We start from the raw sequence: 48,963 nt of genomic DNA on the forward strand, positions 1-48,963 counted from the left end.
GGGTGGGGGGCCCCATGCCGACGAAGTCGTCATGGGGCCCCCCACCCCGGCGGTCGCCCCGACGGGCTCCTCTCCTCGGTCGCTGGTCTCCCCGTGGTTCCCGTAGACGCCTGCCATCGCGACTCGCCGAGAGTGCAGGCCGCCCGCGGGCAATGAGACGAGCCCCCGTAGACGCCTGCCATCGCGACTCGCCGAGAGTGCAGGCCGCCCGCGGGCGATGAGACGAGCCCCCCTTGGGGGGCCACTCACACCAGCGCGAACAGCTAGCCGATCCAACGAGGGAGCGAAGCGACCGAACGGCTGCGAAGCGGCCGCCTTTGGCAACGTGCCAAGGCGGCCGCGGGGGGGGCTAAACTAACCGACTTGGATTCCGATGCCGCGGCGGGCGTCGAAGTAGTCTTCGGAGATCGAGTAGAGCACGAGCTCTTTGATCTTGTCCTTCGGCGTCATCGTCGAGCCGAGCACGTTCTGCTCTTGCGAGACCATGAGAGCGGAGGTCTGGAGGTCGCCGCACATCAGCAGGCCGACGCGGTAGCTGGTCAGCTCGACGGCGGCGGCCCAGCGCTTGACGTCGGTCGAGCCGCCGGCCTGCACGAACTTCTTCATGAGGCTGGAGAGCTGGTCGACGTGGCCGGCGCTCATGCGACCCTTGATCTCGCGCGCGATCGAGTCGAGCGCGGCCGTGTCACCTTGGACCGGCATGCCGCAGATCCGCATGCAGGCCATGAACACCTGCTTGAGGCTCTGCGGTGACCGGTCGATGGTCACGTAGGCGTAGTGCGGCGGGTACAGGTCCATCATGCTCTTGCCCAGGGCGAACACGAGGTGATGCTCCTTCTTGCCGCGCAGGACGTTGGAGTAGACGACCATCGAGGGGTGCACGGCGCCGTCGCGCTTGACGTTGATCACGGTGACGTCGCCGGGATCGCTGGGGCGCAGGTACACGTCGGGGGCGCCGACGTTGAGCACGTCCTTGACGTACTTGGCGATCTGGCAAAACGGCGACGGATCCAGAGTGATGTCGGTCCGCGAGTCGGCCTTGATCGTGGGCGGTAGCTCCTTGGCCTGCCACGCGGCCAGCGGCTGCGCGACGAGACCCAGGATGCCGGTCAGGTACGGGTCCTGATCAGGGTGGAACACGTGCTTGCGCATCGTGGTCTCGCTGAGCCGCTGGCGAGCGCGGACGAAGCCCTCTTGCCGATGGCGGTCGTACAGCGTCTGCTGGTCGTCGTTGGCCTTCTTCAGGAACGCGAGGGCCTGGGCCACGCACCAGGCCTTATCGACCTGATTGCTCTGCCGATAGATGTTGTAGAGCGCGTGGTAGCTCTCGATCCGGTACGGCTCCTGGGCGATGAGCGCCTGGTGAGCGGCGACGGCCTTGGGCGCGAACTCGTTGGGGTTCTGCTCGAGCAGGCGCTCGTACAGCTCCGCGAGGATGATCTGCCACTTGGGGTTGTTCGGGTCGAACTGCGTCGCGACGATCGTGAACACCTCGGCGGCCGACTGGTAGTTGTCGAGCCGGGTCCGGTAGATCTCGCCGAGGTTGCTCCACAGCGCCAGCGCCAGCTCCTCTTGGCCGGTCGCGGGCAGCCGCTTGATCATCTTGCGATACGAGCGCTCGAGGCTCTTCCAGTCCTTGGTCTTGGTGACCAGGGCGTCGATCGCCTGGAACGCCTTGAGGTAGGTCGGATCGTCGTCGAGGACCGTGTTGAACCGATCGATCGCCTCGTCCTGGGCCTTGAGGCTGTCACGCAACACGACGGCCGCCGAGTAGTTGTAGCGGCTGCGGCGAAGGGCGTTCTGCTCGATCTCCACGATCCGATCGATGATCGAGATCAGCTCGTCCCACTGCTTGTTCTCCTGGTACAGGGCCAGGAGCGTGTGCAGCATCGGGAAGTCCTGCGGACGCAGGTCGAGACCAGACGAGAACGCCTCGGCGGCCTTGGTCCGGTTCTCGAGCTTCTCGACGTAGAGCTCGCCGATCTCCTTGTAGAGCTCGAAGCGCTCGTCGTCCGACTCGACGACGTCGACCAGCGCGCGCTTGGCCTGGATCACGCCCTCCCAGTCGTTGGCGGCCGCCTGCAGCTCGATCACGGCCTCGAGCACGCCCTTGTTGAAGGGCTGCACTTCCAGCGCCTTCTCCATGTAGTTGAGCGCCTTGCGGGGCTCGTTCTGGCGGCGCTTGATCGTGCCGAGCCGGTAGTAGACGAGCACGGTGTCGTCGTCGCTCTGGCTGTCGCGATGCTGGACCAAGATGGTCTGGTAGAGCTTGAACGCCCGGTCCCAGTTCTCCTGGTCGAACAACAGATCCGCCATCCCGGTCAGGACCTCGTGGTTGGTCGAGTCGATGTCGTAGGCGGACTTGTAGCGCTTGAGGGCCTTCTCGCCGTCGCCGAGCTTGCGCGCGACCTTGGCTGCGCGCAGGTACATCTCGCGCAGATCGTCGTCGTCGAGCTCGAGCTGATCGGACTTGCGCGCGAGCATGTCGTAGATCGGGTCGGCCTCCTGGAACTGCTCCTTGCGGTAGAAGATCCGCGACAGGACCTTGCCGACCCTGACGTGCTCGGGATCCAGGCGGATCGCCGCGCTGAACATCGTGGTCGCGCTGCCCTCGTCCTCGAGCTCCTCGAGGAAGATGAAGCCAGCGTCGGCCGCGAGCTGGGTCTTCTCGTAGTTGTTGTGCGAGTAGTCCGACGCAGACTGCAGCGTGCGCGCGGCCTTGAGCCAGTCCATCCGCGCCTTGTAGAGCTCGGCGAGGATGATCAGCGCGGGCACGTGACCCGGGTCGATCGTCAGCGCGTCGCTGAGGCGGCGCTCGGCTTCGACCTGATCCTCGAGCTTCTGGAAGTGGACCCGACCCATGCGGGTCAGGAGCTCGAGCCGGGCGTTGGGATCGTCGATCAAGCCGACCAGGCGATCCATGGTCTCGACCGCCGAGGGCCAGTCCTCAATCGCCTCCTGCAGGCGGCTGAGGGTGTTGGCGGCGTCGAAGTGGTTGGGGGCGAGCTCGAGGATCTCGCGGTAGCAGTCGATCGCCCGATCCGTGTCCTGGATCTGCTTCTCGAACACCTCGCCCATGGCCTGCAGCAGCTGGATCTTGACCTGGACGTCGCCGATCGCCTCCACGTGGTTGCGATAGGTGTCGACCAGCTCGGTCCAGCGCTCGAGCTCGTAGTACAGGTGCTCGGCCTGGCGATAGGTCTGATCCCGACCGGGATCGAGCATCAGGATCTTCTCGAGCACCTCGGCGGCGCGCTCCTTGTCGCCGGCGTGCTCGACCAGCGCGAACGCCATCTTCTCGTGGATCTCGATCTGCTCGCCGACATCGGCGGTCGCGTCGAGCTCGGCCTCGAGGGTCTCGAGGTACTCCTCGATGTTGCCCTGGCCCATGTACAGGCGCTCGAGCGCCTGCAGGGCTTCACGATCGGTCGGCTCGCTGGCGGTGATGTCCTTGAAGGTCTCGATCGCCGCGACCGCGTCCTGCAGGTTGAACTCCTGCACGCCGCCGATCCGCTTCTTGATGACCAGGATCTCGTCCGGGTCGTCCATGACCTGCGAGCGACGCTCGAGGATCGCGACCAGCTCGTTCCACTGCTGCTGGGCCTCGTGCAGGCGCGCGAGCGAGTCCATCGCCGTGATGCTCTCGCTGTCGATCTCGAGCACCCGACGGTAGCTCTCGACCGCCGAGGGCAGATCGACGAGGCCGGTCTCCTGGACCTGCGCGAGGTCGAGCAAGGTCGCGGCCTGAACCTCGGGCTCCTGCTCGAGCGGCACGATCCGGGCGAGCGTGTCCGACAGCTCGTGGGCCTGACCGGCGCGACGATAGAAGTTGGACAGCTCGCGCAGCGCGTTGACGCTCTCGGCGTTGAGCTCGAGCGCCTTGTGCAGCGACTGGATCCCGTAGTCGGGCCGGTCGAGGTGCTCGCCGTACCAGCGGCCGATCTTGACCCACAGCTCGCAGCGCTCGAGCGGATCTTCGATCTCGTTGACGATCGCGTTGTACTCGTTGAGCAGGTCGCCCCACTTGTTGGCGATGGTTGCGATGCGCTCGAGCTCGCGCGAGGTGTCCTCGTTCGAGTAGTCGACGTTGAACGCGGCCTGAAGCACCGCGAACGCGCTGTCGAGATCGCCGAGCTTCTCCTCGAACACCTTCGCGCCCTGCTGCAGGTAGCGGACCTTGTCCTCGTACTGCTCGGCCTCGGTGACCTCGGCGCGGGTGATCAACAGCTCGGTCAGCGCCTCGAACTGCTCGGTCTCGCGGTAGATCGCGTCGAGGGCGTCGGCGGCCGGCGGATGCCCGGCGCGCAGATCCAAGATCTCGAGGTAGGCCCCGGCGGCCTGATCCTTGTTCTCGAGGTTCTCCTCCCAGATCCCGGCGATCTGCATGAGGACGTCCATCTTGCCCTCTTCGTCGTCGATCGCGGCGACCTTGCGCTCGAGGATCTGGATGGCCTCGTCCCACCGGGCTTCGCCGGTGTAGAGCTCCTCGAGCGCGGCCAGGGCCTCCATGTCACCCTCGGCGATCGCCAGGACCTGCAGCCAGGCCGAGATCGCGTCGTCGGTGGCCATCAGGTACTCGCCCTGAATCGAGCCGATCTGCGCCCACAAGTTGCGCAGCCGCTCGTGGTCCAGCATGCCCTCGGGCAGCTGCACCATCCGCGCGAGGATGTCGATCAGCTCGACCCAGGCCTGGCTCTCTTCGTAGAGCCGCTTGAGGGTCTCGAGGGTCTCGAGGTTGCCCGGATCGATGTCGAGCGCGTTGATCCACGAGTCGAGCGCCTGCCGCTCGCGCTCGAGCTTCTCGCCGTAGGTCCGACCGAGGCGCTGGTACGCGTCGACCCGCTCGGCCGGATCCTCGACCACGTACACGACGCGCTCGAGGATCTCGACGAGCTCGTCCCACCGCTGGGCCCGCTCATGCAGGCCCGCGAGCTCGGTCAGCGCGAGCGGATCTTCACCGCGAAGATCGAGCACGCGGTTCCACAGATCCACGGCGTCGATCTCACGATCGAGCGCGTCCGAGGCCAGCTTGGCCATGCGCTGATAGCAGCCGGCCATGTCGTCGTCGGTGTTCGCGACGTCAACCATCTTTTGATAGTTGTCGAACAGATCCGAGAACCGATGCTGGCTGAGGTACAGGGCCTCGAGCCGCGACAGCGCCGTCATGTTGTCGGGCGCGTTGTCGAGCACCCGCGTGTAGGCGGCGATCGCCTCGTTGACGTTGCCGAGGTAGCCCTCGAAGGTCTGGGCCAGGCGCAGCTCGAGCTCGACGAGCAGGTCGCTGTCCATCACCACCGCGATCCGGCGCTGCAGGATCTCGGCGAGCTCGACGTACATCGCCGCGTGCGTGTAGATGCGATCGAGGGCCGCGAGCGCGGCGAGGTTCTCCGACTCGAGCTCGAGGACCGCCCGGTAGTATTCGATCGCCCGACCGTAGTCTTGCAGCTTGTGGTCGAGGACCCGCGCGCTGCGTGACAGCACCTGCTGCTTGACCTCCGGCGAGACCGACTCGCCCTCGAGGATCTGATCGCCGACGTCGACGATCGCGCCCCACTCCTGCGTGGCCTCGGCCAGGCGCTCGATCTCTTCGGTGATCTGGATGCTGGTCGCGTCGTCCATGTACGCGCGCAGCCACCACAGGAACGCCTGACCAATGTCACCCAGGCGGCGCTCGCAGATCTCGGCGACGTTCTGGATCACGACGAAGCGATCCGCGGCCTCGTCGATGGTTCCGAGCCGAGCCTCACCGAGCTTGACCAGCGGCTCCCAGCGCTCAGCCGCGAAGTAGATCGGCTCGAGGATCTCGGCGATCTCGTGCTGATGCTCGCCCTCGTAGAAGATGAACTCGAGCGACTGCTGGCTGGGCGAGTGATCCGGCTGGATGTTGAGGATGTTCTGGTAGGCCTCGATCGCGTGAGGCAGGTCGTTCATGGACAGCTGGTAGGTCTGGCCCATGCGGAACTGCAGCTCGATCGACTCGACCTCGTCGTCGGTGATCCTGATCTGCCGCTCGAGGTTCTCGACCAGCTCCTGCCAGCGCTCGAGGTGGCTGAAGATCGCGTCGAGGGCCTCGATCGCGTCGCGATCCTCCGGGTCCTCGACCAGCACCTTCTTGTAGCGCTCGATCGCGCCCTCGACGTCCGAGAGCTGGTTGAGGCGCACGGCCGCGACGCGCTTGAGCATCTTGGCCTTGACCAGCGGGTCCATGATGTTCTGGGCCTGCTCGTCGAGGATCCGCGCGTACTTGTCCCAGTCGCCGGTGACCTCGGCGAGCCGCGTCATCTGATCGACGGTGGTCTCGTCCTCCTGGTCGATCGCCAGCGCGCGCGCGTAGGTGTCAAAGCCCTTGTCGAACTCCTGCAGCTGCCGCTCGTAGGTGTCGGCGATCTTGTGCAAGCGCTCGATCCGGGCCAGCGGATCCTCGGTGTGGACGACCATGACCTCATAGAGGTCGATGAGCTTCTCCCACTCGGCGAGCTGCTCGTAGAACGGCTCGAGCACCTCGGCGGCCATCATCGGCTGGGTGTCACCGTGGGCGATCCGACCGAGCGCCTCGATCGTCGGCTCATGATTGGGATCGTGGGCGAGCACCTCGCGGTACGACTCGACCGCGCGGACCGGGTCCGCCAGCTGGTTCTCCCACAGCGCGCCGATCCGGTGACGCAGGGCCGTCTGGGCCTCGTGGCGGTCCGCCACGTCGACGGCCTGCTCGAGGATCTGCAGCTGATCGTGCCAGCGCTCGGCCTGGCCGTAGAGACGATCCAGCGCCTGGATCGCGTCGTAGTCGGTCGGGTCGATGTCGAGGATCGCCTGGTAGGTGTCGATCGCCCGGTCGACGTCGCCGAGCTCGCGGTCGTGGACCTGCCCGAGCACGTGCAGGGCCTGACGGCGATCTTCGGGGGTCTCGGCCAGCTCGGTCTTGCGCTGGTAGACGTCGCGCAGCGCCTCCCAGTTCTCGAGCCCGAGGTACAGCTTCTCGAGCGCGTCGAGGGCCCGAGCGTCGGCGTCGTCGATGCTCAGCACCTGCTGGTACAGCTCGATCGCCCCCTCGGCGTCCTCCATCATGGTCTCGCGGATGTCCGCCGCGTACAAAAGCAGCGCCTTGCGATCTTCGGGGGCGTCGACCATCTCGGCCTTGCGGGTGACCGCGCCGACCAAGGCCTCGAAGTTGTTGGTCCGACGGTGGACCTCGATCAGCGCGTCGATCGCCGCGAAGTTGCCGGGATCGAGCTCGAGGATCTTGTTGTAGCTGGCCGAGGCCGAGGCCGCGTCGTCGAGGGTCGCCTCGTAGATCTTCGCCACCTTGTCGAGGATCTGGATGCTCAGCTGATCGTCGACGATGTCTTCGATCGCCGACTCGTACAGCGCGACCAGCTCGGCGTAGCTGCCCATCTGGTTGGCGAGGCTGTCGAGCCGCCGCTGCGAGTCTTCGTTCGCCGGGTTTTGCTTGAGCGCGCGACCCATCGCCTCGAACGCCTTGTCGGGCTGCTCGCCGGCGATCTCGTACAGCTCACCGATCTGGTGGAGCAGGCCGATGCGCTCGGCCGGATCGAGTGAGCGCGAGACCATGATCTCGTAGGCCTGGATCAGCTTCGACCACTCGTTGGTCGAGCGATAGATCGGCTCGAGGATCTTGGCGACGCTCAGCTGCTGATCTTCATTGTCGAGCAAGGTCTCGAGGGCCGCGAGCGCGTCCTCGTTGCCGGGATCGTAGTCGAACACCCGCCGGTAGATCTCGACCGCGAGCCCGGCCTGCGCGAGCTTCTCGAGCCGGACCGCGCCAAGCCGCAGGCTCAGCTTGATCATGTCGTCGGGGTCACCCGCGAGCGCCAGCTGGCGATCGAGGATCTCGGCCAGATCCGCCCAGTTCTCCTGGGTCTGGTACAGGCGATCGAGCGCGACGATCGCCTTCATGTTGGTGTCGTCGTCGGCGAGGATCTCGTTGTAGGTCATGATCGCCTCGTCGTTCTGCTGGAGCATCTCCTCCTGCAGGTAGGCGATCTTGAAGCGCAGGCTCTGGCGCAGATCCGGGTCGTCCTCGAACTCGACCTTGCTGCGGTACACACCGAGCAGCTCGGCCCAGGCCTCGGCGCGCTGGTACAGCTCCTCGAGGGCGTCGAGCGCCTCGCGGTTCTCGGGGTCGATGTCGACGGCCCGCGTGTAGCAGTTGACCGCCTGATCGGCGTTGCCGAGCTGGGTGTCATAGACGCCGGCGAGCTTGTGAAGCAGCTGCTTCATCAGCTCGCTGGGCAGATCCTTGACGACCGCGCCCTCGTACAGCTCGGCGAAGTCGGCCCAGCGCTCGTCGATCCCGGCGATGCTCTCGAGCGCCTGCTGAGCGGTCTCGTCCTCGGGGTCTTCCTTGAACGCGCGCGCGTAGGCATCGAACGCGGTCCGGCTGTCGCCGAGCGCCTGCGCCTGAATCTCGCCGATCTTGAGCAGCAAGGCGACGCGCTCGGGCGTCACGTCCTCTGCGGCGGCGAGGATCTCGAGCACGCGGACCAGCTGCGGCCAGTCCTCGCGTCGCTGGTACACCTCGCGCAAGATCGTTGCGACCCGGACCTTGAGATCTTCGTCGTCGAGCCAGCTCTCGAGCCGCTGGCGAGCGTCCTCGTGATCGGCGTCGTACTCGAGGACCTGGCGGAACAGCTCGACCGCCTCGGGGGCGTCGTCGAGGTGCTCTTGCACGACCACGCCAAGCCGATGGCGCAGGGTCGGGCGATCGGGCAGGGCCATGCCGGCCTCGCTCTCTTCGCCGTGTGCTTCGACGACCGCGAGCTCGCGGCGCAAGATGTCAGCGAGCTCGACCCAGTTCTCGAGCCGCAGGTACAGGCGATCGAGGGCCGCGAGCGCGCTCGGGGCCTCCACGCCCATGTCGAGCACGGCGTTGTAGGCCTGCACGGCCTGGTCCGCGTGGTCGAGCTGCTCGTGGATCGAGCCGATCCGGATCTGGATCTGACGCCGATCGTCCTCGTCGGCGGCGAGCTCGAGCTTGGTGCCGAGCACCTTGAGCAGATCCTCCTCACGACCAAGCGCGAGGTAGAGGTTCTCGAGGGACGCGAGCGCCGTCTCTTGCTCGGCGTCGATCTCGAGGATCTCCTGGTTGACGGACAGCGCCCGCTCGAGATCCGCGAGCCGCTTCTCGTAGACCTCGGCCACGCTCAGGCGCAGGCTGAGGCTGTCGGGATCGGGGCCGTACTTGCCGTACGCCGCCTCGAACGAGCTGACCAGGTCGCCCCAGAGGTTGGTCTCTTCGGCCAGCCGACGCATGTGCTCGGCGGACTCGGCCTGGGTGTGATCCTCGTCGACCGATTGCTTCCAGTACTGAAACGCCTGGGCCTGCTCGCTGTGGACGCGCTCGGCGAGATCGGCGAGCCGGGCGAGCAGCGCCTGGCGCTGATCTGGATCTTCGGTGTGGCCCAGCTTGATCTGGAGGGGCGTCGAGATGTGACGCTCGTCGCCGGCCTCTTCGTAGAGCTCGATCAGCGCCTCGGCCAGGGTCAGGTTGTTCTCGTCCTTGCCGAGCGCCTTCTCGAGCGAGCGCACGGCCCGGTCAGCCTTGTCGAGCCGGGTCTTGTAGAGCTCGGCGATCTTCAGAGTCAGGGTGATCCGGCGATCCTCGTCCTCGACGGTGTCGGCCTCGCGCTCGAGCACGCGGATGAACTCCGCCCACTTGTCTTGCTTGGCGTAGAACGCCTCGAGCGAGGTCATGTCGCCCTCGGCCACGTACAGCTTCTTGAGCGCGTCCTGGGCCCGACGGTTGTCGTTGTCGATCTCGTGCAGCGCTTCCCAGGTGCGGATCGCCGCCTTGTTGTCGTCGAGCTTGTCCGAGTAGAGCAGGCCGAGCTTGATCAGGTTGGCGCTCTTCTTCTTCTCGTCGTCGGTGACCTCGTTGAGGGTCTCGAGGGTCTTGGCGAGCGCCTCCCAGTCCTTCTCGCGCTCTTGCATCTGCTCGAGCACCTCGAGGGCCTCGACGTTGGTCGGGTCGCCCTCGAGCACCGCGCCCCACAGCTGGATCGCGATCGCCGGCTTCTTGATCTTGCTGCCGGCCGTGCGCGCGACCTCGAGCAGCTGGGTCTGACGCTCGACCGGATCTTCGATCAGCTGCAGCTCTTTTTGCTGGACCGAGATCATCTTCTCCCAGTCGCGGCGGCGCTGATACAGATCCTTGAGCTTGCCGAGCGCCTCGGCGTTGTACTCGTCGGTCTCGAGCACGGACTCGAAGCTCTTGATCGCCTCGGCCTGGTTGTTGAACTTGTCGAGGAACAGGCGCCCGGCCTCGAGGTTGAGCTCGGTCTTCTGCGCGGGGTCGTCGTGCAGCTCGGCGCGACGGCGGATCCGACTGATGAGGTCGGGCCAGCGTTTCATGTCTTCGAACTGCGCCTGCTGGGCCTCGACGACCTTGAGCAGCGCGACGTTGTCACCGGTCGCCTCGACCAGCTTCTCGAGCTGCGACAGGGTCGTGACGACCAGGCCGGGCTGCTTGAGGTGCTCGCGGTAGAGGTCGAGCAACTCCCAGTAGAGCGGGATCTTCTCGCCGTCGTCGTCGGTGTTCTTGATCTGGTCCTTGTAGAGATCGGCGACGTTGCTCCACTTGTTGCCGTCGATGTAGAGCTGCTTGAGGCGCGCGCGCGGGAGCTCCTTGTCTGGCATCGCGCTGACGGCCGCTCGCCAGGCGTCGATCGCCCGCTTGCCGCCCTTGGCGTCCGCGGCCCGGGCCTTCTTGATCAGCGCCATCTGCTCTTCGGTGAAGCTCTCGTCACCGACCTCGACCGTGCCCGCGTCGTCGTCCGCGTCTGCGTCTGCGTCGTCGCTGTCGTCTTCTTCGTCAGACTCTTCGGCCGCTGCGGCTTCGGCCGCGAGCGCGGCCTCGGCTGCTGCCGCCTCGGCTGCGTCGGCCTCGACTTGCGCCGCCGCGGCTGCCTGCGCGGCTTCGGCTTCGGCGCGCTCGGCCTCGGCCGCCGCTGCCTCCTCCGCTGCGTCCGCGTCGTCCTGTTCGACGGAGTCGGCCGCTGCCGCCTGCTCGGCCGCTGCCGCCTGCTCGGCCGCTGCCGCCTGCTCGGCCGCTGCCGCCTGCTCGGCTGCTGCGCGCTCCTCTGCTGCCGCCTGCTCGGCCGCCGCCGCCTCGGCTGCTGCCGCTTCAACTGCTGCCGCTTCGTCTGCCGCCGCCTCGGCCGCTGCCGCTTCGGCTGCCGCCGCCTCGGCCGCTGCCGCTTCGGCTGCCGCCGCTTCGGCCGCTGCCGCTTCGGCTGCCGCCGCTTCGGCTTCGGCTTCGGCATCGGCCGCGCCGTCGTCGGCCTGCTCGAACGCGCCGACAGTCTGCTGGAACTCGACGACCACCGTGTGACTCGGAGCGCCGTGCGACGCGAACCCGAGCAGACGATGCGCGTCGTCGATGTCGTTGGCCGTCCGCCACGCGAACTCGCCTGCCTGCAGCGCGATGATCGTCGCGTCGTCGGCGTCGTCCATCGCAGCCAGGCCACGATCCGCGAGGGCGATGATGCCCTCGATCTGTCCGCTCGCCGCCGCGGTCATGGCGACGGTGCGGAACGCCGCGATGTGACCGGTGAACGCGGCCGACGGATCCTCGTACGCGATGTCCAAGGCCTGGCGATAAAAGTACGCCGCCATGTCCGGGTTCTGCAGACGCACCTGCCAGATGTTTCCGAACTCGGTCAGCAGTCGCGAGCGCGCGGCCGCGTCTTCGATCAGGCTCGCGCGGCGATCCTGAAGCTGCTGGATGTGCTGCAAGTGACCGCCATCGGCGAGGATGGTCTCGGCGACGAACGCCGCCTCTGCGTCGGTTGGATCGGCGTCTAGCGCCTTGAACAACATCGGCAGCAAGCGCGCGTCCTCGGGCGCTTCTTGCTGCAAGATCCGAGCGGCGCGCAGGAACAACGACGAGACCTGCGTGCCACGCCCGGCGACCTCGGCGACGAGCGGGTCATCGCTACCGGTCAGCGCCTGCAGCTGCATGACGAGGTTGCCGATCCCGAACTCCCAGTTGTTGCGGTCGTACAGCGTCTCTTGGAAGCGAGCCTGGTAGTCGACGTTGTCAGGCTCTGCGTTCGCGGCCGCGGCGAGGAAGTCTTTCGCCTGATCGATCTGCCGCTGGTTCAACATCGCCGTGCCGTAGGCGTAGTTGAGTGAGGGCGCTCGATCGGGATCTTTGTTCGCGCGCAGCTCGAGACCCATCAAGCGCGTCACCATTTCGAGGTGCGCCATCTGGCGATAGATCTCGCGTGCACACTCGAGCGCGAGCAGGTTGGACTGATCGAGCTTGAACGCTTTTTGGTAGCACTGCATCGCTCGCGCTTTGTCGAGGAGCAGGTCCTCGCACGCGCGCGCTAGTTCGAAGAGCGCTGCCGACTGCTGTGAAGCTTCCGGGAGACTGACGGCCTCTTGCTCGATCTCGTCGATGACCGAGTTCCAGTCTTGGACTTCCTTGAGCCGCGCCTTGATCCGCTGGGTGACTTCCATCTGGCCCCTATCCTGCCAGCATCACTGGGTAAATTCACTGGCTGGGGCGTCGATATCACACCTTGTTGAAGCCGCACTCGACGCGCACGACTTCGTGGGCCCAGGCCGGATGGCGCGGCCCCTCCGACTGGACGAACGACCACTCGACGTGACCCTGCGCAACGCGACAGCTGCACGGACGAGCCGGGGCCGAGCGCTCGCGACGACGCGGCCCTGAACCTCGAGGTGCGAGGCTCGACGACCGAACTGCTCAACCCTGAGCGCTCGCGGATCAGGTCGACTGCCTGGGCGATCGAGGAGGCATCGCGGACCCGGATCGGGTCCAGCTCAGATCTGGCTTAGATCCAGATCCCGGGTGGGGACCTGCTCGATCTGCCTCAGATCGGGCTATCCATGCGGGCAATCGTGTCGTTCGCAACCTTCTTGATGTGCTCGGGCGAGTTTCCGGCCTTGGAGACGAACTCGTTGAGGGTCTCGGCGGCTTCCTTGCGCATCGGAATCTCTGCGTAGGCCATGCCGAGGCCGAACAGCACATCTGGCTTGTCAGGATCGATGCGCTTGGCCTTTTTGTAGGCCTCGACCGCGTCCTTGGGCTGGTTGAGGTTCAGCAGCGCCCGGCCCATGCCGTTCCACATGTCGGCGTCGGTGTCGTTGACCTTCGTGCCGGTCTCGAGCACCGCCATCGCAACGTTCGAGAACCCGTAGTCGATGTACATGTTGCCCAGCGACACGAAGCACGGGCTGTACTTGCCGTTGAGCTCGATGCACTTGCGGTAGGCCTGGTCGGCCTGCTCCGGCTCGTCGAGCTTCTCGTGCAGCGTGCCCATCTGGTAGTGGGCCCGATAGAGTTTGGGGTTGAGCCCGATCGCCTCCGAGAAGGACTTGATCGCGTCGCGCCACTTCACCTCTTGCTCCGCGCGGCTGGTGCCTGGCTCGAGCGACTGGGCGACCTGCACCGAGCCGATCTCGAAGTAGTAGTCGCCCTCGGGCTTGTCGCCCATGTTCTCGATCGCGCCGCGGAACGCCTTCTCGGCGTCGACCCACTTTTGCTGCTTGCGGTACAGCTTGCCGAGGTTCAGGTAGGCCTCGGCGTGCGTCGGATCGGTCTTGATCGCCTCCGTCATCGCGCGCTCGGCCCCCGACATGTTGTTCTTGTTGAGCTGCTGAATGCCCTCGTTCATTTGTTTGATCGAGTCCACGCGAGCTTGGCTCGTGAGGTTGCAGGCAGGCAGAAGGACCAGGGCGGTGAGAAGGGCGGCAGTGATCGCGCGGCGCATCAGGAGACCTCTTCGGGGGCGGAATGGTACCGACGGCCACACCTGGTGACAAGCGGTGGCGCACCGCTCGCCTCAGGTCGCGGCCTGGGGACTGTGAGGTTGGGGCTGAACTTCCGGGATCGGGCCGGTGTGGCCCGAGCTCTGGTCCGCCTGCGCACCACGTTGGCGGGGTGAGCGACGGCGAGAGTAGATGTCTGGATTTTTGTGCGCATAGACATGGACTTTTGCGTCCAGCTCTGTTGGCCGCACGAAACAGGCGAGCGTGGTCGTCGACCAGCTCGCCTGTTGAAGACCCACCACTGAGGTCAGCTGTCGGTTTGGATCAGCCGGGGCTCAGGTTGAAGGGGTAGGTGACGATGACGTTGCCACCACCGCGCGGCTTGGGGAACTGCCAGCGCTTGACCGCCTTGGCGATACAGTTGGCGACCGACGTGTCCTTGATCGTCGACTCCTGGACCACCGACGAGCCGACCTTGCCGGTGCCCGTGATGACGAAGTTGACGGCGACGCGACCCTCGAGGTTGGGGTTCTTGGTCAGACCTGCGTTGTAGCAAGACCGGACCTCGTTGATGTGTGCGCGGACGATACGACGGATGATGTCGCGGTCGAGCGCACCTTGAACCTCGGCCTTGGCCTGCCGGACGCGAGGGACCCGGGTGCCGCGGCCACCGAAACCAGCGCCCGAGCCACGACCGTAGCCCGAGCCCGAGCCACCGCCGCCACCCTTGCCGATCAGGCCGGTGTTACCCAGACCGATCGTGCCTTCGCCGGTACCACCACCGCCGCGGCCGGTGCCGACCAGGCCGAGACCGCCGACGCCGTAGGCCTCGCCGACTTCAGTGCCGGTCAAACCACCCCAGACATCTTCGTCGTCGTTGCCGACCGCGAACGCGCCACCGTAGGGCGAGGCCAAGAAGCTGCCGCCCTGCTGCTGCATCACGCCGAGGATGCCGGCGCTGCGCGCTGCCATGTCGGGATCGAAGTTGCGAGCCATCTGCGGGACCGCGTTCTTCGGGCCCTTCATCGCGTACAAGCCCGACTTCGACTTGCTCGAGGGCTTGCCCATCTTGCCCTCTTCGCCTGCGTGGCGCTGCCCGGTGCCGCCAGCCTCATCGTCGGAGACGTCGTCCTCTTCGGGCGGCGGCTCTTCTTCTTTGGTCTGGTCAGGCTGGTGCATGTAGCGGGCGTAGGCGGGCTCGCCCTCGCCGTCGTCCATGGTGATCGCGAGCAGGTCGTCGGGGATGCTGCGCATCAACATGTAGAAGGTGACAGCGATCACCGCGGTGCCGCCGACGTAGGCCCAAAACGGCCAATCCACGTCGCCGCGCCCAGCCACGACGGCGCCCGGGTTGACCGTGTTGATGTGGAACGCGATGTCCTCGTAGTTGACCTTGCCCTGCACGCCACGCGGGAGCGGGAAGGTGTAGTACGCACCGGCACCGCCCGCGCGACCCGTGGACACGAGCTCCTGCAGGTTGACGGTCTGGCCGTCGAAGGTCACCTCGCCGGTCATGTCCTTGGTGAAGTTCAAGGCGAACTCGCCACCGCTGGTGCGGACCAGCGGGAACGCGACGGCGTCGGGCAGACCGTGGGGCGGCACGTGGAACACGGCGTTGTGGCCCTCGCCGATCGTGTAGTCGCTGACGAGCTTCTCCGAGAAGCGCATCGCGCCAGCCACGAACGGGATCAAGCCGAGCAGCGCGAGGCCGAGACCGAGCGGGCCGGTGCCGACGCCGGGCTTGGCGGGCTCGGGCTTCTTGGCCTGCTTGGCCTTGCGAAGCTCTTCCGAGTAGTCCTCCCATGGCTGGCTGACTTCGTAGCCGAACAGGCCGAGGCCACCGAGGACCATCAGGCCGCCCATCGCCATCAGGATCGGCGCCGAGCCGCGGCGGCTCTTGACCTGACCGACGTGGGTGACGTCGAGCGCGGTCCGGCCGTACATTGCCACGACCTCGGCGACCTGACGGCCGTCTTGGACCTCGACCGCGCCGACGTCGATCTGGACGGGCGGGGCAGAGGCCATTGCCATGGGCGGTGCGGCGGCGGCCATGGGCGTGGCGGCCATTGCAGGTGCAGGTGCGGCCGCAGCTACGGGTGCAGCAGCGACCGCGGAGGCGTCAGCGATCTCGAAGATCTCGACGCGATAGGGGCCGAAGGTCAGCACGTCGCCCTGGCTGACGGAGGCGTTCTTGTCGATCGCGTCGCCGTTGAGGACGGTGCCCGCCGAGCTGCCGAGATCAATGACGCGGACGTCGTTGCCCGAGACCTCGATGACGGCGTGCATGCGAGCGACGGCGTCATCATCGAGGCACAGATGGCTGCTCTTGAGCTTGCCGATCTTGATGACGTCCTGCGAGAGCGTCTTGGTGTCGACGAGCTCGTCGTTGCAAAAGATTTTCAGCGTGAGCGTCTTGCTGGACATCGGGATCCTTTTAATCTTCGCCTGGGGCGGGGCTCAGCCCGGGTTGGAACGAGTGCTCACGGAAGGTAGACCGGAGCGCCGTCGGGCTCGTTTTGTCGGGGGTGTGGGGTTCGGGCGCCCTAGACAGCAGCTTGCTGGTCCGGTTCCTGTGCATGAAGAGTTTCTTCCTGCACAGGAGTCGAATCTAGGTGAGCCAACGCACTCGCAGTGGTTTGACGCAGCTGGACAACTGCATACGAGCCCAACGCGAAGCCAGGCTCGAACCCAAGGTGGGTCGAGCTGGCGTCGAGGAGCTCGTCTGGCGGGGTCGATCGACTGAGATCATGCGGCCGCTCAGATGTCGTTGGCCATCTTGATCAGCTCGGGGATGAAGTGCGGCCGGATCGTGATCATGCTGGCGTGCTTGCTGCGGCCACGCGAGCTCAGGTTGGCGCCTTCGGGCGACAGGACCTCGCCGTCGACGTCGTCGTCTTCGAAGTCGTAGACCGTCACGCCTTCGCCGTTGCTGCCGGACATCGCGGCGGCGTCAGCATCAGCTGGCGCGGCCCATGCCGTCGCGGTGAGCAAGAGGGCGGCACTGAAGGCGAACATGGGGGTGATCAACTTGATCATGATGGGCTCCTGGCGAGTGGGGCCGAACTCGACCCCACGGTTTGCAATCTTAGCGGTGAGAGGAATGTGTGTAAACCGCGGTGTCACGGCTCGGGGCATCAAAATGACATCAAAATGCGCGAGATCGCGGGATCTTCGCGGCCGGGCACTGAACGGGCTGGAGCGGCGAGAGATCTGGGAGGACCTTGGGACCTGGAGTGCTCCGTTGGCGCGAGGCCCGGCGCCTCAACCTTCGAGCAAGTCTTGAAGACTGACGGCGTTCGTCTCGAGGGCCCGCCATCGCTCGTGCTGCTCGGCGCGCTGGCGGATCTCGAGCAACAGCATGTCCTCGTAGAGGCCGGCGTTGACCTTGATCAGCTCGATGGCTGCGATCGAGTCCTTCACGACCGCGACCCGATCTCGCGCTTCGCTGACGGGCGCCCGCCACCGCGGCCCGCTGCCCGCCGCGTCGATGAAGCTTTGATAGTGATCGATCGCCCGCTCGTAGCTGGCGATCAACGCCTCTTCGTCGTCGGCGGTCGAGCTGAGGTGCTCTTGGGTGAGGACGCCGAGGTTGTACCAGGGCCGCGGATCCGTACTGTCGAGCTCGAGGGCCCGACGGTAGGCCCGCTCGGCGTCGGCGTACTTTCGCAGACCTCGCTTGGCCACGCCCAAGGCGATCCACGCGTCGACATCCGCGGCCACGACCGGGGCGTGAAGCACCGACTCGAGCGCGCGCTCGGCCGTGGCGTAGTCACGAAACCGAATAGCGACCATGGCGATGTTGCGGTTGGCGTCGACGTGGTCGGGCTCGATCTCGACGGCGCGCTGAAACGCTCGGAGCGCCAGGACTTGATCGTCGTCTTCGATCAACAGCAGGCCGCGAAGATTGTGGAGGTCCGCGCTTGCGACGGAGTTGGCCTCGAGCACCCGCTGTCCCTGGGTCACGACCAGGTTGGCCAGCACCAGGTAGGACTTGTCGTCTCGCCGACCGCGGTCGTAGTAGAGGCGCGCCAGGTTCTCGTAGGCCGCGCGGTTGCTGCTGTCGACGGCGAGGATCCGCTGCAGCTGCAGCTGCGCTTGCTCGAATTCTCGCAGTCCAGCGCCGACGGGGCTGTTGGTGTAGCGATCGCGCTCGGCCATCGCGAGGTTGTTGCGAGCCTCCAGGGCGTGGGTCGAGTCCGCTGCGACGGCGCGCCCGAACAGCGACGCGGCGCGATCGTGATCCCCCGCGGACCAGGCCAAGACGCCCAAGTTGTTGAGCGACGGCGCATGCTCGAGCCCGGCCAGCTCGGCGTAGATCTGGCCGGCGAGATCGACCTGGCCGCAGGCCTCGTGGATCACCCCAACGTTGAAGCGCGCCGTGATGATGGACTTGTCGCGCTCGTACAGAGCTTGGTAGCGCTGGCCGAGCAGCTGGCACTCGTCGGTGCTCAGGCCGTCAGCGGCGGCCAGCTGGTAGTCCGCGTGGATGTCGGCGAGCTGCAGCTGCGCCTGCTCGTCACCGAGCCCGGGCCCGGGCTCGGCGATGATCGAGCGGCAGTCTGCATCTCCAGGCTCGCAGGGCGGCGTCGGGGGGTGGCAGCCGAGTGTGCACAAAGCCAGAGCAAGCAGGGTGGGGACGGTGATGATGGTCGTGCGCATGGTGGGCTCGCCGGAGCTCGGCTCGGCTGCGCTGCGAACGACGACGAGCGTTGAACGGTCCACGCACCGCGCCCCCGACGACCACGCCCAAAGCCCCAAACCAAACCAAACCAAAAGCGAAGGGCGGCTCCGTAGTACGGGCCGCCCTCGCGCGCTGAGCCAGCGAAGATCTACTTGTCGGTCTCGGCCTTTGCCTCGGCCTCGGCCTCGGCCTTGGCTGCCGCGTTGGCTGCCGCCTCGGGGCTGGGTTGACCCGCTGCAGCGGCCTTCTTCTCCATGTCGAGCAGACGCTGGCGACGCTCCTGCTCCTGCTTCTTCTCGAGCTCGGCGAGCGCGGCCGCCTTCTTCTCGAGCTCCTCCATCACGCGGAAGGTGGTGATTGCATCGTCGATGATCGCCACCCGATCGAGGCAGTCCTTCACGGTGGCTGCGTAGGCCTTGTTGCCCTCAGCCATCTTGTTGAACTTGATGCAGTGCTCCTTGGCGACGTTGTAGAAGGCCTCGATCTCGGGCTGATCCACGTCGTCCTGGCCGATCAAGTGATCCTGGTTGAGGACCGCGAGGTTGTACCACGGGCGCGGGTCCTTCTTATCGACCTCCATGGCCTTGCGGTACCACTCTTCGGCGTCCTTGAACTTCTTGAGCCCGCGCTTGGCGACGCCCATCGCGATGTAGACCTCGACGTCACGCTTGACGGCCGGGGCCTTGAGCGCGGTGTCGAACGCCTTCTCGGCGGTCGGATAGTCGCGGAAGCGAATCGCGATGAAGCCGATGTTGCGGTTGGCGTCCGGGTGGTCGGCCTCGATCTCCACGGCCTGCTTGAAGGCCTTGAGCGCGTCGATCTGATTGTCCTGCTGCATGTACAGCAGACCCCGAAGGTTCCAGATGTCGGCGCTCTGCCGGTTCTCCTTCTCGAGCACCCGCAGGGCCTGGGTCACGACCAGGTTCGCCAACACCAGGTACGACGGATCCTTGAGGCGGCCACGGTCGTAGTACAGCCGCGCGAGGTTCTCGTAGGCGGCCTTGTTGCTGGTGTCGACCGCGAGGACGTTCTGGATCTGCTTCTCGGCAGTGTCGAAGTCCTCCGGGCTGAGCTTGTCTGCGTAGCGATCGCGGTGCGCAGCGGCGAGGTTGTTGCGAGCCGCGAAGGCCTGCTTCTTGTCAGCCTCGACCGACTTGGCGAACAGCTCGAGGGCCTCCTTGGTGTTGCCCTTGTTCCACGCGAGCACGCCCAGGTTGTTGAGCGCGAGGTGGAAGTTCTTGTCGCCGAGCTCCTGGTAGATCTTGACGGCCTGATCCTTGTCGCCGCACTCCTCCCAGAGCGCACCGACGTTGAACCGGGCGACCAACATCGACCGCTTGTTGCTCTGGTAGACGTCGTCGAAGCCCTTGGCGATGCTCGAGCACTCGGCCTCGGACAGCGTGCCGTCGGCCTTGGCCGCGACGTACTTCCCGTAGATCTCGGTGAACTGAGCCTGCGCCTGCTCGTCGGGCACCTCGGCGTTGGAGGCGTCCGCGAGCTCCTTGTTGTCGGGGTTCTTGCTGTCCTTGTCCTTCTTCTTGCAGCCGGTGAGGCCGCCAAGGCTGCCAACTAGCAGGAGCGAGAGCGCGACGCGCGAGAGAGTCGAGATGGGGAGATTACTGATCATCTTCATGGTTCAGCCCTTTCCGATCAGTTGCCCTTGCCCTTGGACTTGCCTTTGTCCTCGGTGGCGGCTTTGTCTTTTTCTTCGGCGGCCTTCTCGGCGTCCGTCTTGCGGCGGACCGGGTTGACCCGGCCTCCGAGCGGATCCTCGAGGACCTGGACCTTCTCGATCCGGCTGGCGGTGTAGATGGAGACGCCGAACAGCTCGTTGGTCGCCGGGTACTTGTTGGCGTCGCGCTGCTGCATTTCCTCTTCGCAGAGGCGGGAGAACTCGTTGAAGAACTGGTTCTCCGTCGAGCGCTGGATGCAGTACTCGTAGGCGGCGAGCGCCTGATCCTGAACCGGCTGCGCGGTGTCGGCGAGGGCGTCGCAGTAGGCCCAGACCTGCTCTTGGCTGACGAAGCTCTGCGGCACGTCGGCGCGGTAGAGCTGGTCGGCGAAGTTCTGCAACACCGAGGCGGTACGCGCCGCGCCAGCGAGCACCCAGTACGGGCTGCCCGTGTTCTTGACGCCGCCGTAGGCCTCTTGCAGCTCGAGCCCGAGCTTCATCTTGGAGTCGAAGAACTCAGTGACCCGCTTCTTGGAGTCCTCGGCCTTGACGACCTGCTCCTTGTACATCTTCTCCCAGCTGGGCATGCCGGAGTCCTTGCGCCACTCGTCGACCTGGAAGTCCAGCTCGTCGGGCATCTTGATGCGCAGGTAGTCCTCGTACTTCTGGTCGGCCTGGTAGACGATGGCCATTGCCCAGGCGTTCTTGAAGTCCTCGGCCCGCTTCTTGTCCTCCTCGGGGATGTCGATCTTGCTCTTGCCGCCGACCATCTTGAGGATGAGCTTGAACTTGGCCTGACCGGCCTCGGCCCGCTTCGAGCCGCGGCGATGGACAGTGATGACGCCCTGGGTCTCCGAGCCACAGCGCTTGGGAGGGCGGAAGCGCGGCTTCTTGGCGCTCTCCTTCTCGTCGGCCTTCTCCTGGGCCTTCTTCTGCTTGGCCTCGAGCTTCTTGCGCTTCTCGATCGCCTCGACGCCCGACAGGGCGCGCTTGCGCTCAATGGTGATGCACGAGTCGTAGAGCAGCGGCTCTTCGCAGGACTTGCGCCACTCGACCTGGCCGATCACGGCGTTGGCCACGACCGCGCGGTCGATGCCACCCTTGGTGCTGTAGGTCTTGAGGTAGTCCTCAGCGTGCTTGCGCTTGGCCCCCGAGGAGTCGAGCAGGTCGTGCTGCGACCAGAAGATCTTGGCCGCCTTCTGGACGTCCTTCTTCTTGTAGAGGCTCTCGTACTTGTCGAGGTTCTCTTTGGCCTTGGCCTCCTGGCCGAGCCCGAGCCGGAACAGGTAGGCGTTCTGCAGCGCGTTGGAGGCCCGGTCGTCCTTGTCGTGCTCGGTCGCGAACTGCTCGTAGCGATCGGCGGACTGGTTGTAGTACGCGACCGCCTGATACGACTCGGCGAGGTAGTGCAGAGTGTCCTTGGCGTGCTCGCTCTCGGGGAAGCGATCGAGCAGCGCCGTGCGGATCTGGATGGCCTGGCCGACCTGGTAGGCGGCGTCAGAGCAGTCGGCCGCGTTCCACAGCAGCGTGGCCGCCTTCTCGTGATCCTCGAAGTTGTTGAAGACGTCGATGAACTGCGTGGAGCACTTCTCGAAGCCCTGCGGATCACCACCAGGATCGCCGTTGACGAACGCAGCGCCGGCGTCGCGGTAGGCCATGCCCTTCTTCCAGCCGATGCCGGCGAGCAAGGTCGGGACGGCCTCGCGCACGTCGGCGTTCTCCGGGTGGTTCCAGATCTTCAGGCCCTGGATCTTGGTCGCCCACTCCTGCAGCTCGTCGCTGGTCTCGATGACCTGCTGCGGATTGTTCTTGGTGTCGAGCCAGCGGATCGTCAACAGGTCGATCAACATCGCCGAGCACCATGCCGCGTAGATCTGCGCGTCCTTGACGTCGTCGAACTTGGTGATCATCTCCGTCAGCAGAGGCTTGGCCTCCGCGAACTTGTTGTGCTCCATCATGAGCTTGGCCCGGTGATACATGATCTTGGGCAGCTCTTTGTCGTCCGCCTTCTTCACGTATTTGACGTAGATGTCATACGAGCCAAGCATGGCCTTCTCCTCGGGCGTGTAGTCCGATTCGGGGAAGTCCATCTCGGTGTCGACCTTGGAGTCCTTGTCCTTGGGCTTCTTCTTCTTGTCTGTCTTGTAGATACAGACGCCCTCTTGGTCGAGCTTGCAGGTCTTCTTCTTGCCGCCGGTCTCGTCGTACTCGAGGTGGTTTTTCATCGCCAACATCTGCGCGTACGCAGCGTCGGCGGTGTACTTGCCCTCGGGGTCCAGCTCGAGCGTCTTCACGAACTGGTTGTGGGCCTTCATGAAGTAGTCGAGGCCCTTTTGGCGCTGGTCCTTGTCCTTGCTGTTGTAGTTCTGCTCCGCCAGCGCCCACAGCAGCTCGGCGTAGTAGTACTGCAGCTCGTAGCCGTCCTTGTCACCGGGGAAGGTCTTGAGGAACACCTCGTAGGCGTTCTCGGCGAGCTCGTAGGTGCGATCCAGCTTGGTCTTCTCGGCCTCGTCGTGCCAGACGGTGGCCATCTGCTTCATGGTGGCAAGGGCGTTGTCCTTGCACATCTTCTTTTGGGCCTTCTTGTAGTCGCCCGTCTCGAACTTCGTGTAGTACTTGCCGAGGTTCTCGGTCTCCTGCCACTGAACCTCTTTGTTGTCAGTTGCGAGGGTGTTGACGACGATCTTGCCCTGCCAGTCGCAGGACATGGCGTCCTCGGGGAACAGCTCCTGCAGCTTCTTGTAGATGAACGTGGACTCGGTGTACTGACCGTCGCCGAAGTACTGGTTGGCCAGTAGCTCCATCATCTTGCGGGCGTCGTTCTCGTCCTTGCCCGGACCGTTGCCGATCTTGTCGAAGAACTCCCACGCCTTCGAGGGCTTCGACGCGTGCACGTAGGCGCGCACGAGGTCGCGCCGGGCGTCGCGCCGCAGCTGCTTGCCGTTGGACTCCGAGCCCGCGCGGCCTTCCTTGGTCGCGGCGATCGTGGCCACGAAGAAGTTGAGGCTCTTGTCGAACCGGGCGTCGAACTCACCGATCGGGTTGAGGTGACACCACGCCAGCTTGTACAGGGCGTACGCGTAGACCGGACTGTCCTTGAACTGGGTGACGCGCTCGTACAGACGAACCGCGTTCCCGATTTGGCCCTTGCTGTAGTAGTAGTCGGCGAACGCGAGGTACGCGTTGGCGATGTACGGGCTGCTGGGGAAGTCGTTGATGAGGCGCTGGTAGGCGGCCTGCATCTTGGTCTCTTCGCCGAGCTCGCCGAGCTCGAAGGCGTAGTAGTACAGCGCCTCGTCCATGCGCTTGTACGAGGCGAATTTCGGGTTGTCGACCAGCGCCTCGTAGATCCGCGCCGCCTTCTCGCTCGAGTCCTTGGCGTCGCGCTCGTGGCGTTTTTGCTGCTCTTTGAGCTGCTTGGCCAGGTCCTTCTTCTTGGCGTCCTCGGCGTCGTAGATCTTTTGATAGAGCGAGCCAGACTGCAGGTCGAAGAAGGCCTTCTTCTCGAGGTAGTGATCCGCGAGCCGGAACAGGTAGTCCGGATACTCGGGATCGCTGTCCTCGGAGGTCTTGATCAACCGCTTGAGGAACTCGATCTGCTTGTCGGCCATCTCCTGCTCGACGGCCTTGCGCTTGGAGGCGAACTGCTGGCCGTCCATCATCTGGACGCCGCGCTCGCGCTCTTTCTCGACTTGCTCTTGCTGAGCCTTGAACTTGGTGTCGAGCAGATCCGACTGCGCCTTGGTCTTCTTGGACTTGCGCTCGTAACGAACGTTGCTCTCGGGCTCCTGCGCCTGGCTGACGTCAGCCGTCAGCAACAGCGCTGTGATGCTGAGGACGCTGCCGGCGGTCAGGAGACCGAGTTTGCGAGACCTAATGGAGCGATTGTGCGACATCTTGGACCTTCTCCGTTGAAGGTGAGGGCGGCCCCAGGCTGCCCTCACCTCATGTGAAACGTGTATTCGAGCTTGCGTTCAGGACAGGCTACTCGGCGCACACGCTGGTGACGCGGTAGTAGTAGTAGCCGAGCTCGTCCTGCCAGTATTCGCCGTTGTAGTTGTAACGCTCTTCTTCGGGTCCCGGCTTGATCTTCTCTTCAGCGCCGTCCGCGTCTTCCCCGAGCTTCTTGAGCTTCTCGACGATCTCGTACTCGACCTTGATCGCCTCTTTCTCGAGGTTCTTGATCTCGGCGATCTGAGCGTTGATGCGCTGGCGGGCCTGGGCGCCCGTGCGCTCCTTGGCGATCGACAGCGACAGATCCAAGTTCTCGAGCAGCAGCTCGCCGAGCCCGCCGGACCGGAACTCGTTACCCATCTCGTTGAAGCGGGTGTCTTGCTCGAAGCCGAGGCGGTTGACGTAGTCGTAGTACTTCTCGAGGGTCTTATCCTGCAGCGACTTGCGGGCGACCATCTCGACGAAGGGCTCGAGGTCGGAGCTGCCTTCGCGGATCTTCACGGACAGCTCGAACAGCTGGTAGTCCTCGGGGGCCTGGTTGAGCAGCTCCGAGAGGTCCTGCTTGGTCTGCACGTAGCGCGAGCTGAATTCCTCGATTGAGGCCTTCGCCGACGCGTAGCGGCAGTTGAAGTAGTAGGTGACCGCCTTGAGGATCAGGCCCTCGGGGTACAGGTAGTCATAGAAGAACGGCGCGTTGAGGGTGTGGATGTACCCCAGCGTCTTTTGGTAGTGGCGGTTGGCGTTGTCGGGGTCGACCTCGACGAGGCGGAACTCGGACCACGAAGACGCGAACACCGAGTCCAGCCAGTAGGGCGACTGGATGCTGATCTTGTTGAAGTACTTCAGCGAGGTGTCGAACTTGCCGACCTGATAGAAGATGTAGCCGAGCGCGATGTTGGCGAGCTCTTCGAAGCGCTTGTTCTGATCAGCGAAGTCGAGCTCGGCGGTGGAGATGCCGAGCCGCCGCTTCTTCTTGTCGGACATGCGCGCGAGCTTGCGAGCGTCGCGGTTCTTCTTCTTGCCCTGCATCTGGCGCAGCTCGACGTTCTTGCGCAGAACGTTCTTGAACGCCTCGACCGCCTCCGGGCCGTGGTACTCGCGGGTCTCGGCGACGCCGAGGAAGTACTGCGCCGGGATGAAGTAGTCGCTCTCGCGCGGGACCTGAGACAGCAGCGCGATCGACTGACCGAGATCGCCGTTGCCGTAGTGGTAGCGGCCGAGCAGGAAGTAGAGCTCGTCACGGACCGAGTCGAAGGCCTCGTTCTCGAGATCCTGCGGGCGGTAGGTGCCGACCTTCTCGAGCACGCCAGCGCCCTCGGGCAGCTTGCGGCTGAGCGACGCGAGCCACGGCAGCGTGAGCTGGTGGTACGGGTGGCTGGGGCCGACCTGAACGATCTCGTCGAACACCGCGAGCGATCCCGCGAAGAACCCGAGCTGAAACAGCGACTTGCCGAGCCAGAACTGCGCGCGGGTTGGATCCCCGCCGGCGCCGTCGTAGGCGATCTTGTAGAAGACCAGCGAGGCGGCCTCGTAGTTCTCGGCCTTGTACGCCTCTTCGGCTTGGTTTTGCTCGGCGCTTGGCTGACCGGACGCACCGGGGGGCAGCGGCGGGCCATCTGTGCCGGGCGCGACGGGAGGTCCACCACCGGGAGGCGGCGGCGGTCCACCGGCCCCACCGGGAGGCGGAGGCGGTCCACCACCACCGGGCGGAGGCGGCGGCGGTGCGGCGTATGCCGAGACCGACGCGGCTCCGAACACGAGGCCAACAAGGAGCGGGAGTGACTTGAGCAGGCTGAGCTTTTTCATCGCGAGCGCTTGCGCGTTGGACCCATGTAAGGGCGACGGGACCTTACCAGCGGCCCGTCGACGATCGCAAGCAACTCCGGCAAGGGGAACACCAGGAGTTTGGGCGCTGAACGTGAGACCCGTGGTCTGAGGTACCTGGTTTTCTGGATGTCGTTGGCTGGACGGCGTCAGCTGCCTGGGTCCAGCGGCCCGACTGGAGCCACGCGACGGGTCATTCGCCATCTGCGAGCCGTCGGCAGGTTGGCCCGGCGCGGTCGAGGTACTCGGCACGGGCGGCAAACAACGGCAGCTGTGCGGGCCCGATCTAGCAGGGTTGGAAATTTCCGGCGCTCGCGCTTGTGTTGTCAGGTCACACCCGGTCACGCCGCGGGGAGATCTGTTCAGCGCCGAGCCCACGCTCGCGCCGTCAACGCGGTTGATCTGCAGAGGTACTTGACCCTAGATTCACGCCGTGTAGGATGCCCGAAGCATGGGTCCCATTGGGTGCCATGCGTGTCGAGGGCCCCGGCTGCCGTCCAGAAATCCGGGGTTTCGTGGCGTCCAAGCCAGACATTTCGCGCAGAGCCGGTTGTGTTTCGACGCGGCTCCGACTGCTCCGACAAAAGACCGTTCGATGCCCAGCTCACGCATCCAGTCCACCCTGTTCGCCGCAGCATTTCTCCTCACGGGCGGCTTGTTGCTGACCGCGTGCCCGCAGGGTGACGTCGGGGCGCCATGCAACCACGGCTCGGTCGAGCCGCCGTCGAGCAAGCTCGTCACGTTTCCAGCGCTCTCGTGCAGTGACCTGCTGTGCGTCTACGGCGAAGAGCAGACCGTCCCCGACGTCAACTGCGAGACGGACACACAGTGCAACGACGCCAGCGGTGGCAACGGCGAGAACATCTTCGAGTGCGAGTCCGGCTCGTGCCGCCTCAGCCTTCAGTATGTGCTCGAGCGCTCGATGTGCTCGAAGACCTGCGCGACGGACGAGGACTGCAACAACAGCACCCTCAGCAACCGCCCCACCGTCGACCCCGACGAGACCGCGTGCGGGTCCGGGTTCAAGTGCACCGTGCTGCAGCGGCTCGGCCAGTTCTGCTGCGACAAGCTGTGCGTCTGTCGTGACGACCTGCCGGCCCTCGACGAGCTCGAGATGGACTGCCAGGAGAACATTGGCGACGCGTGGCTCGAGTGCAACGCCGCCGAAGACGACATGTCGATGACCGGCACCGCGCCCTAGCACCGCTGGGTTGACCAAGCACGACACACGCAAACGCGGCCGCGCTGGTGAAGACCAAGCGGCCGCGTTGTTGTTGGAGCACGGTCTCGAGATCCTCGATCGCAACGTCACCCGTGCGGGCGCCGAGATCGATCTGATCGCCCGCGACGGCGAGACGATCGTGTTCATCGAAGTCCGCAGCCGCGCCGATGATCTGCGCGGCCACCCGTTCGAGACCGTCGACGCCCGCAAACAATCGCGCCTTCGTCGAGGCGCGACCGGCTGGCTCGTCAGCCAAGATCTCTGGGACCGAGTCGCCGTGCGCTTCGACGTCGTCGCCCTGGTCGGCGACGACATCGAGTGGCTGAAGAACGCGTTCTAGGTCTAGGGGCAACGAGGAAAGCCCCCATTGAGGGGGCCACTCATGACGCGACACGAAGCGGCTGCAGTCGGCGAACTGCGACGCGTCTGTGGGGAACCTCGAAGTCCAAGACTCCGGAGTCAAACCCCGGTTTAGTTCTTCTTCTTTTTCTTGCCGCGCTTGGCCTTCTTGGCCTCGGCCTTCTCGGCCTTCTCGGCCTCGATCGCCGCTGCCGCCGACTTGTAGTCGCCGACCTTGCGCTTGATCCGAGCCGCGTTGCCGCGACGATCACGAAGGTAGTAGAGCTTGGCGCGACGGACCCGACCGCGGCTGATCAGCTCGATCATGGTCACGCGTGGCGAGGCCAGCGACCAGACCCGCTCGACGCCGACGTTGTCGGTGACCTTGCGGACGGTGAAGGAGCCACGCAGACCGCGGTGCCGACGGTGGATGCAGATCCCCTCGAACACCTGGATGCGATCTTTGCCGCCTTCGGAGATCATCGCGTGGACGGCGATGCGATCGCCCGCACGAAACTCGGGGATGTCTTTGCGAGCGAGCTCCTGCTCGAGCTCGTGGATGATGGGGCTGGCTTGGCTCATGGCGAGTTTGACTCCGAAAAATTCGTTGGGTCACTCGGCGATCAACACCGGAGAAGACCTTCGGCCCGCAGGGCGGCCAAGCTTGCGCGGGCGAGTGCCGCGGTCGCTTGGGGGGCCGGTTGGGGCTGCGAAATGTCGATCAAACTGGAGGCGATCGCAAGTCGCGGGTCAAAAGTGGTTGCGCCGCTTCGGTCACGCTCGGGATCGAGCGCCATCCACGCGTCGCAGGCTCGGGCGCCGGCGGGCAAGTGCTCGGGGCTGCCGAGCCAAAACACCACCGGGGCGGGCGCCTCGCCTGCTTCGTACGCCAGGACATCGAGCACCAGGCGAGGCCCCCGCTCGGGCTCGCCGGGGCCACACTGGCCGACACCGATCACGTGGGGGTCGCTACCGTGACGCTTTCGGACCAGCCGGCGGAGCTGCTTGAGATCCCTCATGTTGGGGCGGCCCGGAGCGACTCGCGGACCGATCACCGTGAAGTTCGCGCCCGCGTCTGCGGCGAGCTGGGCGAGCTCCCCGCCAGCGTCGCCGAGCTGATCCAAGGGCACCGCCAGCCAGATCGGGTGCCCGCTCGGCAGTGACCAGCGCGGACGCAGCTCGGGCCGCAGCGCCCAGGTCCGCAGGCAGGCGGTCCGACGTCGCCAACGCTCGACGGCCTGGTGATCGCCCGCGAGCAAGATCGGGGGCACGGCGTGACCGCGAAACTCGGCCGGGCGGGTGTAGTGCGGGTGCTCGAGCACCAGGCCGGGCTGCCACGCGTGTGGATCGAGCGAGCCCTCGCTGATGCTCGCAAAGCTCTCGGTCTCGATCGACTCGGGGTTGCCGAGCACGCCCTCACGCAGCCGCGCGACGGCCTCGATGATCACCGCGGCCGCGACCTCGCCCCCGTTGAGCACGAAGTCGCCGATCGACAGGCACTCATCGACGAAGTGCTCACGCACGCGATCGTCGATGCCTTCATAGCGACCACACAGCAGGGCGATCCGGGGCTTCGTCGCGAGCCGCTCGGCGACGCGCTGGTCAAACTGTGCGCCCGAGGGCGTCAGCAAGATCGTGTGCATCGGTCCCCGCGCTGCGCTCACGGCTTCGAGCGCCGCGACGACGGGCTCCGGATTTATGACCATGCCAGCGCCGCCGCCGAACGGCGCATCGTCGACGCTGTGATGGCGATCCTGGCTGAAGCTTCGGTAGTCGGTGCAGTGCACGGCGACCAGCTCGCGGGCGATCGCCTTGCCCATCAACCCGGCTTTTACAAACGCTTCGATCGCGGCCGGGAAGATCGTGAAGACCTCGAACTCGATCGCGCTCACGACTCGCGCGGCTCCGGGAGCATGTCATCGTGGACGTCGACGACCACACACTGCGGCTTCGCGTCGCCCTCGATGTTCTGGATCGAGACGACGAACGGTGGCATCGCGGGGAGCAGCCACTCGCGCCCACGCAGGCGCACGCACAGGAGATCTTGAGCGGTGTTGCTGGTGACCCCGGTGATCCGACCCAGCGACTCGCGACCGCCCTCGGTCTCGCGCACGACCTCGAGCCCGATCAGATCCGCGAGGTAGTACTCGTCCTCGTCGAGCTTGGGCAGCTGCGCGCGGGCGACCCACAGCTCGTGACCTCGCAGGGCCTCGGCGGGGGCGCGCGCGTCGACGCCTTCGAGCCACAGCCGGATCGTGTCGCTGCCCGGCTTGGGGGCCACGCGCGCGACCTCGTGGGTCACCTGCTTGGTGGTGCCGCGCTCGCGCAGGACGATCGGCAGCCCGGGCTCGAGCAGCGTGGACTCCTGGTTGAACAGCTTCACGCGCAGCGCCCCGGCCACGCCGTGGACGCCAGCGACGTAGCCGAGCTGGAGGTGGCTCGAGGCGAGGTCGAGGTCGTCGCGTTGCGACTCGTCCATGTTGGCGACTCGCGACTACTCGAGGATCTCGAGATCAGCCCGCTTGCGCAGCTTGGAGGACGCGGCGTTGAGGATCGCGCGCATGGCCTTGACCGTGCGGCCCTGCTTCCCGATCACCTTGCCGAGATCTTCTTTGGCCACGCGCAGCTCGAGCACGACGGTCTGTTCGCCAGACACTTCGGACACATCGACGTCGTCTGGGTTGTCAACGAGGGCCTTGGCGATGAACTCGATGAGCTCTTTGAGCGAGACGTTGGCGGACATGTCGAGAAGGCCTCCGAGAGCGAGAATTGCGGGAGTGAAGCGGGAGAACCGTTTGCAGCATCCCACAGCATGGGCGGGCCGGCAAAAGTCTTCGCCGCGGGTCAGCCCGTGGACGCCGGTGGAAGCCAACCACGAACGAACCCGAGCTCAGGGAGCCCGGGTAGCGACGAGGCGTGCCAATACCGTGAGAGGTGCCGTGAGGGTGCCGTGCGAGGTGCCTGGCAGCTAGGCCGAGGGGGCCGGCGCCGAGGCCTTGCGCAGGAGTCGGCGGACCGCGTCGGTGGGCTGAGCCCCAACGCCGATCCAGTACTCCACGCGCGCCTGGTTGAGCGTGACGGTGCCGTCCTTGGTCATGGGATTATAGGTACCGAGCTTCTCGAGGAAGCGTCCGTCCCGGGGGGAGCGGGCGTCTGAAGCGACGATTCGGTAGAAGGGGCGCTTTTTGGCGCCGCCGCGGGCAAGCCTGATCTTGACGGCCATTTTTTCTCTTGGAAGATGCGTTCGCGCAGCGGCGAACGGGGACACGCTGAACTCGTCTCAGCCCTGGGGCTGAAGGGTTGGCGAGGCTAACGTCGAGGTTGGCCGCCGTCAACAGCTGCGGCCCCGGCACCGAGAGGCGACGAAGGACGGCTCCGCTCGCCCCTCGGGCACAAACACTGTACAAAAAAACTCGTCTCCATGAGCGATCGCATGACTGATATCCGGCGGGCCGGTGTGACCGCGCGCGGCAGCTACCTGGCGGTGGCGTTCGCGGCGATCGCCCTCGTCGGTCTGGCCACGAGTTCGAGCCTGGGCTGCAACGGCCGAAATCACCCTGGGCAGACCGGTGACACCGCGCCAAACGCCGACTCGGGCGCGGCGACCGAGTCGGCGCCGCGCTACGAGATCGATCTGTTCGCGTTCGGTCGGCAGCTCGGGACGATCGCGCCCTGCGGCTGCACGACGGAGCCGCTGGGCGGGCTGCAGTATGCGTTTGGTTACATCGAGGCCGAGTCGAGCGCCGGCCAGCGGTTGATCTTGGAGCCGGGCTCGTTCTTGTTTCCCGACCCGGACGGGCCGGAGGGTCCGACCGACGAGGCCGCGTGGGCCCAGGCCGTCGCGCGCGCCGAGCTGCTTCAGGGCCGGTTTTCGGCGCTCGACGGGCTGGTGTCGGGGCTCGGCCCAACGGACTACGCGTCGAGCAAGTCGGGCGCCGCACTGGCGGAGCTGCCGCTCCCGCGGGTCGTCGCCAACCTCGGCAAGGACGCGCGACCGGCCGGGGTCGAGCGTGTGCGGGTGGTCCCGCTCGGGCACGGGCTGTCGGCCGCGGTCACGCAGGTCATCGATCCTGCCGTGGCGTCCGCGGCCGCGGGCAAGGACTGGGGCAAGCAGTTCCCCGCGGTCACGGAGCCGATCGCCGCGCTCGTAGAGATCGCGCCCGAGCTGGCCAAGGCGCAGCTGCAGGTCGTCATGGTCAACGGGCCGCGGGAGCTGGCCGAGACGATCGCGCGCGAGGTCGAGGGGATCGACGTGGTCGTCGTGGGCGCCGAATTTACGAACCCCGACCGCGGCAGGGTCGGCAGCTCGGCGGTCCAGATCGGCACCACGTGGGTGCTCGAGCCTGGCGACCGGGCCCAGACGATCTCGCACCTGACGATCTCCCTGGATCCCTCGCTCCCGGCCGGGCAGCTGCCCGACACCTGGACGCTGATCCCGTCGACCGAGCAGCGCGAGGCCGAGCTCGCCCGACTCGAGCAGAAGCTGAGCAAGTTCGCCGATGATAAAACAGCAGACGCGCGGTTCGTCGCCCGCCTCGAGGCCGAGCGCGATCAGCTGAAGGCCGCCCTCGCGAGCCCGGCGATCCCCAGTGACGTTCCGGTGGCGCTGATCCCCGCGCAGGTCAAGGTCACCTGTCACCTGCCTGCGGACGCCACCTCCAAGCTGGCACTGAGCAACTACGACGCCGCCGTGGCCGAGCGCAACCGCGAGCGCTTTGCCGGGGTCGAGCCCCCCCCGCCCGCGCCCGGTCAGGCCGGCTATGCCGGGATCGAAGCGTGCGCCGACTGCCACTCGGAGGCGGTCGACATGTGGAAGACCACCGTCCACGCCCGCGCCTACGAGACCTTGGTCACCGCCAACAAGCAGTTCGACCTGTCGTGCGTGAATTGCCACGTGACGGGCTTTCGGGCCCCGGGTGGCAGCGAGGTGGTCGAGAACCAGCACCTGCAGTCGGTCCAGTGCGAGCAGTGCCACGGCCCCGGCAGCCTCCACGTCGAGGACCCCAGCACGGACAACATCCAGCTGTCGGCCCCCGTGAGCGTGTGCCTGACCTGCCACACGCCCGAGCACTCCGACACCTTCGACTACGAGCCCTACCTGCGCGACGTCCTGGGCGCAGGTCACGGCGCGGAGGCGCGAGCCAAGCTCGGTGACGGGCCAACTGGCCGGGAACTGCGTGCCGCAGCCCTCGAAAAAGCCGGCGGCGGCTGTAAAAAAATGTAGATCCCCGCGGGGCGTGGACCCGGGGATTCCGTAAGTACACTCACGTGCCTGGGTGGTCCTCAGGCTTGGACTCGTCGCGCGTGGCAAGTAGACAGCGGCCAACCCACCACGGGTGTGCGTCGGCGGCGAGCCGGTCCGCGTTTGGACCACCAGGCACCTATCCGACGGCCCCGCTACCCCGCGACGATCTGCACGATCGCGCGGGCTTGGAAGCTAGACAAGGAAAAACCATGACCGAGACAACCTTCGGCAAGCTCACCGCAAAGATCCGACAGGCGACGGGCAAAGGCGTCGCTCGCAAGCTCCGTACCGAGGGCCTGATCCCCGCCGTCATTTATGGCAAGGGTGAAGGCAACGTGATGCTGACTGTCAGCCCCCGCGAGCTGCGGCGGGCGATGGACCCCAACCGCCGGCTCAACACCTTCTTCACGGTCACGATCGAGGGCGACGGCGCCCCGGTCGTCGAGCAGTGCGTGCTGACCGACTACCAGGCGGATCCGATCCGCGACGAGTTCCTGCACGTCGACTTCTTGCGCGTCGACCCCGACGGCGAAGTGGTCACCAAGATCCCGGTCGAGTACGTCGGCCGCTCGGTCGGCGTGGTCGCGGGCGGCAAGCTGCGGACCTACCAGCGCACCGCTCGGGTCGCCGCCAAGCCGGCCCACATCCCCGTCAAGCTGACCGTCGACATCAGCGCGTTGGCGGCCGGGGAGAGCCTGCGCATGCGGGATCTCAGCCTCGACAACGCGCGCCTGCTCGACCACCCCAACGTCGTGGTCGCGCACGTCGATCCGCCCCGCGTGGCCAAGGTCGATGACGCCGCCGCCGCGGCCGACGCCAAGAAGGGCAAGAAGAAGTAGCCGTCCGGCTGCTGACCTGCCCGTCGTCGGCCCTTCACCCGCTCTCTCGAGTTCGCTTGAACCATGTCCTCTCCATGGCTGATCGTCGGTCTCGGCAACCCCGGGCCCGAGTACGCCAAGAACCGGCACAACGTCGGTTTCATGGTCGTCGAGCGATGGGCGGAGCGACACGTCACGCCAGGTACTGGCGGCGTGGCGTGGAAGTCTCAGTTCAAGGGCCGCGTGACCAGCATCCACGCCGGCGGTCAGATCGGCCGCTGCGTGGTGCTGGAGCCTCAGACCTACATGAACCGCAGCGGCGAGAGCGTCCGCGCGGCCGTCGACTTTCACGACGTGCCGCTCGAGCGCATCGTCGTGGTTCACGACGAGATCGACTTTGCGTTCGGTCGCGTCGGGCTCAAGCGCGGGGGTGGCCACGGCGGCCACAACGGCCTGCGCGACATCATCAAGCACCTCGGCAAGCCGAGCTTCTTTCGGGTTCGGGTTGGCGTCAGCCGCCCGCGCCACGGCGAAGTGTCGGACTGGGTGCTCTCCAATTTCTCTGGCGAGGACGCCACGTTCGTGGATGACCTCGTCGACCGGGCCGAGCAGGCCCTGACCTGTCTGCTGGCCGAGGGCCTGACCTCGGCCATGAACCGCTTCCACCCTGCTCCCGACTCACCGCTGAACTCATCGGCCCCCGCAGCCGACGCTTCGTCGGGCGGCAAGTCGGGCAAACCAACTCTCTAGGTAAGGAATCTCCCCGTGACCATCCAACAGATGCTCCTCGCCATTCCGGCGGCCGGTGTGCTGGCGTTGATCTACGCCGCGTACACCTCGTATTGGATCAGTGGGCGCGACGCCGGCAACGAGCGCATGCAGAACATCGCCACGCAGATTCAGCGTGGTGCGATGGCCTTCTTGCGCGCCGAGTACTCGGTGTTGATCGGCTTCGTCGCGCTCGTGGCCTGCGGCCTGTTCTTCCTCAACCGGTCCGAGCCGACCTCGGACCCGCTGGTGGCCCTGTCGTTCGTGCTCGGCGCGGGCGCGTCGGGTCTGGCTGGCTTCTTCGGCATGCGCGTGGCCACTCAGGCCAACGTGCGCACGGCCGCGGCGGCCCGAACCGGGCTCGCGCCTGCGCTGCAGATCGCGTTCCGCGGCGGCGCCGTAATGGGCATGAGCGTGGTCGGCCTCGCGCTGCTCGGGCTCGGCTCGCTGTTTTGGTTCTACCTTGGCCAGTTCAAGGTCGACATCACCGCGCTCGACAACGCGATCAACGGGTTCCGCTTCAGCAAGCTGATCAACGTGCTCGCTGGGTTCTCGATGGGCGCGTCGTCGATCGCTCTGTTCGCCCGCGTCGGCGGCGGCATCTACACCAAGGCAGCTGACGTCGGCGCCGACCTGGTCGGCAAGGTCGAGGCGGGGATCCCCGAGGATCACTTCCTCAACCCCGCGACGATCGCCGACAACGTCGGTGACAACGTCGGCGACGTGGCCGGCATGGGCGCCGACCTGTTCGAGTCCTACGTGGGCTCGATCATCGGCGCGATGATCCTGGGCGCGGTCGCCGTCCACGGCGGGTTCGAGGCGGCGCTGCTGCCCCTGATCCTGGCCGCGGTCGGGATCGTGGTCTCGATCCTCGGCACCTTCGTGGTCCGCACCAAAGAGGGTGGCAACCCGCAGATCGCCCTCGACGCCGGCTCGTTCGGCGCCGCGGCCGTGATGCTCGGCCTGAGCTACCTGATCATCGATTACTTCGTGAAGCTGGCGGGCCCCGCCGGGATCCAGTTCGCGGAGTTCGACGGGCCGCTGCAGACCCTGCACCTGTTCTACCCGATGGTCGTCGGCCTCGTCGCTGGCGTCGTGATCGGGCTGGTCACCGGCTACTACTGCTCGAAGGGCAAGAAGCCGGTCAACAGCATCGTCGACCAGTCCAAGACTGGCCCCGCGACCAACATCATCGCCGGGATCGGCGTCGGCTTCGAGTCGACCGCGATCCCGATCCTGCTGATCGCCGTGGCGATCTACGTCGCCAACCTCTACGCGGGCCTCTACGGCGTCGCGCTCGCGGCGGTCGGCATGCTGTCGACCACGGGCATCCAGCTCGCCGTCGACGCCTACGGACCGATCTCCGACAACGCTGGCGGCATCGCCGAGATGTCGGGGCTGCCCAGCAAGGTCCGCGAGCGGACCGACAACCTCGACGCGGTCGGCAACACCACCGCCGCGATCGGCAAGGGCTTCGCGATCGCGTCGGCCGCCCTCGCTGCGCTGTCACTGTTTGCCGCCTACCGCAAGCTCGCGCTCGGCAACACCGACATCGTGCTGACCGATCCCGAGGTGCTGATCGGCATGTTGCTTGGCGGCATGCTGCCGTTCTTGTTCTCGGCCATGGCCATGAAGGCAGTCGGTGACGCCGCCATGGAGATGATCGAAGAGGTCCGTCGCCAGTTCAAGGACATCCCGGTCCTGCGCAAGGCCCTGATCCTGGTCGCCAAGGCCGAGGAAGAGGACCGCGAGCTGACCGAGGAAGAGGACGCCGAGGTCCTCGCGGCCGGCAAGAAGACCGAGGTCGAGAAGTGCGTTGCGATCTCGACCAAGGCCTCGATCAAGCGCATGGTCATGCCAGGGTTGCTGGCACTGGCTGCACCGCTGATCGTCGGTTGGTGGTCGCCGTTCGCGTTGGGCGGGCTGCTCGCTGGCACCTTGGTGTCAGGCGTGATGCTGGCGATCTTCATGTCCAACGCCGGTGGCGCGTGGGACAACGCCAAGAAGCAGGTCGAGGATCAGGCACGGAGCCTCGAGAAGAACACGGGCAAGGGCTCCGAGCGCCACAAGGCCGCCGTGATCGGCGACACCGTGGGTGATCCCTTCAAGGACACCGCGGGCCCCAGCCTCAACATCCTCATCAAGTTGATGACGATCGTCGCGGTCGTGATCGCGCCGCACATCAACCCTGACAAAGAGCAGGTCGCCGAGGCCGCCGCGAAGCTCGAGGCGCAAGCGGCATTGGATGAAGCTGGCGCTGCTGGCGACAAGGCTGGCGACAAGGCCGGCGACAAGGCCGGCGACAAGGCCGGCGACAAGGCCAAGCCGAACACGGTCCCCAACCCCGGTTGACCTGACTCGTTCGAGACGGTCGAACACGACTGGACAATTGATCAAAGCGTTGGTCGTTTGATCAACGCGTGAAGGGCGGCTGACCGTGAGGTCAGCCGCCCTTGGCACAATTTTCAATTGTGCGAATTTCGCGGGCGCAGGTACTGCTAGCTTGCCGATTTGACACTAGGTGAACCACATTGCGCGGTTCTGGCCACCTAACCGGGCAGGAGTTTCAGCCATGCCCGACCTCCCCTTCGTCAGCAATCCAGTCTCATCCGATCCCGACGTGACGTGCGAGCCAACCGCCGAGCCACAAGCTCCAGCTGGTCAGAAGCTCTCGATCGTCGCGTTGCGCGAGCGCAAGAAGGACCAGACCCGCGAGGCACTCGCGCTCGCCGCTTTCGGGCTGTTCCAAACCAAGGGTTACGAGGCCACGACCGTCGCCGAGATCGCCCGCGCCGCCGAAGTCTCGCGGCGCACGTTCTTTCGCTACTACGCGACCAAGGACGCGCTGCTGTTCGTCGACAACAGCGACAACCTCGAGCGCTTCAAGGAGCTGCTAGCCTCGCTCGAGCCCGAGGACGACGGCTTCGCCCATGTTCGTCGCGCCTCACTCGCGCTCGCCAAGGAGTACATGCGCGATCGTGATCAGATCCTCGCGCGCGCCCGCATCATCGAGTCGTCGCCAGTGCTGAGCAAGCAGGAGCGGCAGCAGGACATGCTGTGGGAGCAGGCGATCGCCGAGTCGCTGCTCGCGGTGCGCTCGATGCCAACCCCGATCGCCCAGCGCCGGGCCCGGATGTTGGCTGGCGCCACCTTTGGGGCGATGCGCGCGACCATGATCGAGTGGCACAACCTCGACGGCCTCGCGGACCTGCCCAGGCTCATGCGTGAGGCCCTCGATCTGTTCGGTCCCAAGCCGCTCGACCACGAGTCTCAGCCTCCCAGCCCCGCCGCGAACTGACCTGATCAACCTCTGAACTCGCGCTCAATTGGGCCGCTTCACGCGAGCGGTCGCCACCGGGCCATGGGGATACTACGGTACGCCCCATGGCCCACGCACATTTGTCACTTCCCGCCGACGGTCTGTCTGCCGCAGAGATCGGCGAGCGCATCGAGCAGTACCGCGAGGCGGATGTCGACTGGCGCTCGGGCAAGGTCTTGGCCTACATCTTCGATCCCGGCGAGCAGGCCGAGGCGGTGATCAAGCAGGCGTACACGGCCTACCTGAGCGAGAACGGGCTGGACCCGACGGCGTTCCCCAGCCTGCTGAAGTTCGAGAAGGAGGTCGTGGCCATGGCCGCGAGCCACCTGCGCGGTGATGAGCAGGTCGTCGGCAACTTCACCAGCGGCGGCACCGAGAGCATCATCTTGGCGGTCAAGAGCGCGCGAGACTGGGCGCGCGCGCGCAAGCCCGAGCTGGCCCGCTCGGCGCAGCGACCGAAGATCATCTTGCCGAGCACCGCCCACGCGGCGTTCCACAAGGCCGCGCACTACCTCGACCTCGAGGTCGTGCTGGTCGAGGTCAACCCGGACAGCTTCCGCGTCGAGGCCGAGCAAGTCCGCGCGGCGATCGACGAGCACACGATCATGCTGGTTGGCTCGGCGGTGTCCTACGCCCACTGCGTCGTGGATCCGATCCCCGCGCTGGCCGAGCTCGCCCGCGAGCACGATCTGTGGCTGCACGTCGACGGCTGCATGGGCGGATTCTTGCTGCCCTACTTCGCGCAGCTCGGCCGCGACATCCCCCCGTTCGACTTCAGCGTCCCGGGTGTCAGCTCGATCTCGATGGATCTGCACAAGTACGCGTTCGCGGCCAAGGGCGCGTCGGTCGTGCTGTACCGCGACAAGCACCTGCGCAAGCACCAGATCTTCACCTGCGCGACCTGGACCGGCTACACGATCTCCAACGCCACCGTGCAGTCGAGCAAGTCGGGCGGGCCAGTGGCCGCGGCCTGGGCCGTGCTCAACTTCTTCGGCCAGTCCGGCTACCTGAACATCGCCAAGCACGTGCTCGCGGCCACCGACAAGGTCATGAAGTTCGTCGACGACCACCCCGAGCTGCGCCTGCTCGGGCGCAGCGACATGAGCCACGTCGCGTTCTCCTCGACCACGATCCCGATCTTCCGACTGGCCGAGGCGATCAACGCGCGCGGCTGGTACGTGCAGGTGCAGCTGAGCTACGGCAACTCGCCGGCCAACATTCACCTGTGTATCAACCCCGCCAACCTCCCGTGGATCGACGCGCTGCTCGAGGAGATCGCCGCCTGCGTGGAGGTGGTCCGCGACAGCAAGCCGGCTCCGCTCGTCGCTGGGGTGCTGCAGGCGCTGGCCGAGGTCGACGTCTCGACCATGGACGATCAGACCCTTCAGCAGCTGATGGCGATGGCGGGGGTCGGCGGCGGCGGGGCCCCCAAGATCGGCGCCGAGATCAACGAGATCCTCGACGCTCTCGAGCCGCAGTTTCGCGAGCGCCTGCTGACCGAGTTCATGAACGAGCTGTACACGGGCGCATGACGAGCCGCGGCCGGATCGATGGCGCTGCGTGGTGGCCCGAGTTTTCGTGGCCACGGGCGACGAGTCACGCGACACTGGTCGGCGTGGCAGATGCGAACCGACGCGAGCGCTCGCATGCGGGGACACCGTGAGTGTCGCCGCCGCGCTCGCGCTGTGGCTGGTGTGGGCGCCGCCTGAGGCTGGCCCGGCTGGCCCAGATTCGGGTCCCGTTTCACAGGACCCCAAACAGGGCAAGCGCAAGAACAAATCGAAACGGGCAGCCGATGATCCTTACCGGCTGGAGTCGGGGGTGCTTCCGGCGGTCTCCTACGACATCGATCTTGGCCTGGGCTTCGGCGCGCTGGTGACCCTGGCTCGGTTCCACCCGGACTATCAGCCGTTTCGGTGGCGCCTGGAGATCTTGCTCAACGCGACGGTCAAGAACACCCCGGGCGTGGGGGTTCGGCTGCCGTTTCACGACGACTACATCAAGGCCGACTTTCCGGGGCTGTGGGGCGGGCGCCTGCGGATCAACACGCAGCTTCGGTTTCGGCGGTTCACCAACCATGGCTGGTATGGGATCGGCAACGCGACGCAAGCCCTCGCCCCGTGGGAAGACATCGATCCCGAGGCGGCGCCCGACGAGTTCGCCGCGGCCCGGCGCTACCACCAGTACGACCGCATCTACCCGATGCTCGACTTCAACACGCGGCTGATCTTGTGGGATCGGTCGCGCGTCGGCGGCGACGCCCGGCGGCCGTGTGGACCCAAGCGTGCCGATCGCTGCCCGCCGAGCGCCTACGGTGGGGTCGCGGGCGCGGTCGAGCACAAGCAGCGACTCGAGGCGCTGGTCGGCACCTCGTTCGCCTACAACGTGATCAACCCGTATCCCGACACGAAGCTCAGCGAGGATCTCGAGCTGCGCGAGACCGACAGCGTCGACGGCGAGACGCTGCGGGATCTGATGCACGGGACCCAGAACCACGCGGTCTGGACCCTCAATCTGGGGCTGCTCTACGACACCCGCGACCACGAATTCGTGCCCACGCGCGGCTCGTTCACGGAGCTCTCGGGTCGGTTCTCACCGGGGGTCGATCAGGGCCTGACCTTCGGCCAGTTGTTCTTGGGGTCGGCGGTGTTCGTGCCGCTGTACGGCGAGTACTTGGTCCTCGCGGCGCGTGGGGCCCTGGACTATCTGGTTGGCAAGCCGCCGCTATATGAGCTTGGGCAATTCGGAGTGCTGGTCCAGCGCGACGGGCCGGGCGGCAGCTGGTCGGTCCGCGGCGTGCCGCGTCAGCGCTACTTTGGCAAGCAAAAGGCGCTGGTCAACCTCGAGCTGCGCTCGATGTTCTATCGCTTCACGATCTCGAATCAGCGATTTGGCCTGGGGGCGCTGGCGTTCGTCGACGCCGGGCGCGTGTGGACCGACTACAAGCCGACGATGCTCGCGGGGGCTGACGTGGATGGGCGGTTCGAGGACATCAAGGTGGGCGTCGGTGGCGGGCTGCGGATCACCTGGGGCGAGACATTGGTGATCCGGGCGGACCCGGCTTGGTCGCCTACCGATGAGAACTTTGGGTTCTATATTGATATCGGACAGATGTTCTGAGGGTGCACATCTCGACGAGCGAGCGAGCGCCCGCTACTCGTCGACCGCGACGAGCTGGGACAGCGGGACCTCGAGCGCTCGCGCGATCCGAAACACATCGGACAGCGAGGGCGGCTTCTCTGCCCGCTCGATCTGCGAGAGCAGCGATTGCGACAGATCCGTGCGGCGGCTGAGCTCATTGAGGGCGACACGCTTGGATTGCCGCAATTGGCTGATCCCGCGCCCGATCATGACATAGAGTCGATCCTCGGCGCGGACCATGATCCCCTGTTTGCGGGCGACCCGGGCGATGGTATTGCGCATGTCGTCGCCGCTGAAGGGCTTGTGCATGTAGGCCGAGACGTCGAGCTTGATCGCGTCGGAGGTTGACTGTGTGGTCGCGTGCTCGGTCAATGTGATGACCGCGAGCCCACCGTCGATCTGGCGCAGCTTCTCGAGCAGGCGCAGGCCCGGCATGTCGGGCATCTCGAGATCGAGGATCAGGATGTGCCACCGCTCGTTCTTGCGGCGCAGCCGCTCCAGCCCCTCGTGCGGGTCGGAGATGGTCGTGACGTCACACTCGTCGGCGCTCAGCAGCTCGCGCAGATACGCCAGGATCTGGGGGCTATCGTCGATGACGAGAACGCGAAGTCGCCCAGTTCCGGTCGCATCCGACATGTACCTCATCTTATCAGAACTCGATGAACCGCGTCGACCCGGCTGGGCGGCCAGACTGACCAGATTGGGCACTGGGGGGCCCATGCCCGGAGACGGGGCTGACAGGGGCGTCCCGACCTATCGGGGACGACCACACAGCTCCGACCCTGTCTTCACTGGCGAGGACAGGTAGAAGTCGTTGGCAGCGAGACCTCCGCTGGCTCGCCGCTGCTGCCGCGACCTGCGGGTCGATCTCTGGCTGCCCGATACATCCTACGTGTGGTGCTGATCGGCTGATCCGATCGTCGACGTCCCAAAAAGCCGGGCGCGGCTGGAGAACCAGCCGCGCCCGGGTCCGACTCACACGGTTGCTGACTCAGAGCTGCGCGAGGAACTCGTCAACCTGCCCTTCAGCCCACTCCTGGGCTTCGCCGTAGCGCACCTTGAGCTTGGCAATCAGCTGATCACGGCGCCCCTTGACCTGCTCGAGATCCTGGTTCGTCAGCTTGCCCCACTTGGTGCGCGCCTGGCCTTGAAAGTCTTCCCATTTTCCTTCGATCTGTGTCCAGTTCATCTTCCACTCCTATTCTCGGGTTGTTGATTGGTTGAGTGAGTAATCGACGTCAGGTCGATTCGTAGTCCTCGAGGCGCTTGTCGAGCTTGTCGAGGGCTTCGTCGAGCTTCCTCGCGGCCTCGTCCGAGGTCTCCTCGGTGGCCTCCTCGAGCGCAGCTAGCTTGGCGGCGACGTCGGCCTTGGCCTCGTCGAGCCCCGACTTGATATCTGCTTTGATCTCTCGGCCGTCGGCTTTGGCCTGCTCCGTCGCGGCTTCCATTCGCTGCCCCAGCTGTTCGGCCCGGGCCTTGGCCTTGGCCTTGGCCTTGGCGCTGTCGGCTTCAGCTGCGATCTCGTCGCCGGCCTTGTCGAGCTTGTCACCGGCCTTCTCGACCCGGTCCTCGATCTTGTCGCCGGCCTTGTCGAGCTCCTTCTTGGCCTGGTCGTCAACCTTGGTCCCCTCGCAGCTCACCGCAACGCTGAGCGTGAAGGTGAGGGCCAAGGGTGTGATAGTGGACATCTTCATATTGACTCGCTTTCGCATGGGTAGAGAGGCGTGCGTTCGTGCCTTGCGTTGGTGTGTTGTGCACGGCCCGTACCAAGCCGAGCAAGCCACGGCAGACGCAATTGAAGTCAGGAGCACCACGCTCGCAACTGCCAACGTGGTGCACGACGGCGCAGCTCGGCGCTCGGTGTGCCAATCTGAACCGCGACGCGCTACGCGTGTGGTGGCTCGAGCTTTGCCGCGTGAACGAAGGGCAGCGTGAAGTAAAACCGAGCGCCGCCCTCAATGGCTTGATCGACCCCGATCTGCCCGCCGTGGGCCTCCACGATGCTCTTGGCGATCGCCAGTCCAAGCCCAGACCCCGAGCTCTTCGCCCGGCTGTCGGCCTGCCAGAACCGCTCGAAGACCTGCCCACGATCGCGCTCGTCGATCCCCGGACCTCGGTCGCTGACGGAGAATTCGGCGTGACGTGGGTCGTCGCTGCAGACCCGCACGCGGACCCGAAGCTCACTCGCGTTGGGGCCATACTTGAGCGCGTTGCGCAGCAGGTTGTCGAGCACCTGAAGCAGCCGCTCGCGGTCGCCGTGGACAGGCGCGAGGGCCTCGTCGATCTCGACCAGCAGCTCGTTGCGGGTCTGCCCCGCGAGCGCGGCGACCTCGGAGACCGCGCTGTGGACGAGCGCCCTCGCGTCGATCGAGGCCAGCTGCAGCTCGAACCCACCGCTCTCGAATTGCGAGACATCGAGGAGGTCGCTGATCAACCGGTTCGAGCGAGACACGGCGCGCTCGATGCTGTCGATCGCCATGCGGCGGGCGGCCGGGTCGTCGGCCTCGAGCAAGCCGAGCGAGAGCTGGATGTTGTTGAGCGGCCCACGCAGATCGTGGGAGACGACCGCGAGCACGCTGTCGCGGGCCGCGACGGCCTGGCGCAGCTGGGCAATGGTCGAGTGCAGCTTGGTCTGGGCCGCGCGGATCTGCGAGCGGGCGCCGTGGAGCCGACGAACCGCGCGGATCTTGGACCACAAGGTCGCGACCTGCAGCCTGGACTTGGACAGGTAGTCATAGGCCCCGTTTCGCAGCGCCTCGACGATCAGCTGCTCGTCGCCGTCGATGCCGGTCATCATGATGACTGGCACGTCGATCTGGGCCGCGTCGAGGCGAGCCAGGACCTCGAAGCCGTCGAACCCGGGGAGCGAGTAGTCGAGCAGCACGCAGTCCACGTCGCCCGCCAGCAGCCGCGCGAGCCCGGTCTCTCCCGACTCGAATTCTTCAATGCTGACGCGCAGCGGCAGCTGCTCGAGGATCCGCCGCGCGGCCATGCGATCGATCTCGTCGTCGTCGATGACGATGACTCGCAGCGGCGGAGGGACAGCCGACGATGTACCGGTCATGGGAACTCTTGGAGGCGCCAGTAGGCCTCGATGGTCTTCATGTGGCTGACGAAGCTCGGGTACGTCACGGGCTTGAGGATGTAGCCGACGACGTTGTGTTGGTAGGCCCGGAGCTTGTCTTGCTCAGCGTCCGATGTCGTCAGGACGACGACCGGAGATCGGGCGAAGCGCTCGGTCTTTCGCAGCTCACCGAGAAACTCGATGCCATTCATTCGCGGCATGTTGAGGTCCAGGAGGATCACCAGCCGGTCACGGGGGACCTCGCCCGCCTCGAGCATCTCGATCGCCTGCTGACCGTCTTTGGCGGTGCTCAGGTTCGGCGGTGTGGCGCTCTCTCGGAAGGCGCGTCGAATGTTCTCGACGTCGATCTCATCGTCCTCGATGAGGAACACGTTGAGGGGCTTTGTGGCTGGGATCATGTTGACGCCTCGGGTGCTTGGTCGGGTGCTCGATCCGGCCAGGTGAAGTGGAACGTTGCCCCGGCTCCGAGCTGGGAGTCCAGGCCGACGCTGCCGCCCCGCTGGCGGACGATCTTCAGCACCAGCGACAGCCCGATTCCGGTGCTCTCGACCTCGTCGCGGGGCCGCAGGGTCTGAAAGATCTCCCAGATCCGCTCATGGTAGCGCGGGTCGATGCCTGGACCGTTGTCGCGCACGAACAGCCGCCAGGCCTCGGCCGGCTCGTCGCGCTCGGCCCAGACGCTGACGTGTGGTCGGGCCGCGGTGGTGTGCTTGATCGCGTTGGACAGCAGGTTGTCGAGGACCTGACGCAGCAACAGCCGCGGACCGGTGATCTCGGGCAGGTCACTGATGCGCCACTCGACCACGCCGTCGACGTCGTGCAGCTCGGCGAGCTCACGCACCAACGCGGTGACGTCGATCCGCTCGTCGGGGACGGCGGCTCGGCCCAGGCGCGAGTACGCGAGCAGCCCGTCGATCAAGGCCTCCATCCGCTTGACGCGACCTTCGAGCAGATCCAGGTAGCGGCGGGTGTCGTCGGTGAGGTGAGGCTCGAGATCGCTGGCCAACCACCCGGCCAGGTTGGCGATCCCCCGCAGCGGCGCGCGCAGATCGTGGGACGCCGCGTAGGTGAACTGATCGAGCTCGCGGTTGCGCTGCTGAAGCTCCTTGGTGACCCGCAACAGCGCCCGTGCGCGTGCCTCGGCCTCTTTGCGGGCGCGGGCGCTGTGGCGCAGCGCGACCCGCTGCTCGGCCCGAGCCTCGCGCTCGGCCACGCGACCGAGCAACATCCCGAGGTTGGCGAGCAGCTGAGTCAGCGCCTCGTCCCCGCGGGGGTCGGGCTTGGCGGTCAGAAACTCCAGGGCCGCGACGACGATGTCGCCCGAGAGGATCGGGAGCACGTAGTAGTGGTGGAGCCCCAGCGCCGATGTGACAGCCAGGCGCCCGAACTGGTGCGCGCCGAGGTCATGCAGCAACATGGGGGTCTGCTCGCGGATCGCCCGATCCGCGAGCGGAAATGCCTCGATTTGATCGGTGGCGGCGCGAAGCGGCTCGAACGAGGCGAGCGGCGGCAGCTGCCAGATCTCGGTGCTGCGAGCGCTGGCGCTGGCTCGATCGACGGACAGCGCGTGCCCGACGGCCCAGCCCATGTGCTCGCAGATCATCTCGAGCGCCTCGGCCAGGACCTCCTCGAGGCTGCCAGACTCGTTCGCTGCCTCCGACATCGCGTAGGTGAGCGCGAGGTCGTCACGCAGGATCGCCAGCGCGCGCCGGGTCCCCGCGAGCCGCTTGTTGGCGCCGGTCGAGCTCACGCGGCGCCCTCTCGCTCCTCGCCTGACTCGCCCGACTCATCGTCGAGCCGGCCGAGCCGTCGATACAAGGTCCGCCGCGCGAGCCCGAGGACCTCCGCGGCCCGTGACTTGTTGCCATCTACGGCCTGGAGGACCCGCCGAATGTAGCGACCTTCGAGCTCGGCCAGGGTGATCAGCTCTTCGGGCTCGGCGGCGTGGATGACCATCTCGCCGCGCTCGTAGTGGGTGACCTTGTCGGGCAGGTCGGCGACCGTGAGCTCGTCGTAGCGAGCGAGGGCGACGGCGCGCTCCATGCAGTTCTCGAGCTCACGCACGTTGCCGGGCCAGTCATAGACCAGGATCTTCTCGGCGACTGCAGCGCTGATGCCCTTGACCGGCTTGCCGCTGCGCTCGGCGATGCGCGTCAAGAAGAACTGGGCGAGCAGCAGCACGTCGCGACCCCGGACCCGCAGCGGCGGGACGTGAATGTTGACCACGTTGATCCGATAGAACAGATCCTCGCGGAACCTCTGCTGTTCGATCTCGGTCTCGAGGTCGCGGTTGGTCGCCGTGATCACGCGCGCTCGAAATGGGCTGGTCTTGTCACTGCCGACCGGTCGAACGGTGCGCTCTTGCAGGGCGCGCAGCAGCTTCGGCTGCATCTCGAGCGGCATCTCGCCGATCTCGTCGAGGAACAGGGTGCCGCTCCCGGCCTCGATGAACAGGCCCTCGCGGGCCCGCTGGGCGTCCGTGAACGCGCCCCGGACGTGCCCAAACAGCTCGCTCTCGAGCAGCTGTGGCGGGATCGCGGCGCAGTTGATCGCAACGAAGGGCTGGTCCGCGCGCTCGCTCTGGCGGTGCAGCTCGCGGGCGACGAGCTCCTTGCCGACTCCGCTCTCCCCGGTGACGAGCACCGGGACATCGGCGTCGGCGACCCGCTCGATCAAGCTCTGGGTCTGCGCTAGGGCAGCGCTCTCACCGACCAGCGTCGACGCGTCGGCCCGGTGGAGCTTGCGGCGGAGCTGGTGAACCTCGTGCTCGAGCGCGGCGGCATGCAGCGCGCGCTCGAGTCGGTGGTGAAGGTGCGGGAGGTCGACGGGCTTGCTCACGAAGTCGTGGGCACCAGCACGCAGGGCGGCGACCACGGTGGCCATGTCCGCCTTCCCGGTCATCACGAGCACGGGGATGTGGGGGTAGCGCTCGCGAACACGCTCACACAGGTCGACGCCGGTCATGCCTTCCATGTGGACGTCGGTCAGGATCGCGTCGATCAGCGCGCCCTCGAGCTGCTCGAGCGCCGCCTCGGCGCTGCCCACAGGCTGGGCCTGGTACCCCTCCAAACGCAAGTTTGCGCTGAGCAACTCGCGGGTGTCGGGGTCGTCATCGACGACCAGAATTCGGGGATCCATGGACCGGCTTCTAGCATGCATCGGTCGGGCGGGACCAACCTGGCGCTGCACCGTGTCGATGAGCCGCACGAGACGTTCTGCCGCGATGGTCGGGTGGAACACCAAACACGCAGATTGATGCGTTGCAGGCTCGCCTGTGACGTGGCACCCGGGGCCAGGCGGGATCTCGACCTGCGAGTATCCATTGATGCCGCTTCGACACACGTGAGCCCGTCGCTAGCAATGGTTGTGTCCGATCGGCACAGCGGCGCGCTGTCTGGCCGCTAGATGGCAGCGAGCGGGACCGCGCGTGCTGGCACGGTTGTCGCACTACCTCGTGAATGTATTCGTCACCACCATTCCCGCCGTTTGACGGCAGACAGGAGCAACCCTCATGCTATATTACGCACTCGTCTTTTTCATCATCGCAATCGTCGCAGCCGTATTTGGATTCGGCGGAATCGCGGCAGGGGCTGCGTCAATTGCCCAGATCCTGTTCTGGGTGTTCATCGTGTTTGCTGTCGCCTCGGCCGTGCTGCACTTCCTCAGGTCGGCCAAAGCCGCCGCTTGACCGAGCTTGACCAAGCTTGGGCCCCCCATCATATCGGGGGGCCCCTCTCGCGCCCTCCAGGGCCAGCTACTGCGGCATGATGCAGGAGATCGAGGTGTCAATGCGGAAGTTCGAGCCGCTCCCACACCGCTCGGCGTGGAACACGTCTAGATCGTAGAACGCACCCTCGACCAAGTTGAGACCGTCGAGGTCGACCGAGGCCATCACGGGCCCATGCAGGCCGCCAATGTCGAGCCGCAGCTGACCGTCGATATACACCCACACGTCGTCGTCGCCCGTGTAGGTGAATTGCTGGCCAGCGAAATACTGGAACTGCACGTGGATCTCAGTCGTGAACGCGCCGTTCCAGTTGGGGTAGGTCTCGCCGGACCAGTTGGGCGTGACGTTGTTGCCGAAGCCCATCCCCGTCAGCGGGTAGAACATGTCGCTGGCGTAGCTGTAGATGCCGGAGTTGGGCATCGTCTCGACCAGCTCGATCTCGCCGCCGATCTCGATGTTGATCCCGTCTTTGGTGTTGTACCAGTCGCTGAAGCTGTTCGCGCTGGTGATCTGCGGGTTCGAGCCGTTCCAGTTGCCGGGCGGCGGCGGCGGGTTGGGGTTGTACTGCGGCTTGTTGTCCATCCCTAGCGCTGGAAGCACGAGGCCTGGGCGCGCGCCGTTGCCAAACATGTGACAGCCGAAGTCGACGTGGAGCGGCTCGAAGTCGCGGTAGGTCGGATAGATCGTCGTGCCACACAGGTCTCCGTCTCCGTCGCCATCGCCGTCTCCGTCGCCATCCCCGTCCCCGTCGCCATCCCCGTCCCCGTCGCCATCGCCGTCTCCGTCTCCGTCACCGTCACCGTCACCGTCACCGTCGCCGTCGCCGGGATCGCCGTCGCCATCTCCAGGATCGCCGTCTCCATCACCGTCGCCGTCGCCGTCTCCGGTGTTGCTGGCGGTGCCGGTCTCGGGGTTCGTGTCGCTGGTGCTGGTGTCGGCGGTCTCGGCGGTCTCGTCGGCGGTCTCGCCAATGTCGCTCACTCCGCTGTCGCCACAGCCGATCATGATCAGCCCGGCTGCGGCCGCGCAGACCACTCGATAATTTGGGTACCGTTGGTAGGTCATGTGGTTGACCTACCACGCCGGCTCGAAGCGCGCCGCCAGTGCCGGTTCAGCCCCGCCTGCCGCGCCTGTGTCCCGGCTCTGAAGCTGAACGTGTCGAGGGCGCGCGGGTCAGCGCGGATCGTTGCGGGTGGGGGTTAGTCCCACTCGCTGAAGGAGCCCCCGTCGCCGCCTTCACCGCCACCGCCACGACCTCCACGGCCGCCACGCCGACGACCGCGGCCCTTGCTTTTACCGCCGCGACCACGATCTCGGTCGCCACCGCCTCCCCCCCAGTCGTCGCCGAACTCTCGTCGGGCCCCGTCGCCACCAGGTGGACCGCCGCGCGACCGCCCCGGAGCGGCGCCAGGT

Annotated in this window: 30 protein-coding genes and 1 pseudogene; 10 read left to right on the forward strand and 21 right to left on the reverse strand. The window is 66.0% G+C overall.

All coding sequences use genetic code 11. The annotated features are described in order from the left end of the window. Positions 1-354: 354 nt before the first annotated feature. The 8 genes from ENSA7_RS23300 to ENSA7_RS23335 form a co-directional block, all read right to left on the reverse strand. The gene (locus ENSA7_RS23300) at positions 355-12,480 is read right to left on the reverse strand and encodes a tetratricopeptide repeat protein (RefSeq protein ID WP_106091537.1); all 12,126 of its coding nucleotides are present in this window, start codon (positions 12,478-12,480) and stop codon (positions 355-357) included. Positions 12,481-12,857: 377 nt separating this feature from the next. Next, complete coding sequence (locus tag ENSA7_RS23305; RefSeq protein ID WP_181234027.1) at positions 12,858-13,679, reverse strand: tetratricopeptide repeat protein; 822 nt, start codon at positions 13,677-13,679, stop codon at positions 12,858-12,860. Between the two features lie 400 nt (positions 13,680-14,079). After that, on the reverse strand, positions 14,080-16,179 hold the full coding sequence (locus tag ENSA7_RS23310; RefSeq protein WP_106091539.1) for an AgmX/PglI C-terminal domain-containing protein: 2,100 nt from the start codon (positions 16,177-16,179) through the stop codon (positions 14,080-14,082). A 333-nt stretch (positions 16,180-16,512) separates the two neighbouring features. After that, positions 16,513-16,791: a hypothetical protein gene (locus ENSA7_RS23315; protein ID WP_052556057.1), complete on the reverse strand. Its 279-nt coding sequence runs from the start codon at positions 16,789-16,791 to the stop codon at positions 16,513-16,515. Between the two features lie 225 nt (positions 16,792-17,016). After that, a complete protein-coding gene (locus tag ENSA7_RS23320) occupies positions 17,017-18,414 on the reverse strand; it encodes a tetratricopeptide repeat protein (RefSeq protein WP_146158042.1) in 1,398 nt (465 codons plus the stop codon). Positions 18,415-18,584: 170 nt separating this feature from the next. Continuing rightward, entirely contained in the window at positions 18,585-20,069 is a 1,485-nt protein-coding gene (locus tag ENSA7_RS23325) for a tetratricopeptide repeat protein (RefSeq protein WP_106091541.1), read from the reverse strand. Between the two features lie 17 nt (positions 20,070-20,086). Continuing rightward, entirely contained in the window at positions 20,087-23,926 is a 3,840-nt protein-coding gene (locus ENSA7_RS23330; protein ID WP_146158043.1) for a hypothetical protein, read from the reverse strand. Between the two features lie 166 nt (positions 23,927-24,092). Continuing rightward, positions 24,093-25,868: a tetratricopeptide repeat protein gene (locus ENSA7_RS23335; RefSeq protein ID WP_106091543.1), complete on the reverse strand. Its 1,776-nt coding sequence runs from the start codon at positions 25,866-25,868 to the stop codon at positions 24,093-24,095. A 613-nt stretch (positions 25,869-26,481) separates the two neighbouring features. On the opposite strand from ENSA7_RS23335, the gene ENSA7_RS23340 reads away from it, so the two are divergent. After that, positions 26,482-27,087 carry a hypothetical protein gene (locus ENSA7_RS23340; RefSeq protein WP_106091544.1) on the forward strand — a complete coding sequence of 202 codons (606 nt, stop codon included), beginning with the start codon at positions 26,482-26,484 and terminating at the stop codon, positions 27,085-27,087. Between the two features lie 10 nt (positions 27,088-27,097). Continuing rightward, positions 27,098-27,448: a YraN family protein gene (locus tag ENSA7_RS23345; RefSeq protein WP_106091545.1), complete on the forward strand. Its 351-nt coding sequence runs from the start codon at positions 27,098-27,100 to the stop codon at positions 27,446-27,448. Positions 27,449-27,579: 131 nt separating this feature from the next. Here ENSA7_RS23345 and rplS read toward each other — a convergent pair whose 3' ends face one another. The 5 genes and pseudogenes from rplS to rpsP form a co-directional block, all read right to left on the reverse strand. Beyond that, a complete protein-coding gene (gene rplS / locus ENSA7_RS23350) occupies positions 27,580-28,029 on the reverse strand; it encodes a 50S ribosomal protein L19 (RefSeq protein WP_106091546.1) in 450 nt (149 codons plus the stop codon). Between the two features lie 41 nt (positions 28,030-28,070). Next, positions 28,071-29,339, reverse strand: a complete 1,269-nt coding sequence (gene trmD, locus ENSA7_RS23355) for a tRNA (guanosine(37)-N1)-methyltransferase TrmD (protein ID WP_106091547.1) — start codon at positions 29,337-29,339, stop codon at positions 28,071-28,073. After that, entirely contained in the window at positions 29,336-29,926 is a 591-nt protein-coding gene (gene rimM / locus ENSA7_RS23360; RefSeq protein ID WP_106091548.1) for a ribosome maturation factor RimM, read from the reverse strand. Before rimM ends, trmD begins: the two co-directional genes overlap by 4 nt. A 15-nt stretch (positions 29,927-29,941) precedes the next feature. After that, the gene (locus ENSA7_RS23365; protein ID WP_052556078.1) at positions 29,942-30,190 is read right to left on the reverse strand and encodes a KH domain-containing protein; all 249 of its coding nucleotides are present in this window, start codon (positions 30,188-30,190) and stop codon (positions 29,942-29,944) included. Positions 30,191-30,439: 249 nt separating this feature from the next. Next, positions 30,440-30,670, reverse strand: a pseudogene (gene rpsP / locus ENSA7_RS23370) (30S ribosomal protein S16); the annotation flags it as partial. Between the two features lie 210 nt (positions 30,671-30,880). On the opposite strand from rpsP, the gene ENSA7_RS23375 reads away from it, so the two are divergent. The 7 genes from ENSA7_RS23375 to omp85 all read left to right on the forward strand — a co-directional run bounded on the left by ENSA7_RS23375 (position 30,881) and on the right by omp85 (position 40,717). After that, a complete protein-coding gene (locus ENSA7_RS23375) occupies positions 30,881-32,671 on the forward strand; it encodes a cytochrome c family protein (RefSeq protein ID WP_181234028.1) in 1,791 nt (596 codons plus the stop codon). 230 nt (positions 32,672-32,901) lie between these two features. Continuing rightward, positions 32,902-33,531, forward strand: a complete 630-nt coding sequence (locus tag ENSA7_RS23380; RefSeq protein ID WP_106091551.1) for a 50S ribosomal protein L25 — start codon at positions 32,902-32,904, stop codon at positions 33,529-33,531. 63 nt (positions 33,532-33,594) lie between these two features. Next, the gene (gene pth, locus ENSA7_RS23385) at positions 33,595-34,260 is read left to right on the forward strand and encodes an aminoacyl-tRNA hydrolase (RefSeq protein WP_106091552.1); all 666 of its coding nucleotides are present in this window, start codon (positions 33,595-33,597) and stop codon (positions 34,258-34,260) included. A 21-nt stretch (positions 34,261-34,281) separates the two neighbouring features. Next, positions 34,282-36,630 (forward strand): sodium-translocating pyrophosphatase, encoded by a 2,349-nt coding sequence (locus ENSA7_RS23390; RefSeq protein WP_443655660.1) that lies wholly within the window; start codon positions 34,282-34,284, stop codon positions 36,628-36,630. 220 nt (positions 36,631-36,850) lie between these two features. Continuing rightward, on the forward strand, positions 36,851-37,576 hold the full coding sequence (locus tag ENSA7_RS23395) for a TetR family transcriptional regulator (RefSeq protein ID WP_106091554.1): 726 nt from the start codon (positions 36,851-36,853) through the stop codon (positions 37,574-37,576). 86 nt (positions 37,577-37,662) lie between these two features. Beyond that, positions 37,663-39,129: a pyridoxal phosphate-dependent decarboxylase family protein gene (locus ENSA7_RS23400; protein ID WP_106091555.1), complete on the forward strand. Its 1,467-nt coding sequence runs from the start codon at positions 37,663-37,665 to the stop codon at positions 39,127-39,129. Between the two features lie 127 nt (positions 39,130-39,256). After that, a complete protein-coding gene (gene omp85 / locus ENSA7_RS23405; RefSeq protein WP_106091556.1) occupies positions 39,257-40,717 on the forward strand; it encodes an Omp85 family outer membrane protein in 1,461 nt (486 codons plus the stop codon). A gap of 33 nt (positions 40,718-40,750) precedes the next feature. On the opposite strand, the gene ENSA7_RS23410 is transcribed toward omp85, so the two are convergent. The 7 genes from ENSA7_RS23410 to ENSA7_RS23440 all read right to left on the reverse strand — a co-directional run bounded on the left by ENSA7_RS23410 (position 40,751) and on the right by ENSA7_RS23440 (position 46,961). Beyond that, positions 40,751-41,374: a response regulator gene (locus ENSA7_RS23410; protein WP_106091557.1), complete on the reverse strand. Its 624-nt coding sequence runs from the start codon at positions 41,372-41,374 to the stop codon at positions 40,751-40,753. 355 nt (positions 41,375-41,729) lie between these two features. Further along, entirely contained in the window at positions 41,730-41,927 is a 198-nt protein-coding gene (locus tag ENSA7_RS23415; protein WP_106091558.1) for a CsbD family protein, read from the reverse strand. Positions 41,928-41,976: 49 nt separating this feature from the next. Further along, the gene (locus tag ENSA7_RS23420; RefSeq protein WP_181234029.1) at positions 41,977-42,426 is read right to left on the reverse strand and encodes a hypothetical protein; all 450 of its coding nucleotides are present in this window, start codon (positions 42,424-42,426) and stop codon (positions 41,977-41,979) included. A 197-nt stretch (positions 42,427-42,623) separates the two neighbouring features. Next, the gene (locus tag ENSA7_RS23425; protein WP_106091560.1) at positions 42,624-43,802 is read right to left on the reverse strand and encodes a hybrid sensor histidine kinase/response regulator; all 1,179 of its coding nucleotides are present in this window, start codon (positions 43,800-43,802) and stop codon (positions 42,624-42,626) included. Continuing rightward, positions 43,799-44,221 carry a response regulator gene (locus ENSA7_RS23430; RefSeq protein ID WP_106091561.1) on the reverse strand — a complete coding sequence of 141 codons (423 nt, stop codon included), beginning with the start codon at positions 44,219-44,221 and terminating at the stop codon, positions 43,799-43,801. The genes ENSA7_RS23425 and ENSA7_RS23430 overlap by 4 nt, the downstream gene beginning before the upstream one ends. After that, positions 44,218-45,573 (reverse strand): sensor histidine kinase, encoded by a 1,356-nt coding sequence (locus tag ENSA7_RS23435; RefSeq protein WP_106091562.1) that lies wholly within the window; start codon positions 45,571-45,573, stop codon positions 44,218-44,220. The genes ENSA7_RS23430 and ENSA7_RS23435 overlap by 4 nt, the downstream gene beginning before the upstream one ends. Continuing rightward, complete coding sequence (locus tag ENSA7_RS23440) at positions 45,570-46,961, reverse strand: sigma-54-dependent transcriptional regulator (protein ID WP_106091563.1); 1,392 nt, start codon at positions 46,959-46,961, stop codon at positions 45,570-45,572. The genes ENSA7_RS23435 and ENSA7_RS23440 overlap by 4 nt, the downstream gene beginning before the upstream one ends. Positions 46,962-47,334: 373 nt before the next feature. Between ENSA7_RS23440 and ENSA7_RS23445 the strand changes: the two genes are divergently transcribed. Next, positions 47,335-47,511 carry a DUF1328 domain-containing protein gene (locus ENSA7_RS23445; protein WP_106091564.1) on the forward strand — a complete coding sequence of 59 codons (177 nt, stop codon included), beginning with the start codon at positions 47,335-47,337 and terminating at the stop codon, positions 47,509-47,511. 66 nt (positions 47,512-47,577) lie between these two features. Here ENSA7_RS23445 and ENSA7_RS23450 read toward each other — a convergent pair whose 3' ends face one another. Then, positions 47,578-48,615 carry a fibro-slime domain-containing protein gene (locus tag ENSA7_RS23450; RefSeq protein WP_146158046.1) on the reverse strand — a complete coding sequence of 346 codons (1,038 nt, stop codon included), beginning with the start codon at positions 48,613-48,615 and terminating at the stop codon, positions 47,578-47,580. Positions 48,616-48,963: the final 348 nt, after the last annotated feature.

It is taken from the genome of Enhygromyxa salina (assembly GCF_002994635.1).
In the GTDB taxonomy this organism is placed as follows: Bacteria; Myxococcota_A; Polyangia; order Nannocystales; family Nannocystaceae; genus Plesiocystis; species Plesiocystis salina_B.

Bases quoted from the DNA above. Each gene is read 5' to 3' on its own strand.
- ENSA7_RS23440 (WP_106091563.1), bottom strand. From the start codon at position 46,961: ATGGATCCCCGAATTCTGGTCGTCGATGACGACCCCGACACCCGCGAG.
- ENSA7_RS23300 (WP_106091537.1), bottom strand. From the start codon at position 12,480: ATGGAAGTCACCCAGCGGATCAAGGCGCGGCTCAAGGAAGTCCAAGAC.
- ENSA7_RS23365 (WP_052556078.1), bottom strand. From the start codon at position 30,190: ATGTCCGCCAACGTCTCGCTCAAAGAGCTCATCGAGTTCATCGCCAAG.
- ENSA7_RS23375 (WP_181234028.1), top strand. From the start codon at position 30,881: ATGACTGATATCCGGCGGGCCGGTGTGACCGCGCGCGGCAGCTACCTG.
- ENSA7_RS23420 (WP_181234029.1), bottom strand. From the start codon at position 42,426: ATGTCCACTATCACACCCTTGGCCCTCACCTTCACGCTCAGCGTTGCG.
- ENSA7_RS23410 (WP_106091557.1), bottom strand. From the start codon at position 41,374: ATGTCGGATGCGACCGGAACTGGGCGACTTCGCGTTCTCGTCATCGAC.
- ENSA7_RS23340 (WP_106091544.1), top strand. From the start codon at position 26,482: ATGCCCAGCTCACGCATCCAGTCCACCCTGTTCGCCGCAGCATTTCTC.
- ENSA7_RS23395 (WP_106091554.1), top strand. From the start codon at position 36,851: ATGCCCGACCTCCCCTTCGTCAGCAATCCAGTCTCATCCGATCCCGAC.
- ENSA7_RS23400 (WP_106091555.1), top strand. From the start codon at position 37,663: ATGGCCCACGCACATTTGTCACTTCCCGCCGACGGTCTGTCTGCCGCA.
- ENSA7_RS23335 (WP_106091543.1), bottom strand. From the start codon at position 25,868: ATGAAAAAGCTCAGCCTGCTCAAGTCACTCCCGCTCCTTGTTGGCCTC.
- ENSA7_RS23320 (WP_146158042.1), bottom strand. From the start codon at position 18,414: ATGCGCACGACCATCATCACCGTCCCCACCCTGCTTGCTCTGGCTTTG.
- rplS (WP_106091546.1), bottom strand. From the start codon at position 28,029: ATGAGCCAAGCCAGCCCCATCATCCACGAGCTCGAGCAGGAGCTCGCT.
- ENSA7_RS23415 (WP_106091558.1), bottom strand. From the start codon at position 41,927: ATGAACTGGACACAGATCGAAGGAAAATGGGAAGACTTTCAAGGCCAG.
- ENSA7_RS23445 (WP_106091564.1), top strand. From the start codon at position 47,335: ATGCTATATTACGCACTCGTCTTTTTCATCATCGCAATCGTCGCAGCC.
- ENSA7_RS23425 (WP_106091560.1), bottom strand. From the start codon at position 43,802: ATGACCGGTACATCGTCGGCTGTCCCTCCGCCGCTGCGAGTCATCGTC.
- ENSA7_RS23325 (WP_106091541.1), bottom strand. From the start codon at position 20,069: ATGAAGATGATCAGTAATCTCCCCATCTCGACTCTCTCGCGCGTCGCG.
- ENSA7_RS23315 (WP_052556057.1), bottom strand. From the start codon at position 16,791: ATGATCAAGTTGATCACCCCCATGTTCGCCTTCAGTGCCGCCCTCTTG.
- ENSA7_RS23310 (WP_106091539.1), bottom strand. From the start codon at position 16,179: ATGTCCAGCAAGACGCTCACGCTGAAAATCTTTTGCAACGACGAGCTC.
- rimM (WP_106091548.1), bottom strand. From the start codon at position 29,926: ATGGACGAGTCGCAACGCGACGACCTCGACCTCGCCTCGAGCCACCTC.
- ENSA7_RS23380 (WP_106091551.1), top strand. From the start codon at position 32,902: ATGACCGAGACAACCTTCGGCAAGCTCACCGCAAAGATCCGACAGGCG.
- ENSA7_RS23430 (WP_106091561.1), bottom strand. From the start codon at position 44,221: ATGATCCCAGCCACAAAGCCCCTCAACGTGTTCCTCATCGAGGACGAT.
- pth (WP_106091552.1), top strand. From the start codon at position 33,595: ATGTCCTCTCCATGGCTGATCGTCGGTCTCGGCAACCCCGGGCCCGAG.
- ENSA7_RS23450 (WP_146158046.1), bottom strand. From the start codon at position 48,615: ATGACCTACCAACGGTACCCAAATTATCGAGTGGTCTGCGCGGCCGCA.